Origin of the sequence: uncultured Caldilinea sp. (genome assembly GCF_937128415.1) — a bacterium.
Taxonomy (GTDB): Bacteria; Chloroflexota; Anaerolineae; order Caldilineales; family Caldilineaceae; genus Caldilinea.
This window is the reverse complement of sequence record NZ_CAKZMJ010000039.1, coordinates 1-40549: the sequence shown is the minus strand read 5'-3', so window position 1 is coordinate 40549 and position 40549 is coordinate 1. Positions and strand designations below refer to the sequence as shown.

Below are 40549 nucleotides of genomic sequence, written 5' to 3'. Positions count from 1 at the left end.
CGCCGGCTCCCTCCGGGAGAACGCTATCTCACCATCGGCTTCAAGCAGCTCCGCCAGACGCTGCGCGAGTTGCCCCGGTACCCGATGACCATGCTCTTTTTGCTTGCCTATCTTTTGTACAATGACGGCATCCAGACCGTGATCGCACTGAGCGCTCAGTTCGGCAGCGAAGAGCTGGGGATGACCGCCGACGAGCTGCCGCCGCTGTTCCTGATGGTGCAGTTTGTGGCGTTTTTTGGAGCGCTCTTTTTCGGCTATCTGGCGCAGTGGATCGGCGCCAAACGCGCCATTCTCATCAGCCTGGTGATCTGGACCAGCGTCACGATCTACGCCTATTCGCCCCTGCTGCAAACCGGACGCCAGTTTTTCATCCTGGGCGCCGTCATCGCCGTCGTGTTGGGCGGCAGTCAGGCGTTGAGCCGTTCGCTCTTCTCGCAGATGATCCCCAAAGGGCAGGAGACCGAGTATTTCAGCCTCTATGAAGTCAGCGAACGAGGTACAAGCTGGCTGGGCCCTCTGATTTTCGGGCTGGCGATTCAGTTCACCGACAGCTATCGGGTGGCGGTGCTGGCGGTCGGCCTCTTTTTCATCGCCGGCATGATTCTCTTGCCGCTGGTCGACGTGCGTCGCGCCATTGTAGAGGCGGGAAACGAGGTGCCGAAGCGGATATAGGGAGAGAGACAAGCGTCTTCTCACGCACTCTCTCCCTTTCCTCCCACTCTTTCCTTATTTTTTCCACTCGCTCAACTGGCCGGTGTTGGCGTCCAGGATGACGTGGATGCCGTCCTTTAACTCATCGAGGTTGCCCTGCGCACCGATGATCGCCGGCAGGCCCAGTTCCACGGCAGCTACGGCGGCGGGGCTGTCCATGCCGCCCTGGATAGTCACGAGGCCGCCGCTGCGTCGCAGCAGGCCGATCAGGGTACGGTCAACGCGCTCGGTGAAGATAATGTGTTGCGGACCCACCAGGATTTCTTCCGGGTTTTTGACGGGCGGATCGATCTTGATCAAAATGCCGGCCACTTCGCGCGCGCCGATGCCCACCCCGCGCACCAATATGCGGTCAATGCGCCGCACCATCATCAAGCTGGTGGCGCTGCGCACGTTGCCGACGACGCCCGCGGTCAGAACCACCGTGTCGCCTTCGCCTACGTAGCCTTTGGCCTGTGCGACGTTGATGGCGTCGGTGACCACCTCGTCGGTGTTGCTCAGCCGCTTGGTCAACAGAGGGTAGGTTCCCCAGTAGAGCGCAAGTTGCCTCTGCACCATCGGGCTGGGCGTCACAGCGATCAAGGGGACTTCGGGACGAAAGGCGGACATCAAGCGGGCTGTGGCGCCGCTGATGGTGGGTGCAATGATCGCCCGCGCTCTGGTTTCGTTGGCGGTGTAAACCGCCGCCCGACAGACTGCGCCCGCGGCCGAAAAGATGCGCGGCTCATTGTACTTGATCTTCTGATGTCCCAGCGTGGAACGCAGCCGCTCCGCCTCCTCGGCAATCTTCACCATGGTGGTGACGGCCTCCACCGGATACTGTCCGGAGGCCGTCTCGCCGGAGAGCATGATGGCGTCGCTGCCGTCGAGCACGGCATTGGCGACGTCGCTCGCTTCGGCGCGCGTCGGGCGCGGGTTGCGGATCATGGAATCGAGCATCTGGGTGGCGGTGATCACCGGTTTGGCGGCCACGATGCATTTGTTGATCAGAATTTTTTGCACGCTGGGCACAATTTCCGGGCTGGTCTCGATGCCGAGGTCGCCGCGCGCCACCATGATGCCGTCCGCCGCTTCGATGATCGAGTCGATGTTTTTCACCGCTTCGGGCTTTTCGATCTTGGCGATGACCGGCGTGACGCGGCCAAAAGCCGAATAATTTTGGATGATCGACTTGAGTTCGAGCACCTCATGCGCTTTGCGCACGAAGCTGAGCGCAACCCAGTCCACCTGATGGTCGATGGCGAATTTGACGTCCTCGATGTCCTTTTCCGTGAGGGCGGGAATGTCCAACGAGGCGTCGGGCAGATTCATCCCCTTGTTGCTGTGCAGGACGCCCGACAGGATCACCCGCGTGCGAATCTCCGTCTCGCCCGTTTCGATCACTTCCAGCTCCAGCATGCCGTCGTCGAGTAAGATGCGTTCACCCGGCTTGACGGCTTTGGGCAGGTCTTTGTATTGGACCGGGACACGCCCTGGCTCGCCGATGATGTCTTCTGTGGTCAGAATCAGCTCTTCCCCTTTGACGAGGGGCACCCCGCCTTCGCGCATCTTGCCTGTGCGCAGCTTGGGCCCCTGCAGGTCCGCCAGAATGGCGATCGGCTTTTGGAGTTGTTCTGCGACGACGCGCACGCGTTCGATCGTCTCAGCGTGATATTCATGCGAGCCATGGCTCATGTTGAGGCGAGCCACGTTCATGCCGGCTTCGGCGATGCGACGCAAAATGGGGAGCTCCCGACTGGCCGGGCCGATTGTGCAGACAATTTTGACGCGTAACATGAAAAATGATTCCTCGGTGTAACAAATTGGACGATTTTTTTGGGCGTAATCTTATCACACCATCCATGGATCAAGAAGAGCAGGCCAGGCGGTGGAGGAGCGAAGAAACCAGCGAGGTCATAGGCATGAAAGTTTGCGCCGCAGCGCTTCCTGGCGTTGGGGCCGCCCAGCGCATTAGACGGCGGTGTCCGTCCAGGAGCCCAAAAAGAAGCGCCTGGAAATCCAGCCAGGCGCTTCTTTGGAGTGTAAGAACAATAACGCCGACGGTGTTTTAATGAGAAGTTTTAACGAACTGGCTTTTTCACGACGTCAGGCTCGGGTGGGACGATGTTTTTCCCTGGCTTGACCGGCTTTTCGGGCGCATCGGTGAGCCCCGGTGCGATGGAAAGCCCCGGTGCAATCGACAATCCTGGCGCAGAGGGGCGCCCCGGCGCATCGGAAAGCCCAGGCGCCACCGGCGGCTCCGGCGCAACGACAGGAGGCTTAGACTCCTTGGGCGGCATGTCGACGATCACCGCCGGCGGATCGAGATTTACCGCAGGTGGATCGAGATTCACCGACGGCAACGTCGCAGACGATATTGTCTTATGGAGCACGGCGCCCGTCTGCGCCAACGAGGCGTCCACCGCTCCACCGACTGCGAGCAACCCGACGACGGCTGCAAGCGCCAACAGGCCCGCCAGCAAAGCATATTCAATCATGGACTGTCCGGCGTCCTGACGAAAGAGGTCAAAGCGCATTGTTCCCATCCCTTCTTTACATTCTTCTTTACGGATTCTTCTGTCTGTTTCCTTCGAGAATTTGCAATTCTCTCGATTTGAGTTCATCGTAGTCAGGGTAATTCAACCCTTGCTGCATTCAGAATAGCTCAATTTACGGACTTTTAAACTGTCAAGAAGCTAGCAAAGCGTCCGATAAAATATGCTCTGTTTGCGCAAGCGCCCGGCTATGCTATGATCTGAAAACAGAAGCTTGCTCTCTCAGTGCAATTCCGCTCCCAGGAAGGTTTCACATGCCGGGCATATCCGATCACGAGGCAAACCCTTTCACCTGGCTCCCTCCACCCGATCCTGCCTCGCTGGACGCCGAGGCGCTTGCGCTGCTCGAAAAAGCCCGCGCCAATGTCGGTTTTTTGCCGAACGTCTTTGCTGCATACGCAATTCGCCCCGAGCACATGTTGCGCTGGATCCGGCATTTCAACGCCGTTTTGCGCGGCCCGTCCGGCCTGAGCCCCGCCGAGCGCGAGATGATCGGGGTGGTCGTCTCCGCGGAGAATCGATGCCTGTACTGTTTGGTCAGCCACGGAGCCGAACTTCGCCAGCTGACAGGCGACCCCGTTTTTGCCGACCAACTCAGCTATGACTATCGTCGCGCCCCACTTGATGAGCGGACGCGAGCGATGCTCGATTATGCGGTGAAAATCACGCGCACACCCGTTGAATGCAATCAGGCGGACATCGAGCATTTGCGCAGCCTGGGATTCTCAGACCTCGACATCTTCGACATCATCGAGACGGCGGCGATGTTCAACTTCACCAATCGTCTCGCCTCCGCGACCGGCCTGTTGCCGAACCCAGAGTACTATAGCCAGGGGCGCGCCTCATGAACGACGGAAGTGAGGTCGGCGGCTGCGGTGAGTTTGAATGGAGACGGAATGCATGAGCGATATCGGCGTTTTTTTTCACCGCTTCGGATGGGCCTACACTGCGCCTGAGCCGAATCTGTGGCACAGCACTTTTTTCACCGAAAGCGAAGAGGAGTTCGATCTGTACGTGATGGTGGTGGAGGACTGGGCGCATTTCGCCGTAACGCCTTTTTTGCCGTCGGCGCCGGCGGCGCAGCAGGCGCGCATTCACAGTGCGCTGCTCAGGCTGAATCAGCAGATGCGCCTTGTGCGCTTTGCACTGGACGGCGACGGCGATGTTTCTTTAATCGCCGACGCCCCTCTCCACCGCTTGAATGACGCCTATTTCGCTCAAATTGTGGAGGCGTTCGTCTACTATGCCGACCGGCTGGCGGGCGAGCTGAGGCGCATGCTCTTCGACGCCCACTACGCATCGCCGTTGATTCGAGAACCGTAGCTTCCCTCGACGGCCTCGGAGATGGCGCCGCAATGACGAAAAATTCGTTGGAAGATGAGAAGGCTGTGACGATGGACAATCAACAGTTCACCGTGCGTGGGGCCGGAGGCGTCGAGCTGTTTGCACAGCGCTGGCGGCCAGACCGCGCGCCGCGCGGCGTTGTAGTGCTTGTGCACGGTTTTGGTGAGCATAGCGACCGCTATGGTTATCTGGTGACGGCTTTGACCGCGGCCGGCTACCTCGTCTATAGCTTCGACCATCGCGGCCATGGCCGTTCACCTGGCCAGCGCGGCCACGTGCACCGTTTCGACGACTTCCTGGAAGACGTGCGGCAGATGATCGCTCGTGCACGCGCCGACGAGCCGTCGCTGCCTCTCTTCCTGTTCGGCCATAGCGTCGGAGGGCTGGTCGCCCTGGATTATGCGATTCGTCATCCGGAGGAACTCCAGGGCGTCGTCGCCTCTGCGCCGCTGCTCTCCCAGCCGAACATCTCGCCGCTGGTGTTGACGATCGCCCGTCTGCTCTCTCGCCTCGCTCCGACCTTCCCGCTCGACACCGGACTCGATCCGACGACGATCGCTCGCGACCCGGCCGAGGTGCAGCGCTATACGACAGATCCGTTGGTGCACGCCAAGACCTCCGCCCGCGCCGCCGCAGAAGCCATGGATGCGGTGGCCTGGGTGCAGGCGCATGCCGGCGAGTTGCGCACGCCTTTGTTGCTCTATCACGGCGGCGCCGATCGGCTGGCGCCCATCGCAGGCAGCCGGACGTTTTTTGTCAACGCGGGCAGCGCCGATAAAACCTTTTGGGAACTCCCCGACGGTTTTCACGAGGCGCACAACGATCTGGATCGTGAGCAGCTTTTCGCCCGGCTCGTGGCCTGGTTGGATGCTCGCACGCAATAACGGGGGTGCAACTCATCGCCATATATTCTCGATGGGCGGATAGGAGCGTTGGGGGAAAGGATCGGCCGCGCATCAACGTCGTGCATGAACAAAGGCGGAGGGGAGATGAGCATCTCCCCTCCGCCCACGAAACGACGATTGTTTGGATTGATCAAGCGTTGTAGCCGAGCAAACGGCCGCTGCCTGGACAAGCTCGATCAGGCGTGAACGGCCTCTTTTTGGGCCAATTTTTCGTCGAGAATGGCGTTCAGCCTTTCGATCTCCTGGTTCAGTTTCGCCAATCGTTCGCGCGTCGGAATTCCCAGCCGGGTCAGCGCGCGCTCGACCTGACGTTCCAGCTGCGCCTCGAAGTCTTGCCCCGCCTCGTTCGCCAGCCGCGCCGAGCGTCGGAAATCCGCTTCAACCTGCTCGTGGAAAGGCGCCTGCTGTTTCGTGATGCAGCGACTCCATTCGGCCAGCGTTGCATAGAGCGCCTCTTCCATCCGTTCGCCGCGCTCAACTGCGTCGTTCAACAGTTTTTCACTGCTCTGGTACAACCCGCCGACCTGATCGCAGACAATTCCCCACAGCCCAAGATACGCCAGCGCCAGCTTGCGCCCTTGCGCACGAATGGGTTGAAACCGCACGGTTTGCAGTTGTTGAACCTTCCCTGAATTCGTTTTAGAGGAGGCGTTCACCCTCTGGATAGCTGCTTTCATTGCTCGACTCCTCTGCGCCGCCTTTCGGAGTGACTTGAAACGATGCCGTTGCGCCTTGACAGATCATGACGCAATGCGTTATAAAAATTATAACACGCTGCGTCATAAAAGTCAATGACTTTGGGCGCCTTCTTCTGCAGGGAAAAGAAGCGGCAACAGCTCAGGCGCATAACGAGCGACGAGCGAACGCGAGATGGCGTTCGAGCGAGCAATTTCACTGAACATGGCGGCGCTGGGGCGGAGGCGCCGCTCCTGCGTCTCCGGGTCAAGTTCGACCAGGCCAAAGCGCAATCCCCAGCCCTCCGACCACTCGAAATTGTCGGTGAACGTCCAGTGAAAATAGCCGCGCACGTCACAGCCATCTCGAATCGCTCGATAGAGCTTGTACAGGTGTCCCAATAACCAACGCGGACGCTGGTCGTCGTCTTGATCGGGGAGGCCGTTCTCGGTGATGTAGATCGGTTTGTGCAAGACGTTGACTTCCTGCACGATCTGGTTCAGCGCCTGCGGCGCGTATTCGCTGTATACGCCGCGCCAGCCCGAGTCGGAATATTCTCCCTCTGGATGGTAGTGCTCTTCGCCGAAAAGGAGGCGCGGGTCTGGGCGAAAACGGACGAGATCGCGCGTGTAGAAGTTGATGCCGATGAAGTCTGCGCTGTCCTCCAGCGTGCGATGGTATTCGTTCAGCCCCAGGGGAAAACGGATCTTGCCGTCGATGGAGCCCATGAGCCAGACATGTTCTGCGATGTAGCGTTTCAGCGCTGCGGCCTTGCGGTCGAGCCAACTTGCCGGGTTGGAAGGCGCAAAGACGCGCACCGGCATAGCGTAGCCGACTTGGGCGTTCGGCTGCACCGCATGGATGGTCTGATAGGCGGCCCCGTGCGCCTGCAGCATATGGCGAAAGACGCGCAGCGCCAGCAGCAGGTTCGTTTTTTCCGGCGGCCAGATCCCGCGCACCCACCCCTGCGCCACATAGACCAGGGGTTCATTGATCGTCACCCAGAGCTTGCACAGATCGCCTAACGCCTGCACCACATGCCGCACATAGCGCTGGAAGTAGGGAACCACCTCCCCTTTCTCCCAGCCGCCGATGCGCTCCAGCCAGAGCGGGTTGGTGAAATGATGCAGCGTGACCATCGGCTCCATGCCGCGACGACGCAGACCGTCCAACATTTCCCGGTAACGCTCGATGGCGGTGGAATCAAACCGGCCCGGCTCCGGCTCGATGCGGCTCCATTCCACGCTCATGCGATGGGCGTTGAGGCCAAGCCGCTGCATCAGGTCGAAATCCACCTCAGCGTTGCGCCACCAATCGCAGGCCAGGCCGCTGCGCTCTCCACGCCAGATTTTGCCGTGTTGTTGTTCAAAGGCCCACCATTGATTGTTGGTGTTCTCGCCCTCCACCTGGTGAGAGGAAGTCGCCGTTCCCCAGAGGAACCCGTCGGGGAATCGCAGTGCATCTTGCGTTTCGTTCATGCTTGTCGTCATTTCTCCGGATTCTTTTCAGGTTGATAGACGGTGTCCGCCTGGCGTTCCCAGGGCAAATGGGTTAATTCCACGCGGGCGGCGTCGAGAAAGCTGCGGCTGTATTCATCAGGATAGTTCCCTGCATAGACGACGCGGCGAACGCCGGCGTTGATCAACATTTTGGCGCAGGTCAAGCAGGGTTGGTGGGTGACGTAGGCGGTGGCGCCTTCCGTGCTGACGCCGTGCAGCGCCGCCTGAATCAACGCATTCTGCTCGGCGTGAAGCGTGCGCACGCAGTGGCCGTCCACCATGAGATGGCCGACGTCGTCGCAGTGGGGCAGCCCCGCCGGGGCGCCGTTGTAGCCGGTGGCGAGGATGCGACGATCGCGCACCAGCACACAGCCGACATGGGCGCGGTCGCACGTGCTGCGTTGCGCCACCGTGAACGCAATTTGCAGAAAGTACTCATCCCAGGAAGGGCGCTGACGGCGCACTGGAGATTCCGGCTGCAATGTGGACATCCTCTTCTTCGGATTATTTTTGTTCCTCGACCGCATCGACCGGGCGCCAGTCCACCAGGAGGTCCGCCAGCACGGCGTCCCGATCGCGTTCATCGACAAACGCCAGATACAGCGTAAGCGGCGACGCAGTCTTGCGTTGTGCGTCGTCGCCGTCCGGTCGATAGGTGATCGCAAGGCCGGGCAGCGCGCGACGGTCGACATGAGCGAGACCGGGTTGAATCGCTGTAATTTGTTCAGGCGTAAAAAAGGCGTACCAGAGGCCGACCTCCTCTTCCGGCCAGGCGGCGATCGCCCAAATGCGCCGCGGTCGCACCTGGCACAGCAGGGCATGTTCACGCGTGGCGAAGGTGCGATAGAAACCGGGCAGCGCTGTGAAGGCGCGCACCTTCCGTTCTACGCTCAGCACTCCGGTCACGTAGACGGGGCGTTTCTGCGCCGGCGCCAGAACCTGCGCCGGAGGCGTCGGGGAGGGCTGCGGGATGAACGTCGTATAGGCGCGACGGCGGGCATATCGCACGGTCAGGTGAAGCGCGACTGCGAGGGCCAGCAGCGCACTTCCCACCATCCAACTTCCCGGCAGAGGCAGAACGGTCCACGCCAGCGCCAAACCCGCCAATATCAAATAGAGCCAGCGAATCAGCGGTGCGCCGAGCAATTCAGCGCGTTCCAGCAAGTAAAGGCGCGTAAGCCAAAGCTCTGCAGGCGCATCGGGCAGAAACTCCGTTGGTTTTTGGTGAATGCGCGGCGGCGCCGGAGCGGGCGGCGACCCATTTTGTGAAATCATCGTTGCATCGCCAATAAGAAGCCAGGTTTCCGCGGAAACCTGGCGACGATTCTCGTTTCAGACTGCTTCCAGCCCTGTTCGGGCGCTAAACCGGCTGCGGCACGCGTCCGCCCAGGTCAAGGCCGCTGTCGGCGCGTTTGTCATCCCCGCGCACCTGGCCGGCGGTTTTCGATGCGCCGGCGGGGCTCTCCTGGCTGCGCGGGGCGACGGCGCTGTCCCCGACGGGGGTCTCGCCTCGCATCAGCGCCTGGAACTCGGCGGCGTTCAACGTCTCGACCTCGAGCAGGCGTTGCGCAACGCGTTCCAGCGCCTCCCAGTGTTCGAGCAGCAGCTGATGACACCGTTCATGCGCCTCGTCGACAAGCCGTTTCACCTCTTCATCGATCGCCTGGGCCACCTTGTCGCTGTAGTTGCGATGTTCGCTGAAAGCGCGGTTGAGAAACATCATCTCCTCGCGCTCGCCGTAGCGGATGGGGCCGAGGCGCTCGCTCATCCCCCACTGGGTGACCATGGCGCGCGCCATGGCGGTCACGCGTTCCAGGTCATTGGCGGCGCCGGTGGTGACGTCGCCGAAGCGAATCTTCTCTGCAACGCGGCCGCCGAGCAGCGCCACCAATTGGTCGCGGAACTTGGCGCGCGTCATGAGGTTGGATTCTTCATCGGGCAGGCTCATCGTATAGCCGCCCGCCATGCCGCGCGGCACGATGGTGACCTTGTGCACCGGGTCATGGTTAGGCAACACATGCATGGCCACGGCGTGGCCGGCCTCGTGGTAGGCGACAATTTCTTTTTCCTTGGGAGTGATCAGGCGACTGCGTCGTTCTGGGCCGGCGATCACGCGCTCGATCGCCTCTTGCAATTCTTCGTTGCCGATCGAGCGGCGATTGCGTCGCGCCGCCAGGATGGCGGCTTCGTTGACCAGATTTTCCAGGTCGGCGCCGGCGAAGCCGGGCGTCTGTTTGGCGATCACGTCGAGATCGACGTCTGCAGCCAGCGGTTTCCCGCGCACATGCACGTCTAGGATGGCGCGGCGGCCGCGCATGTCCGGCGCATCCATGGTCACGCGACGGTCGAAGCGGCCGGGGCGCAGCAACGCCGGGTCAAGAATGTCCGGGCGGTTCGTGGCGGCGATGATGATGATGTTGGTGTCGGTGTCGAAGCCATCCATCTCGACCAGAATCTGGTTGAGCGTCTGCTCGCGCTCGTCGTGCGAGCCGCCCAGCCCGGCCCCGCGGTGCCGACCGACGGCGTCGATTTCGTCGATGAAGATGATGCAGGGCGAATTTTTCTTGGCCTGTTCAAAGAGATCGCGCACGCGGCTGGCGCCGACGCCGACGAACATCTCTACGAATTCAGAGCCGGAAATGCTGAAGAAAGGCACGCCCGCTTCGCCGGAGATGGCCTTCGCCATCAGCGTCTTCCCTGTGCCCGGCGGACCGACGAGCAACACGCCCTTGGGGATGCGCGCGCCCAGCGCCGCAAACTTTTGCGGCTCTTTTAAGAATTCGACGACCTCCTGCAGCTCTTGCTTGGCCTCCTCATTGCCCGCCACATCTTTGAAGGTGACGGTGGGGCGGTCGCCGGTGAACATGCGCGCGCGGCTTTTACCGAAGCTGAACGCCTGATTGCCTGCACCCTGCGCCTGGCGCAAGATGAAGAAGAAAAAGGCGCCGAGCAACAACAACGGCAACACGGCGATCAAAACGCCGCTCCAGGTGTCCCAGAACTGCGGCGGGGCCACGCTGACATCCACGACCGCCATCTGCTCGGGCGTCACGCCAAGGTTGAGCAGCGTCTTGGTCAGTCCGACGCCCTGCTCGATGCGGGATTGCAGCGTTTCGCCGTTGCGGGTGATGACCAGAATGCGGTCGCCGTTGATTTCGATGGCGCGCACGTCGTTGTTACGGACGAGCGTCGCCACTTTGGCGATCGGTGCATCGCTGATCGGGGTGGAAGCGCGACGCGCCAGCGAGCTGTAGAGAAACGCGCCGAGGGCCAGAATCAGCAGCAGGTAAATGACGCCATTGCGCAGTTGTTTTGAATTCATTCGGTGTCCTGTCGAGTCATCTCAAGGTCTCGTCGAACGGTCTGCACACGATTTCGAGTGCATCCATCGAAAAGACGCTTCCTTATGCCAAGTGTATCACACGTCCAGGAGAGCGTCAAAGCCTTTGTACATTTCTCTTCACAAGCGTATTACCTTGTGCAAAGTATATGCAGATGATGGGTTTCCGGCAGTAGGGCTACTTCCAGGATGGCCGGCCGCTTCGCAGAGAAAGTTCACAGACACAGACGCAGTGAGACGACGTTGAGTTCCGTCCTCCATTCAACCGAAAAACGCCCAAAAAACGCCGTCAAGAAATATACGCCGGCTGGAGCAAACGCCAGCCGGCGCAATGCAGTGGCGCCCATGTTTTTAATTGATCGGGGAATCGTCGTAGGTGCGGCTCGCAGCCGCACGCTCTCGATGTCCCGCAGGGCCTTGGGGAAGGCCAGGAAGCGCTGCTCGCACAGCGCCTACGGGTTGCCAGACGATTTGTTGTTAAATTTCATCAAGCTTCCCAGAAAAAAAGGAGGCGTCAGGAAGCGCTTACGGCGGGCGCCAGGCCGAACTCCTCCAGCACCCAATGCACCCAGTTGACGACGCGTTGCGGGGTGAGCGCCGCCTGGTTGTCCTCATCGATCGGCAGGCCCATCAGCACGCCCTCGAACGAGGCGCGAGAGAACTCGAACTGATAGCTGGAGTCGGGCACGATCCAGCCGACCGTCTCGGCGCCGAGCTCGGTGATGCGGTCCCCGATGATGCCGATGGCGTCCACGAAACTGTTGGAGTAGCCGAACTGGTCGCCGCAGCCAAAGAGCGCCACCTTCTTCCCCTTCAGCCCCTCGCTCGTCAGGAGGGGAAGCGTCAGTCCCCAGTCGTCCTGCAGCTCACCGATGTTCCAGGTCGAAGCGCCGAACATCAGGAAATCATAATTGGGAAACAGCTTTGCGTTCGCTGCGGAGATCACCATCACGTCGCAGGTGGCCAGCCCGGTGGCCTCGATCTCGTTCTTGATCATATTGGCGACGCGCTCGGTGCAGCCGGTGCTGCTGCCAAAGAAAATGCCGATTTTCGCTGTCATAAACCATCGTCTCCTTGACCGTCGTCTCCTTGCCCCGATTGATGGACTCAAAACTCATCGATTATTGACAACTATACCGTCCGCCGCCACGATTGGCAAGTAAGCTGCGTTCCTGGTGAAAAATGGAGCAAGGCCCCATCAACGCGCTCAATCCGACTGTGTGTTTTTGCGATAAGGCAGGAGTTCAAGCAGTCGATCGAGCGCATCTGGCGCAGCGATGTCCAGCACGCGCCCTTCCGCAGCGCGGAAGAGGCGGTCGTGGATCGCCATTTCCAGGCCGGCGCGCGTCGATTTCCCCCACACCGTGCGCGCAAGGATGACGTCCACGCCCAGCCGGTCGAGCGCGCGCAGGCGTGCGAACAAATGACGCGCGACGGCGGCGGGATCGCGCTGCGGGCCGGGGCTTACAATTCTTGCCTGAAGATCGGCGAGGGAGTGCGCTTCCTCGTCGGTTGTGAACAGGCCGACGCGCAACCCTCGTTCATTCAGGGCGGCGACAGCGCTGCGCAGAAAGTGCAGCGCCGTTTCGGTCTCGCCCGCCAATAGCACCATCGGCGCACGCGGGGCGTAGTGCCTGAGGAGGGTTCCGGGCGAGGCCGCAGCTTCCGCCTCGGATGCGATGAGCGGCGCCTCAGGCGTCTTCAGCTCGGGCAGAAGCACTCGCAGCGCTTCGACGGTGGCGCCGCCTGGACGCAACAACAGCGGCGGGCTTTGCGTCAGGTCAACGACGGTGGATTCCACCCCGATCGAAGTAGGGCCGCCATCGAGCACAATATCGATGCGCCCGTTGAGATCGTCGAGCACGTGTTGCGCCGTCGTGGGGCTGGGGCGGCTGAACAGGTTGGCGCTCGGCGCTGCGACCGGCAGTGCGCACGCCTGCAGCAACGCCAGCGCCACCGGATGGGCCGGCATGCGCACCGCCACCGTGTCGCGGCCTGCAGAGACGTTGGGCGGCACGCGAGGGTGACGTCGCAGGACGAGCGTCAGCGGGCCGGGCCAGAAACGCTCCGCCAGCGCATAAGCGATGGCCGGAATGTCGACGGCCACGCGCTCGAGCTGGGCGATGCTCGCCAGATGCACGATCAACGGGTCGCTGAAAGGGCGTTGTTTGGCGATGAAGATGCGCTCCACCGCCTGTGCGTCCAGCGCATTGGCGCCCAGCCCATAGACCGTTTCCGTCGGGAACGCAACCAGGCGCCCTTCCGCCAGCGCCTGGGCGGCCGCTGCGATAGCAGCAGGGTCAGGATGAGCAGGATCCACGTGAAAAACTTGCGTCGCAATGGTCATCATGAGATAGCTTACCAGCCAGGGCCATAGACTGAAAAAGCGATGCGTTGAATTTGAGCAAACGTCGGCGACAACGAGCTTGAAGCACCGAACAGGCGATGCATCTTAGACCAAAAACACCCTAAAAAACAGATTGACGGCTCGACATCGCCTGTGCTATACTCGTCTTCGATTCCAGACAGTGAATAATATTCATATAGGCGAACAATATCTCGCAGCGCCTATGCGCGAGCACTCTCCTTACACATCGTTGAATTGAAAGCAGAGTCATGGCGGAGATCGTAAAAGAAGCGCACCTTTATCCTCGCGGTGTTCGCCCTCGGCTGTCGCGCTGGCGACGTCGAGAGATCCTCGACGCCTATCTGTTTATCTCGCCCACGGTGATCGGTCTGCTTGTTTTTTTGCTGGGGCCGATCATCGCCTCCGCCGTGCTCAGCTTCACCGACTATGACATTTTGACCGCTCCAGCGTGGGTTGGCTTAGACAATTACATCCAATTGTTTCAAGACGGTCTCTTTTGGCAGGCGCTGCGGGTGAGCGTCATCTACTCGGTCATCAGCGTGCCGTTGGGGCTGGCGCTCTCGCTTGGTGCGGCGCTTCTGCTCAACCAGAAGATCCGCGGGGTTGCGATTCTGCGCTCCATCTATTATATGCCCACCATCATTTCCGGCGTGGCCGTCGCTATGCTGTGGCGCTGGCTTTTCAACGCACAGTTCGGGATGGTGAACATCCTGCTGGGGAAGATCGGCATTCGGGGGCCCATGTGGCTGACCGATGAGCGTTGGGCGCTGACGGCCATCATCATCGCCAGCTTTTGGGGGTTGGGCGGCGCCATGTTGATTTACCTGGCCGGCCTGCAGGGCATCCCTTCGGAGTTGTATGAGGCTGCCGAGATCGACGGCGCCACCGAGCAGGCGAAGTTCCGCTACATTACTTTGCCCATGATCTCCCACGTCACCTTTTTCAATCTGGTGCTCGGCATCATCGGCGCGCTGCAGCTCTTTACAGACGCCTACGTAATGACCGGCGGCGGCCCGAACAACGCCACCCTATTTCTGTCGCTCTATCTCTATCGGCAGGCGTTTCTCTATTTGAAGATGGGGTATGCATCGGCCATGGCTTGGGTGCTCTTCGCCATTGTTCTGATTCTGACGTTGCTGGTCTTCAAATCCTCGCCGATGTGGGTGTACTACGAAAGCGAAAGAAGGAGGGCGGCATGAATGCAACGCAACGCCATCGGCCGCTGCCCTTCTGGCGCACAAAGCGCGGGCAGGAGCGCATTCGGTTGACGCTGAGCACCGTGATCGCTCTTCTCGGCGCCTCTCTGCTGATTCTACCCTTCTATTGGATGATTTCCACCGCGCTCAAGACGCCGGCCCAGGTCTTTGCGCTGCCGCCGGTCTGGTTTCCGATTCCGCCGCAGTTCGGCAACTTCGTCGAAGCCGTGACCCTGATCCCGATGCATCTGTATGCATTCAACACTTTTTTCATCGTCTTCATGGTCATGATCGGCACGCTCCTTTCCTGTTCGCTCAGCGCCTATGGCTTTGCGCGCTTTCGAGCGCCGGGGCTGGACTTTATCTTTTTGGTCTTGCTCGCCACCATGATGCTGCCCGGCGCCGTGACGTTGGTGCCGACCTACCTGTTGTTCAACGCTTTAGGGTGGGTGAACACCTTCCTGCCGTTGATTGTCCCCGCCTACTTTGGCAGCGCCTTCTTCATCTTCTTGATGCGCCAGTTCTATCTAACCATCCCCATCGATCTGGAGGATGCAGCCAAGATCGACGGCGCCAACTCCTTCCAGATTTACTGGCGCATCATGCTGCCGTTGAGCAAGCCGGTGCTGGCGACGGTGGCGGTCTTCACCTTTGTCTGGACGTACAACGATTTTTTCTCGCCTTTGATTTATCTGACCGATGAAGCGCACCGCACGATCGCTGTGGCGCTTTCCTATTTCCAGGGGTCGCCGCGCGTCGGCCCTCAGATGCACATTTTGATGGCGGCTGCGGCCATCTCGTTGGCGCCTCCTTTGGTTCTCTTTATCGCTGCGCAACGGTACTTTGTGCGCGGGATTGTAACGACCGGCATCCGCGGGTGACGGCGGTGGAGGCCCGACGTCGTTTGCGCCCTTCCAGGCAGGATTTCCAGGCTTTTGCGTCCATTTCCAAAATTGTGAGTTTGTTCCAACCGTTCATTGAGTCCAAGGAGGATGCTCAAGATGTTCACGCCGCTCAGCCGAAGAGAGTTTCTCAAATCAACCGCAGCCGGCGCAATGCTCCTGGCGACCGGCTCCCTGGCGTCCTGCGCTGCGCCGTTGGCGCCGACGGCGCAGGACGGCGCGCCGGGCGCCGCCGTGCAGGTCGTCCGCGCCCTGATGTGGAGCAACGGCCCGATCATCGACGATAATTTCAAAAAGCGCGCCGCCGACTTCAACGAGCTGCACAAAGGTGCCATTGAAATCAATCTGCAGCTGTTGCCTTGGGATCAATACTGGTCCAAGATTGACCTTTCGTACGCCGCCAGAGACCCATACGACATCTATTTTTGGGATATCCAGGCCTATGGACACTATAAGGCCGGGTTGTTGCGCAACCTTCAGCCCTTCGTCGACGCTGCGCCGGAATTGATGGACCCCGAACAGTATCCCGTCGCTTTGTACGATGTGTGGCGCTTCGACGGCGAAAATCTCTATGCGTTGCCCGAGAATTTCCAGATTCTGGCCTTCTACTACAACAAAGATTTGTTGGACCAGGCCGGCCTTCCCTATCCAGATGAAAACTACACCTGGGACGCCCTGATCGAAGCGTCAAAGCAGCTGAAGCAAGGCGAAGGCGACCAGGTCACGCAGTGGGGCTTCGATCTCGGCGATCTCCACGCCTGGTGGGGCGCGCAGACGCTGGCCTGGGCGATGGGCGGCGCCTTCTTCGACCGCATCGTCGAGCCGACGCGCATGCAGATGAGCGATCCACCCAATGTGCAGGCGCTGCAGTTCCTCCAGGACTTGCTCTGGAAAGACAACCTTGCGCCCACCTTCAGCCAGGCCGAATTTCTGGCGCCGGGAACCAGCCTCTTCCAGGCCGGGAAGGCGGCCATGTTGGTGGCGGGGAGCTGGTCGCTCTCCGGTTATAAAGACGTTGCCTTCAATTGGGGCATCGCCCCCCTGCCCAAATGGATCGACACGCGCGTGCCGGCCTTTTGGTTCGGCGGCTGGGTGATCACACGCGATAGCAAGGCCCCGGAGGGGGCGTTCGAGTTCGCGCGCTGGTCGGCCACCGATTATCAACAGACCATGGCCGTCAACCACGACTGGATTCCGCTGCGCAAAGAGGCGCGCGAGTCAGCGGCCATGTTTGAAGGGATGCCCGACGGCTTTGACATCACCCTGGCGTCCATCTTTGAGGCGCGCCTCGGCGACGTTTATCACAGCAGATCGCAGGAGCTGCTCAACGAGGCCATCTTCCCCAACCTTGAGCAGCTGTGGGCGAATAAAATCACGGCGGCGCAAGCCGCTGCGCAGATGGACGAAAAAGGCAATCAAATCCTACAGAAAGGCGCCTGATGAGCTTTGAGCATGGAGTTTGGGAGATCGAACAGGATGACCTGCGCTGCCGCGTCGAGTGGCGCGAGCGGCGACTGTTCTGGCAAATCATCCATCCGCTGGCCCCGGGTGGAAGGACGCATCCGACGCCGATCGGCGCCATTGCCGTGGAGGGACGGCCCGCGCAATGGACAAAGCTGGTCGGCGTCGAACAGGGCGGAGAGGCGGCTCCTTGCCTGAAGGTGACTCTGGAGGATGAAACGGGCCGCCTGCGCCTTGTACGTTCATTTGAGCTTTTTCCCGGTCATCCCTTCGTGCGCACATGGGGGGTGGTGGAGCGCGTGGACACAGCCGATCCTGCGCCGCTCATCGACGACGCCGAAATTTTGCGGCTGGAGCTGTCGGCGACGCAGCCCGTCACGCTTTTTCATGTGGAGCAGTTCAGTTGGGCCTACCCGAAAGATTTTTTCACTCCGCGCCAGGTCTCGCTGCGGCCTTACATCGTCCCGCACGAGCTGCGTATGGGGTCGTTTCCTTCTCACTACACGGCGCCTTCGAGCTGCGCCTGGGTCGCCCTGCGCCACGGCCCGCCCGATCCCTCCGAGGAAACGCCGGGCGGTGGGCCGGGGCTGGTGGTCGGCGTTGAATTCAACGGCAAGAGCCGGCTGCGCGCCTGGGCGACGCTGGAGAGCGTTGCGCTGGAAAGCCGCATCGACGAGCTGGCGCATCGGCTTCAGCCCGAGGAACCTTTTGAAATTCCCGCCTTTTTCGTCGGCTGTTACGACGGCGACTGGGACGAGGCGGGCTATGTCACGCAGCGCTTCGCCGAGGCGCACGTGCACCCGCCGATGCCGGATCACCGCTATCCGTGGGTTCAGTACAACTCCTGGAAGTACGGCCAGGAGATCAACGAGGCGCAGCAGCTGGCCGTGTTGGAGCGTTGCGCCGAGTTGGGGATCGAAGTGGTCGTGCTCGACCTCGGTTGGGCGCGCACGATCGGCGACTGGCGACCCAACCCGGTGAAATTCCCGCGCGGGCTGCGCCCCATCGCCGAACGCGCTCATGAATTGGGCATGAAGTTCGGCGTGCATGTGGCCATCGCCCAGATGGCGCCGGATGCGCCGGCGGCATTGGCGCATCCGGAGTGGCTGGCCTTTGGCGGCGACGACTACTACGGCGCCGGCGCCATTTGCCTGGGCCATCGGCCCTGCCAGGAGTGGCTGATCGAATCGCTGGCGCGGCTGGTGGCGGAGGAGCAGCTCGACTACATCATCCAGGACGGCGAGGATGTCGTCAAACGCTGCCTGCGCGCCGACCACACGCATGCGCCCGGCGACAGCAATTACGCCAATTCGACGATGGGGCTGGATCGGGTGATTCAGGCCGTCCGTCAGGCGCACCCGCACCTAGTGTGGGAAAACTGCGAGGACGGCGGCTGCATGATGACCTATCGTATGGCGCGACTCTGTCACACCTCTATCACGGTGGACAACATCGCCACATACGCCACGCGGCAAGGAATCTATGGCGCGTCCTATCCCTTCTCCCCCCGCTACAGCGTGCGTTACATGGAGGACGATCCGACGCCCTACACGCTGCGCAGCGCCATCTTCGGCGGGCCGCTGATCTTGATGCAGCGCATCGGCGAGTGGAACGAGCAGGAGATGGCCGACGCCAAACGGGCGATCGCAGAGTACAAACGTCTGCGCTCCGTCATTCGCGACGGCAAGGTCATCCACCTGCTGGCCCCGCGCCACAACGTCGAACGCCATGGCCGCGGCTGGGACGCCATCCAGGCTGTCAGTCCGGATCAGGCGCGCAGCGTGGTGATGGTCTATCGCGCGCTGGGCGGACCGGAGGAGCGGGTGATTCGACCGCGCGGCCTGCGCAGCGGCGCCTCCTATCGCGTGCATTGGGCAGACGCCGGCTGCACGGAGGTGCGCAGCGCCGAAAGCCTGCATGCAGATGGCCTGACCGTGAAACTCAGGGAGCTTGGCTCCGAAATCATTGAGCTTGCAATGGTGGAAATGTGAGGCGGACCCATGCAACAGGTCCTGGCGGCGTGCGGCGCAGCGTTCGTCAGCGTCGAAGCGGACGGCGCAACGTGGCGCATCGGCAACGAGAAGGTTCAGAAAACGGTGGCGTGGAGGGACGGCGAGGGGCTTCGCCTGAGCGCGTTGGAGCATCGGGTCACCGGCAGGAAGTGGCGCCCCCTCCCGTTCGACCACGAAGCGGCGGGCGATGAATTTCTGTTCCATTGGAATGAAAGCGCGCTCTCTGGACGCCGGGCTTCGGCGCTGATGTCGGCGCGCGCCGAAGCGGATGAGCGATCGGTCACGCTTGCACTTGCGTTGCAGGTCGGCGAGAGCCTGAACGTAACGCTCTATCAGCGCGTGCACGCCGGGCTTGCCGTGATCGAGCAGTGGCTGGAAGTCGCGCCGCGGCGCGCCGGGACGCTCAGCCGCGTGGCGCCGTTGACGCTCGCCGTCGCCGATCTCGATGCGCCAACGCTGCACTGGGTGCGCGGCCTGCAAAATCATGGCGCCGGCATGCCGGCGCGCGGACCGTATCCGGCCTATCGGCTGCGCAGCGAACCCCTCGGCGAACTCCATCTGCACTCAGGGTTGCGCTCCACCTGGCATGAAATTCCCTGGTTCGTTCTTCAAGGCGCAGCCGGCGGCGAGGGGCTTTTCGTCGGGCTGAGCTATTCTGGCCGTTGGTCCGCAACTGCGCGCAACCTGGGGCAAGGGGCGGCTCTGGAGCTTTTCAGCGACGGCTATGCAACGCCGCTGCATCCTGGCGAGCGCTGGACCAGCCCGGTCAGCTTTTTAGGCTTCTTTTGCGGCGACCTGGACGATGCGGCGCACGCGCAACACGCCTATGTGCGCCGCGCCGTCGTTCCGCCCACTCCGGAGGATTTCCCCTGGGTGCAATACAACACCTGGTTCGCCCATCTGGTCGACATCGACGAGACGATCTTGCGTCCAGAGGCCGAGCTGGCGGCCCGCCTCGGCGTCGAGGTGTTCGTGATCGACGCCGGCTGGTGGGAGCCAAGCCGGCGCACCAGCGACAACTTCACCACCGGCCTGGGCGTCTGGCGGCCAAGCGCCGAGAAATTCCCCAGCGGCCTTCCCGCCTTCGGCGATTTCGTGCGCTCCCTAGGCATGAAATTCGGCATCTGGGTCGAGCCGGAGCGCGTGGACCTGCGACAGGAAGGAACGTGGCGGCTCGACTGGCTGGCGCGCCATCACGACGCCATCATCTCGCCGCCCTGGCCGCCCGACACCGTGAGCGGCTGGCTTTGCTTCGGTCATCCCGAGGTGCAGGCGTGGGCGATCGACTGGATCAGCCGGCTGGTGAGCGATGTCGGAGCAGATTGGCTGAAGTGGGACTCCAACTGGTGGGGCGTCTGCACCTGCGCGCATCATGGGCACAGCGCAACCGACGGCGAATTCCATCAGGTGCAGGGGGTGCATCGGGTGATGAGCGAGCTGCGCAGGCGCTTTCCACACCTGATCATCGAGAACTGTGCGGGCGGCGGCGTGCGCAGCGACTTCGCCATGTTGGCGCACACGCACATCACCTGGCTGCACGATGCTTCGACGCCCAGCCGACGCGTGCGCTTCCACTTGGCCGGCGCCACGCATCCCTTCCCGCCCGAGCTGTGCAACACGTGGGTCGTCGACGCCGAGGACGAGCCGCTGACCGATTCGACGACGCCGCAACATCAAATCGACGCCATCCTCCGCAGCCGCATGTTCGGCGCATTTGGCCTCTCCGCCCGGTTGATGCACTGGACGGAGGACGCCTTCCAGGCGATGCAGAAAGCCATCGCCCAGTACAAGCGGCTGCGCCCCCTTCTCAAACATGGCGATTTCTATCATCTACTGCCGCAGGTCGATTTGCAATGCCCTGACCTCGACCTGCAAGGCCGATGGGAAGCCTACGCCGTGATCGCCGCAGACCGAAGCCAGGGCGCCGTCTGGGTCTTCCGCGATCCTAAGGGCGAACCCAGCCGGCGGTTGCATCTGCGCGGTCTGGATGCGACGCGCACCTATGCGGTGACGGACATCGACGCTGCACGCACGGTGGGACGCTCCGGTGCAGCGCTGATGGAGCAAGGCCTTGCAGTTGATCTGGGCGAACACACCTCGGCGCTGCTCCTGCTCGAGGCGGAGCCATAGGCGCAACGCTGCAAAAAAACGCTGCTTTATCGAGACAATCTCGAGACGAGAAGAGGTGTCGAGACGAGAGGAGGTCGAGCAGGACGTAGCCGGCCGCTTCAGACTTGGCGTCTTTGCGACTTTTTGCCGACGGCGTCGGCGTGGGGTACGATTATCCTGAAATTTGTCGGCGGCGTTGCTCCTGACGGGAACGACGCGCACAGTCTGCACTGAGGCAAATGCATTATGTTCAAACGGTTGGATCACGTGGGCCTTGTTGTCCACGACATCGACGCAACATTGCAGGTGTATTGCAACCAGCTTGGATTCAGGCTGTTGGAGCGGGTGGAGATCCCGGAGCAGAAGGTGATTGCGGCTTTTCTGGATGCAGGCAACAGCACGATCGAGCTGATTTCGCCGACCGACGGCGAGAGCGGCACGGCGCGTTTTCTTGCAAATCGAGGCGAAGGGACGCATCATGTCTGCTATGAGGTGGACGACATCGAAGCGACGCTGGCCGAGCTGCGCAGTGCGGGCGTGCGACTCATCGACGAAACCCCTCGCCAGGGAGTGCACGGCCTGATCGCGTTCATCCACCCTAAAGCCGCCCATGGCCTGATGATCGAGCTGTTGCAGAAAACGCATCGGTGAGGAGCACATGGAGACCACAACACCGTTGACCGTCGAGCAGTGTCGCGCTGCTCTGAAGAAAGTCATCGACCCTGAAATTTACCAAAACATCGTTGACCTGGGGCTGGTCTACGGCATCGACGTCGGAGATGACCGTTCGGTCATTGTCACAATGACGTTGACCACGCCGCACTGCCCCTTGGGGCCGCAGATCATCGAGAACGTCCAACGCGAGCTGAGCGCCATCGGCGCCTCTTCTGTGGATGTCAACATCGTCTGGACGCCGCCGTGGACGCCCGACGCCATGACGCCGGAGCTGAAAAAATTGCTGGGCATTGGGACTGAGGAAGAGGAAGAAGAGGAGCCGGCCCTGGTGGTCGAGCCGCCTCCGCCGCCTGCCAAGAAAAAGCGAGGGTTGTTCGGCTGGCTTTTCCGTTGAGCCAGGCCTCGGGCGCGCCGGATTTTCATCACGTCCACCGCCAACATCGAGCCATGTCCCAGCGCACCTTCTTTCTCAACCATTTCCCCTGGAGAGTTTCCACACCGCAGCGAGGAGAGTCGTCGCAGCGGAGAGGGTCGGTCGGCGCGTCGCTCTGGCTGGGCAGCGCTCTCTGGCTCATGGCCTACGGCGGGTTAGGGGTGCTGCTCTGGCGCGAGGGCGTTGCTCGGTGGGGGATGCTGCACACGTTCTTGCTCGTCAGCAGCATTATCTTGGGCGTTGCGGTGGGGCTCGGATGGTGGAAAGCGCTGGCGCAGAAGCCTCACTTCGGCGGCCGTTGGAAACCGTTGAATCAGGAGCAGTTGATGGCGCTGAGCCCCAGCGAGTTTGAGGCGTATGTGGCGGAGCGCCTCTTTGTGCGTCGCGGCTTTCAAGTGATCAACGTGCGCGACACCAAAGATGGCGGCGTCGATGTGCTTGTCACCGACCACCTCGGTCAGAAAGCGATCGTGCAATGCAAACGCTATCGGAATTCCACTGTCGGGGCCAGCGTCGTGCGCGATCTGTACGGCACCATGATGCATGAAGGCGCGGTGTACGGCTACCTGGTGACCAGCGGCCCGATCAGCGAGGAGGCGCGGCGCTGGGCTGCGGGCAAGCCGATGCAGCTCATCGACGGCAAGCAACTGGTTGAGCTGAGCAAGAAGTAAATGGGGCAATATGAGTGCAAAACCTGCTGTCTTCGCACACCGCGGCGCTCGTCGCGTGGCGCCGGAGAACACCTTGCCCGCCTTTGCGCGCGCATTGGAGATGGGGGTGGCCGGCATCGAGCTCGACGTTCACCGCAGCGCCGATGGGCGTCTCGTCGTCATTCATGATTTCACCGTCGATAAGACCACGAACGGCCGGGGCTGCGTCGAGCAGATGAGCGCGGCGGAGCTGCGGCGACTTGACGCCGGCGGTTATTTCGACTCGAAGTTCGCCGGCGTTCAGATTCCGTTTTTGGAGGAAGTGCTCGAGCTCGTCGGCGACCGTTGCCGATTGAATATTGAGATCAAGAGCACGCACCCCTACGCCGACGACGCCTCCGCAGGCGTGGCGGCGCTTATCCGCGAACGCAACCTGTACGACCAGGTGATCGTCTCCAGCTTCAACCCGATCACCCTGATCAAGATGCGCCATCTTGACCCCAGGATCGCGCTCGGGATGCTCTACGACGCCTCCATGCCGGCGTTCCTGCGTCGGGTGTGGGCCGGGCCGCCGATTCGACCGGAGGCGCAACATCCTCATCACGCCCTGATCGACGCCGAGTTCATGGCGTGGGCGCGCAGCCTGCCGGCAGCCGTCAACACGTGGACGGTCAACGAAGTCGAAGAGGCGCGACGCCTTGCCGCCTTAGGCGTCGATGTCATCATCACCGACGTCCCCGACCAGATTATGATGGGGCTGGCCTCGCCCGCCATTTCGCCAGCGTGATGGCTCCGGAGAAACAGATGACGACGGCGACGGCGCCTGGCAAGATCATCCTCGTCGGCGAACACGCCGTCGTGTATGGGCGACCGGCCATCGCAGCGCCGGTCTGGCAATGCGTGGCGACGGCGGCGATTGCGCCTGCACCGCCTGCAAGCGGCGTCACCATCTCCGCCGTGGACATTGATCGCCGCTTTGCGCTGGCGGAGGCGGGCGACGATGAGCCGCTGGCGGTCGTCGCCCGGTTGGCGATGAAGCATCTTGGCGTGCAGAATCTTCCCGATCTGCACATTGAACTGCACAGCGACATCCCCATCGCCGGCGGTTTGGGCAGCGGCGCTGCGCTGAGCACGGCGTTGGTGCGCGCACTCTTCGCCCATTTCGGCCAGGTCGTCGAACCGGAGGTCGTCAGCGCCATCGTCTATGAAAGCGAGCGCTTCTATCATGGCGCGCCCAGCGGCATCGACAACACCGTCGTCGCCTTTGGTCAACCGATCTGGTTCATCAAGGGCAAGGCAGCCGAACCCTTCTGGCCTGCGGCTCCGCTGACGTTGGTCATCGCCGACAGCGGCGTTCCCAGCCCAACGAAAGAGACGGTCGGCGCAGTGCGACGTCTTTGGGAGCGAGAAACGGCGCGTTGCGAGGCCATTTTTGACGAAATCGCCGGGCTGGCGCAGCGGGCGCGCCTGGCCATCGAGCAGGGCGATCAGAGAACGCTGGGACAGCTTTTCGACGCCAATCAAGCGTTGTTGGAGGCGCTCACGGTCAGTTCGGAGACGCTGGAGAGGCTGATCGACGCCGCCCGCCGGGCAGGGGCATTAGGCGCGAAACTGAGCGGCGGCGGTCGCGGAGGCAACATCATCGCCCTGGTGGAGCCGGCGCGCATCGATGCGGTGTCCGCTGCGCTGAGGACGTCAGGCGCCCGGCGCGTCATCGTCACCCGGATAGAGCCTCGCTCTTTTGGGGCTCATTCTCACCGACCGGCAACCAGAGGGTCAGGGTGAGCGTTTTCTCCGCTCCGTATTCGACGGTCAAGTGTCCACCGTGCAAGCGGGCGACGCTGCGCGCAATGGTCAGGCCGAGGTCAGCGTCAATTTCGTTCATCCACGCCTGTTTGATCGTTTCTACGTCTTCGTGCAGCGGCGGTGTCAGCGTTTCAGCGCGATCGCAGCGAAAATAAAAACCGATGTAGGGTGCATTGTACATGACGCCGCTTTCCACGGCGCCAGAACCGGATTTGCAGACGCGTTGCGCATATTCATGCAGCCGGCGCAACGCTTCGGAGAGGAGACGGACATCCCCGTGTATAATGGCATCCCTTTCTTGAGCAGTCGACTTCGCCTCCGGCAGCTTAGATTGGGGGCAATCGGCGCATTCGCCGAGAATATCTTTCCAGAGCGTATATGCGTTGATCGGTTCAATATGATGCAGCGCGCCTGACAGACTCTGGAGCTCCGCCATCAGCAAAAAGTTTTCGATCAGATGCTGCAGGCGCCGACCGCCCTCCAGAATGGCTTGCGCCACCATGCGCAGCTCTTCAGCCTCGATGGAATTGTCGCTGGCGGCCAACAGTTCTGCATAGCCCAGGATAAAGGTCAACGGGTTGCGAAATTCGTGTTGCAACAGGCCGACGATCTGACTGCGCAGCTGCTCCATGTTGCGCTCAATTTCCGCCTCGATCAACTGACGTCGCTTGAGTGCATTTTCGACGGACGCAACCAGATCTTTGGGATCGACCGGTTTGGTCAGATAGTCTTCGACGCCGATTTCTTTGGCGCGGCGTTGATTTTCCGCCGCACTATAGGCCGTGAGAAAAATGACGGGCAAGAGTCGGAAGTCCGGATCGCTGCGCAGGCGCTGCAGGAACGCGTACCCATCCATCACAGGCATGGCGATGTCACAGATGATCACGTCCGGTGTAAAGCGACGAAGCGCTTCCAGCGCCTCGCGGCCATTGTAGACGCCTGTGACGCGGTAGCCGTAGAATTGCAGCATCTCGGTGAGCGCCAGATTGAGATTTGCATCGTCCTCCACCAATAGGACCGACGCCTTATTCTCTTGTTGGCTTTTATCTGAAAAGGTGCTCATCAGGTTCGTTTTTCATTGCGGGCTCCGGAGAAGCCTGACCACAGTGGACAACTGTCGCTAAAGATTTTGTCGGCCTTCTCCATCTTTCCCGCCTTTTCTCCGGTTAAACGCGCCCTTGTTAAAGAGCTTAAGCGTTAGAAAGTTGCAAATCTGTAAACTAAAGTCCTGATACGGGTGAACCCTTGCGCTACGGTGCAACAAATCCCTACCGGACAGGATGCATCCGGATGGGTGAGTGCAGCGTGTTTTCTGTTTCACGCAAACGGATGTCGTTATGGCGTCGGTTCCACCGGCTTGAGCACAAAGACGCCCAGTGGAGGCAGACGAAGGGGGGCCGAGAACTTACAATTTTGCCATGGCAAGTCCTGAGCCGCGATCAATCCTGTGTTTGTCACCCCGCTGCCGCCGTAGATCGTCCAGTCGCTGTTGAGCACCTCGCGGTAAAAGCCGCGGATCGGCAGCCCAACGCGGTAGGACTCGCGCACGACGGGGGTGAAGTTGCAGACGAAAATGAGCATCTCCGAAGGCTCCTTGGCGCGGCGCTGGAAGCTGATGATCGACTGTTCGGCGTCGGTGAAGTCGATCCACTGAAAGCCTTCCCAACTGTAATCCACCTCAAAGAGCGCCGGCTCATGGCGATAGAAATGGTTCAGATCGCGCACGAAGCGCTGCAGCTTCCGGTGGTCTTCAAATTGCAGCAGGTGCCAATCCAGGCTGCGCGCCTCGCTCCATTCCGACCACTGCCCGAATTCGCCGCCCATAAACAGCAGCTTCTTGCCGGGATGTCCATACATGTAGGCGTAGAGGGCGCGCAGGTTGGCGAACTTCTGCCAGACGTCGCCGGGCATCTTGTCGAGCATCGACTTTTTGAGATGCACCACCTCGTCGTGGCTGAAGGGCAAGATGAAGTTCTCGTGGAAGGCGTAGATCAGGCTGAAGGTGATCTCGTTCTGATGGTAGCGTCGATAGATGGGGTCTTTTTGCATGTAGCTGAGCGTGTCGTGCATCCACCCCATGTTCCACTTGTAATCGAAGCCGAGGCCGCCCATGTAGGTGGGGCGGGTCACCATCGGCCAGGAGGTGCTCTCTTCGGCGCAGGTGATGGCGCCGGGCGCGTGCTCATGCACAAGCTCGTTGAAGCGCCGCAGAAAGTCGATCGCCTCCAGGTTTTCGCGACCGCCGTACTTGTTGGGAATCCACTCTCCGGGGCTGCGACTGTAGTCTAGATAGAGCATGGAGGCGACGGCGTCGACGCGCAGGCCGTCGATGTGATATTTTTTGAGCCAAAAGAGGGCGTTGCTGAGCAGGAAGTTGCGCACTTCGTTACGACCGTAGTTGAAGATCTTGGTGCCCCAGTCGCGATGTTCGCCCTGGCGAGGATCGGCGTGTTCATAGAGATGGGTGCCGTCAAAGAAGGCCAAACCATGTGCATCGCGCGGGAAGTGCGCGGGCACCCAGTCCAATATCACGCCGACGCCGTGCTGATGGCAGTAGTCGACGAAGTACATGAAGTCGTCCGGCGTGCCAAAGCGGCTGGTCGGCGCATAGTAGCCGGTGACCTGATAGCCCCAGGAGCCATCGAAGGGATGCTCGGCGATCGGCATCAGCTCGATGTGGGTGTAGCCCATTTCTTTCACATAGTCAACCAGTTGGTGCGCCAGCTCGCGATAGTTGAGAAATGAATTTCCTTCTCCTCTCCGCCAGCTTCCCAGATGCACTTCGTAGATGCTCATGGGCCGATCGAGCGCCTGCGTCTGTGCGCGCCGCTCCATCCACTCCTGGTCGTTCCATTGATAGGAATCGATGTCCCATACGCGCGTGTCGGTGCTGGGGCGCACTTCAAAGTAGAAGCCGTAGGGGTCGGATTTGTCGATTTCATAGCCCAGGAACTGGGATTTGATCGAGTATTTGTAGTGCATTCCCTTGGGCAGGTTGGGAATGAACGTCTCCCAGACGCCGCCGTCCCCACGACGCTGCATCGGGTTGACGCGATTGTCCCACGCGTTGAACGGCCCGATCACGCTGACGCGCAGGGCATTCGGCGCCCACACCGCAAAGTGCACGCCCTGGACGCCCTCCACCGTGCGGATGTGTGCGCCCAAGCGTTCGTAGCTTTCTAGAAAATTGCCTTCGCCGTGCAGATAAAGCTCAAAATCGGTCAGGAGCAAGGGGAAGCGATAGGGGTCCTCCAGCTCGTGCTCTGCATCATCTCCGCCTAGCGCGACGATGCGATAGGGGAAGATTTCCTTGCGCTCCGGAAAAGTGGCCTCGAAAAAGCCGGCGGGATGGACGCGCTGCATCGGCGTGCGCGCGCCGCTGGCGAGCTCCAGCACATCGACCGCCTTGTCCAGCGGGCGAAAGACGCGGATCGCCACCATTTCCTGCCCATCGACGCGCACCACATGAGGGCCCAAAATCTGGTAGGGCGCGCCGTGGTAGCCGCCGACGATCGCCTCGATTTCGGCGCGATCCGCCGTGGTCTCGGGTTCAGCCGGCGCAGCCGTCGGAGCAGGCTCCGGCGACGCCGATTCGGCGGGTGCGGCGTCGTCCAGGCTCGGCGTCGCCGTTGGCTGAACGTCCTCGAGAGTTTTCGCCTGTGAAGTTTCGCTGCGCAGGGCTTCGTCCGGTTTCTTGGCTTGCATCTGCTGCGCACTTTCCTGCAGCGTGCTCTGTTTGGTTTCTGCGCCGGTCTGTGGAGTCGTCTTCTTGCGGTTCATTGTGTGATCTCCGCTCTTGCGTTTGGATGGCGGCTGGATGGCTGAGGAGCGAGGCGTTGCGTCTCGCTCAAGGGACGTTCTCCCCGGTTGCGTCTGAATTCGTCGCTACGCGAGATGAAGGTGCGCTTCAACAGTGTACCATGAAAACGCAAAGAGACCGAAGCGAGCCTCAGATTTTCTGGACGTCGTGTGAACGGCTCTCGCGCACGCCGGCCGCCGAGATTTCGATGAATTCGGCCGTTCGTTGCAGCTCTTCGATGCAATGCGCGCCGCCGTAGCTGAGACCGGAGCGCAGGCCGCCCACCAGCTGGTGGAGAATCTCCGCCACCTGCCCTCGGTAGGGCACGACGGCCTCGACCCCTTCCGGCACCACTTTGTCCCAGTCTTGCTGCTCTTCGGCGCTTTCGTCGCCGTTCTGCTCTGCGCTGCGCCTTCCGATCACTGCGCCCAGGGAAGCCATGCCGCGCACCACCTTGACCTTTTGCCCGTCGCGGATGACCGGCGCGCCCGGCGCTTCCTCGCAACCGGCGAAAAGGCTGCCGATCATCACCGTGCTGGCGCCGGCGGCGAGCGCCTTCACCAGGTCGCCCGAGGAGCGGATGCCGCCGTCGGCGATCACGGGCGTGTCAAGCCCCGCCTCGCGCAACCCGCGCACGGCGTCCATGATGGCGGTCAGCTGCGGGACGCCAAAGCCGGTCACGACGCGGGTCGTGCAGATCGAGCCGGGGCCAATGCCCACTTTGACCGCATCGGCGCCCGCCTCGGCCAGGTCGCGCGCGCCCTCCGCCGTCGCCACATTGCCGGCGACGATTTGGGCGTCGGGGAAGTTGCGGCGCAAGGTCTGCAACATCTCGATGCAGTGATCGGCGTGACCGTGCGCAATGTCGAGCACCAGCACATCGACGCCGGCCTTCACCAACGCCTCCGCGCGCTGCAACTCTCCCGGCTTGACTCCGATCGCTGCGCCGACGAGCAGACGCCCCTGCGCATCCATGCTCGCCTGCGCCCGATGTTCGATGCGCTCCACATCCCGCGAGGTGATCAGCCCGACGACCGCCCCCTCGCGATCGACCACCGGCAGCTTTTCGAGCCGATGCTCGTAGAGGATGGCGCGCGCCTCCGCCGAGGTGACCGAAGGCCCCACGGAAACGATGTGATCGGCGGGCGTCATCGCCTGCGCCACCGTCTGCACGCTTTCGGGAGCGAGCAGCAGATCGCGCCGCGTGATGATGCCCACCAGCCGGCCATTCGGGTCGACGACGAGCAGCCCGCCGACCTCGTGCTTGTCCATCAACTTTTTCGCTTCTGCGATAGAGGCGTCGGCGAAAACCGTGTACGGATTCTCCACGATCAACCCTTGGGCGCGTTTGACCTTTTCCACTTGCCGCGCCTGCTGCTCGATGCTCATGAAGCGGTGAATGATCCCGATGCCGCCTGCACGCGCCATGGCAATGGCCATTCTCCATTCGGTGACGGTGTCCATGTTGGCGCTCAGAATCGGGATCGACAGACGGATTTTGCGCGTCAGATGCGACGAAACGTCCACGTCCATGCGCGAGCGCACGGGAGAACGCCGCGGCACGAGCAACACATCATCGAAAGTCAATCCTTTGGTCGGTCGAATTCTCATGGCGTCACTCCTTTGTGAGCACAGAATATCGGACAAATCCTCCGACGGCCCCGCCGATCCAGACTGCATTGTCCACACCGACGATCGCCGTGACATGGTTCGACGGCAGCGCGCCTTCCGTCGTTTCCTGGCGCCAGCCGTCGCCTGCATCGTAGAAGAGGCCGGCGTCCTGCGTGCCGACCCAAAGCGAGGCGCCCTGCGCAAGAATCTGCGTGACGGCGCGCTCGCCGACCGCCGGAACCGGCGCGACGGCGCCGTTGCGCAGTTCAACCAGGCCGGCGTCGGTGCCGATGTAGAGCAGATCGCCGTCCTTCGCCAGCGCCGTGATCGCGTTGCTGGGCAGGCCGATATTTTCGCCGGTGAAGACTTCGAGCTGATTGCGTGCAAAGCGATAGAGGCCGCCGCCGGCGCTGCCGATCCACATCGCCTCGCCATCCGGCAGCAGCGCCTGAATATTCCCGGAGGGCAGACCGGCTTCCTCCGTCAGATTGACGAAAACGGCGCCGTTCCAGATGCTGACGCCGACGCTGGTTCCCAGCCAGATGCGCCCGCGACTGTCTTCGGCGATGGCCTGCACCACGCCGTCGAGCAGGCCATCTTCCGCCGTCAGCGGCGTCCAGCTTTCGCCGTCCCAGACGCTTGCGCCCTCGCCGGCGACCCAGAGTTCGCCGTTGCGCGCCGCGTACAGCGCACGAATCGAGGCGACGCCGGCGTCCGGGAGCACTTGCGGCGGCCGGTTGGGAGCGATGATGCGCTGCACCCCGCCGTCGGTGACCGCCCACAGCGCGCCCTCCGGTCCGACGACGGCGCCGCGCACGGCGTTGCCTTTGATCCCCTCGTTGGCTTTGACGAATTTTCTCCAACCGGCGCCATCGTAGACGCTGTAGCCGTCGCCGGCCGTCGTGAAATAGAGACGGCCTTCGGCGTCAAGCGTCAGCTGCGTGAGGGGAGCGCCGGCCATGCCCTCCTCGCCCCGGAAAGCCTCCACGCACGCGGTCGTGACCGGATCGAAGCGGCAGATGGCGCCGTCGACGTCGCCGATCCACACATGGCCGTCAGGGGTGGGGGCGACGCCGACGATCAGGCGCAGCGGAAAGCCCTCGTTTGCCGCCTCTTCGGCGCTGAACACCGTCCATGCATCGCCCTCGATGCGATACAAGACGCCTTCTCCCCCTAGCCAGACGACGCCGTCTTCGGCCACGGCAACGGCGCCAATGCGGTTATTTTCCAGTGGACTGTTGGCGGCGCTGTAGAACGTGGAGTCGGGGCCGGCGGCGACGGTCACGCCGTCGTCTGCTATAACCCAGATTTGCTCCAGCGCGCCAACGACGGCGACTTTGCGCACGTTGTTGGAGGCAAGGCCGCTGTTGCGGTCGAGGTGTCGCCACTGCCCGGTGCGTGCATCGAAGACATCGATGCCGTGACGGGTGTATCCGACCACTAGATAGCCGTCCTCTGCATCGCACGCCAGTGCCGAGACGTCGTCGTAACGCAGCTCGCTGTTGCGGCTGTTCCATGAGCGCCAACCCCCGGCGCGCGGGTCGATGACCTGCAGGCCATCGTCGCTGCCGAAGAGCACGCCTAGCTCGGGCAAGGGGCAGTGGACCACCGCCGTCAGGCGATTGGCCGTCAGCCCGTTGAGGGTGGTGAATTTCACAGGCGTTGCGCTGCCGCGCGTCCACGCCAGCGCGCCGCCGTCGCTGGCGATCCAGATCGTGTTGCCGACGACGGCGAGATCGTTCATCCAGTTGCCGTCCGAGACCACAGTCCAGGCCTGACTGCTGCGGACAGGAGCGGGCGTCGGCGTAGGCGTCACCAGGCTGGCGATGGCGATCGCCGTCAATTGCGCGACGGTGGGAGTGGGCGAGGGAGGTGCAATCACTTCCCCTCGCAACGCCGAAGTCGGCGCAGGGGGCGGCGTCGTTTGAGGCGTCGCCCCGGCTGCGACTGCTTCCGGCTCGAAGAACGAAACGCTTTGCAGAAGGCGGGTGAACGCTTGTTCCGTTTCCGCCGCCCAAATTACAGAAGGCGCCGTAGCGGCTGCGACAAAAACCTGTCCTGAACCGTGGGGCGCAACCACGATGCGCGCCTCAACGGGCTCGCCGTCCACCGTTCCCTGGATGGAGAGCGCCACGCCGCTGCGGCCACCCACCGAAATCGACTCCTGTGCGTTCATCTCGCCTGCGGTGCGTTCCAGCAATGGCCGGGCAATGCGCAGGGCCGTTTCTTCCAAAGAGCTATTTGTGGGCAGCCCAAAGGTGGTCAACGGGAGCACGTCCAGGCCAATGGTGGAGACGTTGTCGGCCTGGTGTTCGTCGGTCGCCGAGACGATGCGCGTCAGCGTGATCGCCGCTCCCTGCATGGCGACCTCATAACCGGGCGGCGGCTGCACTCGATACCCGCCCGTCGACGCAACGAGGCGGACGTCTGCAACCGGCATGGGAGTGGGCGTGAGGGTGGGCGTCGCCGTGCGCGTGGGCGTAGGCGCCGGTCGAATGGTGACCGCGGGCTGGCTGCGCAGGGTCAACCCGATCAACCCGATCAGCGCCACAAGCAACAGCAAAGTAATTCCTGCTGAGACCGCTCGAAAGCTTGACGAACGCACCGAATTCTCCTCACTTCGTCCGTTGCCGCACGCTCTGGGGCGCGCGTACGCCGGACGTAGAACGCCAGATTTTCGCCGCAACGCCGACTCGGCGTAAAAATTTTACCATCGGAATGTGGTCGGACAAAGGTTTGGGCGAGAAGCGGTGAAGCTCTCAGGAGGAGGAAAGTTGAGCGAAGCTTCTTTTTGCGTTAATTGATCGCCTGGCTGGAATCGGGTACAATGAAACAAATCCGTGCACCAGGAGCTTTGCCATGAACCTCGACGGATTGCTCAGCGAGCTTGAGCGCCGCGTGCCCGCCGATCGTCTGTTGCGAAAATCCGCCCAACTGGCGCCCTATGAATCCGATGCGCTGACGGCATTTCGTTCTCGGCCGGCGGCCGTGTTGTTGGCCGCGACGCAGGAGGAGGTCATCCAGGCCGTGCGTCTGTGCCATCGCTACGGCGTCCCCTTCGTGGCGCGTGGCAGCGGCACCAGCCTCTCCGGCGGCTCGTTGCCGGTGGAGAACGGTCTCGTCATTGCGCTCAATCGCCTCAATCGCATCCTGCGCCTGGACCCTGCGCAGCGCATCGCCGTCGTCGAGCCAGGCGTGATCAACCTGGACGTCTCCCGCGCGGCCGCTCCGCACGGCCTCTACTACGCGCCTGACCCCTCCAGCCAGCTCATCTGCACGATCGGCGGCAATGTTGCATTCAACTCCGGCGGCGCGCATTGCCTGAAATATGGCATGACCGTCAACCACGTGCTCGGTCTTAAAGCCGTGCTGCCTGACGGAGAAGTGGTGCAATTGGGCGGCGAGAGCCTGGAACAGGTCGGCCCCGACCTGACGGGCTTTTTTGTCGGCTCCGAAGGGCTGTTCGGCGTCGCGTTGGAGATCGCGCTGCGGCTCCTACCGAAGCCGGAATGCTATCGCACCGTGCTGGCTGCGTATGACTCGCTGCAGGCGGCGGGCGACGCCGTGGCGAGCGTGGTGGCTTCGGGGTTGTTGCCCGGCGCCATGGAGATCATGGATGCGCTCGCCATCGAAGCCGCGGAGGCGGCGGTGCAGGCCGGCTACCCGCGCGATGCAGCTGCGCTCCTGATCGTGGAGTTGGAAGGCGAACGCATCCAGGTCGAAGCGGAGTTCGCCCATCTGATGCAGGTCATCGAAGGCTCGAATCCCAAGACGGTCGCCGTCGCCAAAGATGACGCCGACCGCGCCCGCATCTGGAAAGGCCGCAAGAGCGCGTTTTCGGCGGTCGGTCGGCTCAGCCCGGATTATCTGGTGCAAGACGGCGTGGTTCCCCGCAGTCGGCTCGGCGAGGCATTGGCGACCATCGAACGACTGAGCCAAGACTATGGGCTGCGCGTCGCCAACGTCTTCCACGCCGGCGACGGCAACCTGCATCCGCTCATCCTCTTCAACGGGCGCATTCCGGGCGAGCTGGAGCGCGCCGAGGCGCTGGCGGGCGAAATCATCCAGATGTGCATTGCGTTGGGCGGCTCCATCACCGGCGAGCATGGCGTCGGCATGGAAAAGCGCCAGCATATGTCCTCGATGTTCACCGAGACCAACCTCCAGGTCATGGCCGAGCTGCGTCGCGCGCTCGACCCGGGCGAGCTGGCCAATCGCGGCAAGATGTTCCCGCAAGGCGAAGCGCCTGCGCTGCACGCCCACGGCCCGCATCCGCTTGAAGCGCAGGGCTTGATTTCACGAATGTAGACAGAGAGCAATCATGACCACGTTGACGACCCTCGCCCCGCAAAGCTACGAAGATGTGCAGGCGGCGATCTGCCAACATGGGCGCATCTTCGTCCGCGGCGCCGGCTCCAAGCCGGCGCTTGCCCCACCTTTCGTCGACGGCGACGATGCGGCGCTCCTGGACATGCGAGGGCTGCGCGGCGTCGTCGAGTATGAGCCTGGCGAGTTTGTCTTCACGGCGCGGGCCGGCTCTTCGTTGCGCGAGATCGCCGCCCTGCTCGCCGAACATGGCCAGTATCTTCCCTTTGACCCGCCGTTGGTCGACCAGGGCGCCACGCTCGGCGGAACCATCGCTGCAGGGCTGAGCGGGTCGGGGCGTCATCGCTACGGCGGGCTGCGCGACTTTCTCATCGGCGTGCGCTTCGTCGATGGACAGGGCCGGTTGGTGCGCGGCGGGGGCAAAGTCGTCAAGAACGCCGCCGGCTTCGACCTGCCCAAGCTGATGATCGGCAGCCTGGGGCGGCTAGGCGTCATCGTCGAGGCTAGCTTCAAAGTCTTCCCGCAGCCGCCCGCCTACGCGACGCTGCGCGTGACGCAGCCTTCGCTTGATGCGGCGCTGACCACCATCGCCCGCCTCAACGGCTCCAGCTTCGACCTCGAGGCGTTCGATCTCGTCTTTGAAGAGGAGCGGCCGACGCTCTACATCCGCCAGGGCGGGTTCGCCGCAGCGCTGGCGGAGCGGCAGGAGCGTCTGCGCGCCTGGCTGGGGGGCGGCGAGCCGCTCCCAGAGCCGGAGGAGGCGGCTTTCTGGTCGGCGGGTCGAGAGTTCGCCTGGGCGCCGGCGACATGGGCGCTGGTCAAGACGCCGGTCACGCTCAACGTCATTCCTGCGCTCGATCAGGCGCTGCAGGCCGCCGGCGCGCAACGGCGCTACGTCGCAGGCGCTGCGCTGGCGTGGATCGCCTGGCCGGGCGACCTGGGTCAACTCGACGCCTATCTCACCCAGCTCCAACTGGGAGGGCTTGCGCTGCGCGGAGAGGCGGAGTGGCCCTTCGTCGGCGTGCGCAACGGCGCGTCGCTCATTGCGCGCGTCAAGCGCGTGCTCGACCCGTTCCATCGTTTCCCAATTCTGTGAGTCGCTGCGTATGCTGCACACCATTCCCGTCGATGCACTGGGGCCACAGGGCGAGGCGATGGCGAAAGCCGTCGAAACCTGCGTGCATTGCGGCTTCTGTCTCGCCTCCTGCCCCACCTATCGCGTCCTGGGCGAAGAGATGGACTCGCCGCGCGGGCGCATCTTTCTTATGAAAGAGGCCCTGGAAGGTCGGATTGAAACTTCCGAGGCGCTCCCGTTCATCGACCGCTGTCTGGGCTGCATGGCCTGCGTCACGGCCTGTCCCTCCGGCGTCGAGTACGGCCATCTGCTGACGCCCTTCCGCGCCCGCGCCGAAGAGGCGCGCCGCCGGCCGCCGCTCAACCAGGCGGTGCGCACGCTGATTCAGGAGACGCTGCCCTATCCTCAGCGCTTCCGTCTGGCCGTGCAGAGCGGTCGCCTGGGGCGGTGGATGCGCCCCTTGCTCCCTGCGCCGATCGGCGCCATGCTCGACCTCCTGCCTGAACGCCTGCCGGAGGCGCCGCCGTTGCCGGAAGTCTATCCGGCGCAGGGCAAACGCCGCGCACGCGTGGCGCTGCTGGCGGGCTGCGTGCAACGGGTGCTGGCGCCGCAGATCAACTGGGCGACGCTGCGCGTGCTCGCCCGCAACGGCGTCGAAACCATCGTCCCGCGCGGCCAGGGATGCTGCGGTTCGCTCTCTTTGCACATCGGCGAGGCTGCGCATGCGCGTGCGCTGGCGCGACGCAATTTCCAGGCGTTTCCTGCCGACGTCGACGCCATCATCACCAACGCGGCGGGCTGCGGCTCCGGCATGCAGGAGTATGGGCTGCTCTTCGCCGGCGAGCCGGACGCCGACCTGGCGGAAACGTTTGGGAACCGTGTGCGCGACGTCAGCGTTTTTTTGGATGAACTGGGCGTCGAAACGCCCCCGCCTCTGCCGCAGCCGCTGACGGCGGCCTACCACGACGCCTGTCATCTGGCGCACGCTCAACGGGTGACGGCGCCGCCGCGACGACTGCTCAGCCAGATTGCCAATCTGCGCCTCGTCGAGATCCCTGAAGGAGAGCTTTGCTGCGGCTCGGCGGGGACGTATAATCTAGAACAGCCGGAGCTGGCGCGCGCCATCGGCGAACGTAAGGCGCGCAATATTCTGAGCACCGCAGCCGAAGCAGTCATTACAGGCAACATCGGCTGCATCGCTCAAATCAAGACGCATTTGGAACTGCTGGGCAAGCCGCTTCCCCTCTGGCATACAGTGCAGGCGTTGGATTGGGCGTATCGGGGACAGCCGTTGGGAAGCGATGGCTCCGTTTGAAAGGGAATTCGTCATGTCAAAGTTTGTGCGCATCAAAACTGAACTGCGCGAGCTCAGACTGCTCAAACAGGCGCTGGACGACCTCAAGCTGGACTATCAGGAGAATCAACGCTACACGCATCGATGGAGCGGCTTTTCCGGCGAGGTGGCGCTGCTTGTGCAGGCGCGAGGCGCAACCTTTGCCTTTCGCCCGACGACGGAAGGCGCATACGAGGCGATCGGCGACGACATGCAGTTGAAGGCGGTTCAGACGCATCTCAACGCCATTCAGCAGCGCTACGCCTATCACAAAGTCCTGGAAGAGACGCAGGCCGCCGGCTTTGCGCTGATGGAAGAGCGCACGGGCCGCGACGGCGTGATTCGTCTGACGGTGCGCCGTTGGGCGTAGGAGAAACCTCATGCAAAGCCAGGAGATCGAAATCACCATTCTGCCTGATGGACGAGTGGAATACACCATCAAAGGCGTGAAAGGTGCAGGGTGCGAAACGATCAGCGCCCTGCTGGAGCAGCTCGGCAAAGTGGAGCAGGTGGAGCGCACGGGCGAGTATTACGAGGATGAGGCGCATGTCGACGTCACCGTCTCCGGCTCCTGAGGGGTTCATTCCTGCCCCAGACCATCCGCCGACGCCTCAAAGAGAGCGAGGCGATAGGCCGCCGGAAGGGTGGACGCTGCCGGTTGAGACGGACATTTACATCCTCCCAGATGGGCGTGTTGTCATCGCTGACTTGCCTGCTGAGCTGGTCGAGGCGACGATTCGCATCGGTTACACTGAACCTTGTGAGATAGGCGACCATGAGCCCATTGATTCCGCTGCTTGATCCATCCAGTCGGAGCCGACCTCAAATCCTTCAACTCTATCAGAACCTTGAACTTTTCAGCGAAGGCATTCCTCCTCACAACGCGCTGTTTGTGTTGGATCGCCGCGTGGACGCCGGCGGACGGATTCGCAGCCAGCTTCTGATCGTCGATCCGCCCGCCGACGCACTGGAACGTTTCCGCCTGGAGGACGAGGTGGCGGCACTCTACACCGGCGAGCGTCCGCGGGCGCCGCTGCCCCTGGTGGAGCTGGTTCCCGGCGGTGTGGCGCACGTGCGCGTGGGCGATCATTTTCTGGACGTCTACGTGCAAAAATCGGGCACTGTGGTCTATTTGCCTGCCGTCGGCGTGCTCATGAGCGGCGACTACGCCAGCGACGCCTTGCCTCCGCGCATCGTCCCGGGCTCCGACGGAAGCGACGAGTTGGAGACGCTGCGGCTGTTGGCCCGGCTGATCAAACAGGAGAATTTTCAGCTCTGCGTGCCATACGTCGGTTCAACCGTCAGAGAGAAGCCCAAGGTGATGGAGCGGCTGGCCGCCGACGTCGCCTATCTGCATGGTCTGCGTCGCGTGGTGCCCGGCCTGCTCCAGCGCGGAGAGCCGCTGGAGACCATCGAGCGCATCGCCGATTCGCTGCTGCCCGAAGATCGCAGGTCGAGGGAGGCGCAGGCTGTGCACGTCGCCAACTTAAGCGCGTTGACCGGCATCGCCATCGAAGTGTGGGGAGAGACGCAGGAGATCGAGGAATAGAATCGTCGATTATCCGAACAAGCCGGCTTGCTCCGGCCGTTCTGGGTAGTCGATGTTCAGGTGTGCATATGCGGCGCGCGTGGCGACGCGGCCGCGCGGGGTGCGATCTAGGAACCCGAGCTGCAGCAGATAGGGCTCGACCACGTCCATGATCGTATCCGGCTCCTCGCTGATGCTGGCCGCCAGCGTGTCTAGCCCCACCGGACCGCCGCCGAACTTCACAATGATCGCCTGCAGCACGCGGCGATCAAGGTCATCCAATCCCAGCTCGTCGATTTCCAGGAGGCTGAGCGCCTCCTCCGCCACCGCGGCGGTGATGACGCCTTGGGCGCGCACCTGGGCGTAGTCGCGCAGGCGACGCAAGAGCCGCAGGGCCACGCGCGGGGTGCCGCGCGCGCGGCGGGCAATCGCCCAGGAGCCTTCCGGCTCGATCGGCGTCTCGAGCAAACGCGCCGCGCGCACCACAATCTCCTGCAACGCCTCCGGCTCGTAAAAATCAAAGCGCTCCACCACGCCGAAGCGCGCGCGCAGCGGAGAGGTCATCAGCGCCAGTCGCGTCGTCGCCCCCACCACGGTGAATTTGGGCAGGGTGATCTGGATATTGCGCGCGCCTGGCCCGCTGCCGACCACGATGTTGAGCGAGAAATCTTCCATCGCCGGGTAAAGAATCTCTTCGACGGCGCGCCCCAGGCGGTGAATCTCGTCGATAAAGAGGATGTCGCCTTTGCGCAAATTGGTGAGGATGGCGGCCAGATCGCCGGCCTTCTCGATGGCGGGGCCGGCGGTCACCTTGAGGTTGGCGCCCATCTCGTAGGCGAGAATGTGCGAGAGCGTGGTTTTGCCCAGGCCGGGCGGCCCGTAGAGCAACACATGGTCGAGGGCGTCCCCGCGGCGTCGCGCCGCTTCGACCAGAATCTGCATCTTGTCGCGCAGACGCTCCTGGCCGATCATCTCGCGTAAGGAGCGCGGGCGCAGCGCATGGTCGATCTGTTGATCGCCGGGCTGCGCTGCGCCGCTGAGCGCGCGGCGAGCGACCTCTGTTTGTGAAGACAATGCGCGACCGGTCGCGCTCCGTTCATCCGCCATGGGTGCACTCGTCCATTTGTTCTATAGATTGCATGCTATTATACCAGACAAACCCTCATGCGTCATTCTTGTTGCTGCACATTTGCCGGATTTATTTTGTGAAAAGCCATCAAACTTCCTGTCAGGCGGGCAAGCCGTACACCGTCCATTTTGTTTGAGACAACTGATTCAACGCAATGCTGACAAATTCTGCAAGGAGAATCGAATGCACGTGGTTCTGGAACTGATCGCCACATCCGCAGAGGATTGTGCAATCATCGAGCGCATGGGCGGCGACCGCATCGAGCTGTGCTCGGCGTTGGCCCTGGGCGGGTTGACGCCTTCCGCCGCCTTGGTGCAGCGCGCGCGGGCGGCGACGCACTTGCCGATCATGATGATGTTGCGCCCACGCGAAGGGGGATTCTGCTACAGCGCCGATGAGTTCGCCCAAATGGCGCTCGACTTGAAATTTGGACTGGCGGCGGGCGTCGATGGCTTCGTCTTTGGCTGCCTGAACCCGGATGGCTCTATCGACGCACGGCGCACCGCCCATCTCGTCGAGCTGGCGAAGGGAGCGCAGACCGTCTTCCATCGCGCCTTCGACGTCACGCCTGATCCGGCGGCGGCATTGGAAACACTCATCTCGCTCGGCGTCACCCGCGTGCTGACCTCCGGTGGACGCCCATCCGCGCTGCTCGGTGCGGAGCGCATTCGCCAACTGACGGCGCAGGCGAACGGACGCATCGAGATCATAGCCGGCGCCGGCGTGCGCAGCGAGCACGTCGCCGAGCTGGTGCGTCTCACCGGCGTGCGGCAGGTGCACGCTTCCGCAAGCCGGGTGCAGGTGGATTCCTCCACCCGCGCCAATCCAGAGCTAAATTTCGGAGGGGCGACGACGACGCAAGGCGAAGGCCATCGCAGCGTAGATCCGGAGCAGATTCGCGCGCTGCGCCGCGCGCTTTCCGAGAACAACTGAAAAAATTATCAAAATTTCTGATTGACAGCCTTTTTGTCATCGTGCTATACTCCAACTGCAAATTCCCAACGGTGAATAAAATTTACATATGTGAACAATCTGGCGTCGTCATTCCTTCGTTTAGTGGATTTCAGAGAAGGACCCCGGGAGTTTCACATCTGCGTTCTAAGGAGACAATCAAGATGAAACCACATG

The 40549-nt window shown here is 62.3% G+C and carries 35 protein-coding genes; 21 read left to right on the top strand and 14 right to left on the bottom strand.

Going from position 1 to position 40549, the window contains the following annotated elements; translation table 11 throughout:
* Positions 1-672: MFS transporter (locus tag Q0367_RS06765; RefSeq protein WP_298981298.1), on the top strand; the 672-nt coding region annotated here is incomplete at its 5' end.
* A gap of 54 nt (positions 673-726) precedes the next feature.
* Here the strand turns inward: Q0367_RS06765 and pyk are convergent.
* Complete coding sequence (pyk, locus tag Q0367_RS06760; RefSeq protein WP_298981296.1) at positions 727-2487, bottom strand: pyruvate kinase; 1761 nt, start codon at positions 2485-2487, stop codon at positions 727-729.
* A gap of 284 nt (positions 2488-2771) precedes the next feature.
* Positions 2772-3236, bottom strand: coding sequence for a hypothetical protein (locus Q0367_RS06755; RefSeq protein WP_298981294.1), 465 nt, complete (start codon positions 3234-3236; stop codon positions 2772-2774).
* Positions 3237-3499: 263 nt separating this feature from the next.
* Here Q0367_RS06755 and Q0367_RS06750 point away from each other — a divergent pair, with 263 nt between their 5' ends.
* Genes Q0367_RS06750 through Q0367_RS06740 form a run of 3 tightly spaced genes read left to right on the top strand, consistent with a single transcriptional unit; the run spans position 3500 to position 5473 of the window.
* Positions 3500-4093: a peroxidase-related enzyme gene (locus Q0367_RS06750; protein ID WP_297640322.1), complete on the top strand. Its 594-nt coding sequence runs from the start codon at positions 3500-3502 to the stop codon at positions 4091-4093.
* Between the two features lie 52 nt (positions 4094-4145).
* A complete protein-coding gene (locus Q0367_RS06745) occupies positions 4146-4568 on the top strand; it encodes a YbjN domain-containing protein (protein ID WP_297640321.1) in 423 nt (140 codons plus the stop codon).
* Between the two features lie 32 nt (positions 4569-4600).
* The gene (locus Q0367_RS06740) at positions 4601-5473 is read left to right on the top strand and encodes an alpha/beta hydrolase (RefSeq protein ID WP_298981293.1); all 873 of its coding nucleotides are present in this window, start codon (positions 4601-4603) and stop codon (positions 5471-5473) included.
* A 197-nt stretch (positions 5474-5670) separates the two neighbouring features.
* Here the strand turns inward: Q0367_RS06740 and Q0367_RS06735 are convergent, their stop codons facing one another.
* From Q0367_RS06735 to Q0367_RS06705, 7 genes are all read right to left on the bottom strand, one after another.
* Positions 5671-6171 carry a phasin family protein gene (locus Q0367_RS06735; protein WP_298981292.1) on the bottom strand — a complete coding sequence of 167 codons (501 nt, stop codon included), beginning with the start codon at positions 6169-6171 and terminating at the stop codon, positions 5671-5673.
* A 111-nt stretch (positions 6172-6282) separates the two neighbouring features.
* Entirely contained in the window at positions 6283-7647 is a 1365-nt protein-coding gene (locus Q0367_RS06730; protein WP_298981291.1) for a glycoside hydrolase family 1 protein, read from the bottom strand.
* Positions 7648-7655: 8 nt separating this feature from the next.
* Positions 7656-8159: a cytidine/deoxycytidylate deaminase family protein gene (locus Q0367_RS06725; protein ID WP_297640314.1), complete on the bottom strand. Its 504-nt coding sequence runs from the start codon at positions 8157-8159 to the stop codon at positions 7656-7658.
* A 13-nt stretch (positions 8160-8172) separates the two neighbouring features.
* On the bottom strand, positions 8173-8943 hold the full coding sequence (locus tag Q0367_RS06720) for a hypothetical protein (protein ID WP_297640312.1): 771 nt from the start codon (positions 8941-8943) through the stop codon (positions 8173-8175).
* An 85-nt stretch (positions 8944-9028) separates the two neighbouring features.
* A complete protein-coding gene (gene ftsH, locus Q0367_RS06715; RefSeq protein ID WP_297640310.1) occupies positions 9029-10990 on the bottom strand; it encodes an ATP-dependent zinc metalloprotease FtsH in 1962 nt (653 codons plus the stop codon).
* 532 nt (positions 10991-11522) lie between these two features.
* Positions 11523-12068 (bottom strand): flavodoxin, encoded by a 546-nt coding sequence (locus Q0367_RS06710; protein ID WP_297640308.1) that lies wholly within the window; start codon positions 12066-12068, stop codon positions 11523-11525.
* 147 nt (positions 12069-12215) lie between these two features.
* Entirely contained in the window at positions 12216-13358 is a 1143-nt protein-coding gene (locus Q0367_RS06705; protein WP_297640307.1) for an L-threonylcarbamoyladenylate synthase, read from the bottom strand.
* Between the two features lie 266 nt (positions 13359-13624).
* On the opposite strand from Q0367_RS06705, the gene Q0367_RS06700 reads away from it, so the two are divergent.
* The 10 genes from Q0367_RS06700 (at position 13625) to mvk (ending at position 24599) form a co-directional block, all read left to right on the top strand.
* On the top strand, positions 13625-14575 hold the full coding sequence (locus Q0367_RS06700) for a carbohydrate ABC transporter permease (protein WP_297640306.1): 951 nt from the start codon (positions 13625-13627) through the stop codon (positions 14573-14575).
* Positions 14572-15453 carry a carbohydrate ABC transporter permease gene (locus Q0367_RS06695; protein WP_297640305.1) on the top strand — a complete coding sequence of 294 codons (882 nt, stop codon included), beginning with the start codon at positions 14572-14574 and terminating at the stop codon, positions 15451-15453. The genes Q0367_RS06700 and Q0367_RS06695 overlap by 4 nt, the downstream gene beginning before the upstream one ends.
* Before the next feature lie 120 nt (positions 15454-15573).
* Entirely contained in the window at positions 15574-16914 is a 1341-nt protein-coding gene (locus tag Q0367_RS06690) for an extracellular solute-binding protein (protein WP_297640304.1), read from the top strand.
* Positions 16914-18926, top strand: a complete 2013-nt coding sequence (locus tag Q0367_RS06685) for an alpha-galactosidase (RefSeq protein WP_297640303.1) — start codon at positions 16914-16916, stop codon at positions 18924-18926. The genes Q0367_RS06690 and Q0367_RS06685 overlap by 1 nt, the downstream gene beginning before the upstream one ends.
* 9 nt (positions 18927-18935) lie before the next feature.
* A complete protein-coding gene (locus Q0367_RS06680; protein WP_297640302.1) occupies positions 18936-21077 on the top strand; it encodes an alpha-galactosidase in 2142 nt (713 codons plus the stop codon).
* 225 nt (positions 21078-21302) lie between these two features.
* Positions 21303-21707 carry a methylmalonyl-CoA epimerase gene (gene mce, locus Q0367_RS06675; RefSeq protein WP_297640301.1) on the top strand — a complete coding sequence of 135 codons (405 nt, stop codon included), beginning with the start codon at positions 21303-21305 and terminating at the stop codon, positions 21705-21707.
* A 7-nt stretch (positions 21708-21714) separates the two neighbouring features.
* A complete protein-coding gene (locus Q0367_RS06670; RefSeq protein WP_297640300.1) occupies positions 21715-22125 on the top strand; it encodes a metal-sulfur cluster assembly factor in 411 nt (136 codons plus the stop codon).
* 53 nt (positions 22126-22178) lie between these two features.
* Positions 22179-22835 (top strand): restriction endonuclease, encoded by a 657-nt coding sequence (locus Q0367_RS06665; protein ID WP_297640299.1) that lies wholly within the window; start codon positions 22179-22181, stop codon positions 22833-22835.
* Positions 22836-22845: 10 nt separating this feature from the next.
* On the top strand, positions 22846-23601 hold the full coding sequence (locus Q0367_RS06660) for a glycerophosphodiester phosphodiesterase family protein (RefSeq protein ID WP_297640298.1): 756 nt from the start codon (positions 22846-22848) through the stop codon (positions 23599-23601).
* A gap of 17 nt (positions 23602-23618) precedes the next feature.
* Positions 23619-24599 carry a mevalonate kinase gene (gene mvk / locus Q0367_RS06655; protein WP_297640297.1) on the top strand — a complete coding sequence of 327 codons (981 nt, stop codon included), beginning with the start codon at positions 23619-23621 and terminating at the stop codon, positions 24597-24599.
* Here mvk and Q0367_RS06650 read toward each other — a convergent pair.
* From Q0367_RS06650 to Q0367_RS06635, 4 genes are all read right to left on the bottom strand, one after another.
* On the bottom strand, positions 24532-25683 hold the full coding sequence (locus Q0367_RS06650; RefSeq protein WP_297640296.1) for a hybrid sensor histidine kinase/response regulator: 1152 nt from the start codon (positions 25681-25683) through the stop codon (positions 24532-24534). The genes mvk and Q0367_RS06650 overlap by 68 nt on opposite strands.
* Positions 25684-25955: 272 nt before the next feature.
* Positions 25956-28400, bottom strand: coding sequence for a 1,4-alpha-glucan branching protein GlgB (gene glgB, locus Q0367_RS06645; RefSeq protein ID WP_298981289.1), 2445 nt, complete (start codon positions 28398-28400; stop codon positions 25956-25958).
* A 169-nt stretch (positions 28401-28569) separates the two neighbouring features.
* A complete protein-coding gene (gene guaB / locus Q0367_RS06640; protein ID WP_297640294.1) occupies positions 28570-30030 on the bottom strand; it encodes an IMP dehydrogenase in 1461 nt (486 codons plus the stop codon).
* A gap of 4 nt (positions 30031-30034) precedes the next feature.
* Positions 30035-32635, bottom strand: a complete 2601-nt coding sequence (locus tag Q0367_RS06635) for a two-component regulator propeller domain-containing protein (RefSeq protein WP_298981288.1) — start codon at positions 32633-32635, stop codon at positions 30035-30037.
* Between the two features lie 254 nt (positions 32636-32889).
* Here Q0367_RS06635 and Q0367_RS06630 point away from each other — a divergent pair, with 254 nt between their 5' ends.
* From Q0367_RS06630 to Q0367_RS06605, 6 genes are all read left to right on the top strand, one after another.
* Positions 32890-34338, top strand: coding sequence for an FAD-linked oxidase C-terminal domain-containing protein (locus tag Q0367_RS06630; protein WP_298981287.1), 1449 nt, complete (start codon positions 32890-32892; stop codon positions 34336-34338).
* 13 nt (positions 34339-34351) lie between these two features.
* On the top strand, positions 34352-35452 hold the full coding sequence (locus Q0367_RS06625) for an FAD-binding protein (protein ID WP_298981286.1): 1101 nt from the start codon (positions 34352-34354) through the stop codon (positions 35450-35452).
* Between the two features lie 10 nt (positions 35453-35462).
* A complete protein-coding gene (gene glcF / locus Q0367_RS06620) occupies positions 35463-36746 on the top strand; it encodes a glycolate oxidase subunit GlcF (protein WP_298981285.1) in 1284 nt (427 codons plus the stop codon).
* Between the two features lie 13 nt (positions 36747-36759).
* The gene (locus Q0367_RS06615) at positions 36760-37134 is read left to right on the top strand and encodes a DUF1257 domain-containing protein (RefSeq protein WP_298981284.1); all 375 of its coding nucleotides are present in this window, start codon (positions 36760-36762) and stop codon (positions 37132-37134) included.
* 10 nt (positions 37135-37144) lie between these two features.
* Positions 37145-37339, top strand: coding sequence for a DUF2997 domain-containing protein (locus Q0367_RS06610; RefSeq protein ID WP_298981283.1), 195 nt, complete (start codon positions 37145-37147; stop codon positions 37337-37339).
* A gap of 200 nt (positions 37340-37539) precedes the next feature.
* Positions 37540-38313: a hypothetical protein gene (locus tag Q0367_RS06605; RefSeq protein ID WP_297640285.1), complete on the top strand. Its 774-nt coding sequence runs from the start codon at positions 37540-37542 to the stop codon at positions 38311-38313.
* Between the two features lie 9 nt (positions 38314-38322).
* Here the strand turns inward: Q0367_RS06605 and ruvB are convergent, their stop codons facing one another.
* Positions 38323-39399, bottom strand: coding sequence for a Holliday junction branch migration DNA helicase RuvB (gene ruvB, locus Q0367_RS06600; RefSeq protein ID WP_298981282.1), 1077 nt, complete (start codon positions 39397-39399; stop codon positions 38323-38325).
* Between the two features lie 205 nt (positions 39400-39604).
* Here ruvB and Q0367_RS06595 point away from each other — a divergent pair, with 205 nt between their 5' ends.
* Positions 39605-40354: a copper homeostasis protein CutC gene (locus Q0367_RS06595; RefSeq protein WP_298981281.1), complete on the top strand. Its 750-nt coding sequence runs from the start codon at positions 39605-39607 to the stop codon at positions 40352-40354.
* The last annotated feature ends 195 nt before the right edge of the window (positions 40355-40549 follow it).

Excerpts from the sequence above, each read along its gene's own strand:
- Q0367_RS06670 (WP_297640300.1), top strand. The coding sequence starts at position 21,715 with ATGGAGACCACAACACCGTTGACCGTCGAGCAGTGTCGCGCTGCTCTG.
- ftsH (WP_297640310.1), bottom strand. The coding sequence starts at position 10,990 with ATGAATTCAAAACAACTGCGCAATGGCGTCATTTACCTGCTGCTGATT.
- Q0367_RS06650 (WP_297640296.1), bottom strand. The coding sequence starts at position 25,683 with ATGAGCACCTTTTCAGATAAAAGCCAACAAGAGAATAAGGCGTCGGTC.
- Q0367_RS06630 (WP_298981287.1), top strand. The coding sequence starts at position 32,890 with ATGAACCTCGACGGATTGCTCAGCGAGCTTGAGCGCCGCGTGCCCGCC.
- Q0367_RS06685 (WP_297640303.1), top strand. The coding sequence starts at position 16,914 with ATGAGCTTTGAGCATGGAGTTTGGGAGATCGAACAGGATGACCTGCGC.
- Q0367_RS06755 (WP_298981294.1), bottom strand. The coding sequence starts at position 3,236 with ATGGGAACAATGCGCTTTGACCTCTTTCGTCAGGACGCCGGACAGTCC.
- Q0367_RS06750 (WP_297640322.1), top strand. The coding sequence starts at position 3,500 with ATGCCGGGCATATCCGATCACGAGGCAAACCCTTTCACCTGGCTCCCT.
- glgB (WP_298981289.1), bottom strand. The coding sequence starts at position 28,400 with ATGAACCGCAAGAAGACGACTCCACAGACCGGCGCAGAAACCAAACAG.
- Q0367_RS06610 (WP_298981283.1), top strand. The coding sequence starts at position 37,145 with ATGCAAAGCCAGGAGATCGAAATCACCATTCTGCCTGATGGACGAGTG.
- mvk (WP_297640297.1), top strand. The coding sequence starts at position 23,619 with ATGACGACGGCGACGGCGCCTGGCAAGATCATCCTCGTCGGCGAACAC.
- Q0367_RS06705 (WP_297640307.1), bottom strand. The coding sequence starts at position 13,358 with ATGATGACCATTGCGACGCAAGTTTTTCACGTGGATCCTGCTCATCCT.
- Q0367_RS06665 (WP_297640299.1), top strand. The coding sequence starts at position 22,179 with ATGTCCCAGCGCACCTTCTTTCTCAACCATTTCCCCTGGAGAGTTTCC.
- Q0367_RS06660 (WP_297640298.1), top strand. The coding sequence starts at position 22,846 with ATGAGTGCAAAACCTGCTGTCTTCGCACACCGCGGCGCTCGTCGCGTG.
- Q0367_RS06735 (WP_298981292.1), bottom strand. The coding sequence starts at position 6,171 with ATGAAAGCAGCTATCCAGAGGGTGAACGCCTCCTCTAAAACGAATTCA.
- Q0367_RS06680 (WP_297640302.1), top strand. The coding sequence starts at position 18,936 with ATGCAACAGGTCCTGGCGGCGTGCGGCGCAGCGTTCGTCAGCGTCGAA.
- glcF (WP_298981285.1), top strand. The coding sequence starts at position 35,463 with ATGCTGCACACCATTCCCGTCGATGCACTGGGGCCACAGGGCGAGGCG.
- Q0367_RS06730 (WP_298981291.1), bottom strand. The coding sequence starts at position 7,647 with ATGAACGAAACGCAAGATGCACTGCGATTCCCCGACGGGTTCCTCTGG.
- Q0367_RS06625 (WP_298981286.1), top strand. The coding sequence starts at position 34,352 with ATGACCACGTTGACGACCCTCGCCCCGCAAAGCTACGAAGATGTGCAG.
- Q0367_RS06695 (WP_297640305.1), top strand. The coding sequence starts at position 14,572 with ATGAATGCAACGCAACGCCATCGGCCGCTGCCCTTCTGGCGCACAAAG.
- Q0367_RS06615 (WP_298981284.1), top strand. The coding sequence starts at position 36,760 with ATGTCAAAGTTTGTGCGCATCAAAACTGAACTGCGCGAGCTCAGACTG.
- Q0367_RS06690 (WP_297640304.1), top strand. The coding sequence starts at position 15,574 with ATGTTCACGCCGCTCAGCCGAAGAGAGTTTCTCAAATCAACCGCAGCC.
- Q0367_RS06700 (WP_297640306.1), top strand. The coding sequence starts at position 13,625 with ATGGCGGAGATCGTAAAAGAAGCGCACCTTTATCCTCGCGGTGTTCGC.
- Q0367_RS06725 (WP_297640314.1), bottom strand. The coding sequence starts at position 8,159 with ATGTCCACATTGCAGCCGGAATCTCCAGTGCGCCGTCAGCGCCCTTCC.
- ruvB (WP_298981282.1), bottom strand. The coding sequence starts at position 39,399 with ATGGCGGATGAACGGAGCGCGACCGGTCGCGCATTGTCTTCACAAACA.
- pyk (WP_298981296.1), bottom strand. The coding sequence starts at position 2,487 with ATGTTACGCGTCAAAATTGTCTGCACAATCGGCCCGGCCAGTCGGGAG.
- Q0367_RS06595 (WP_298981281.1), top strand. The coding sequence starts at position 39,605 with ATGCACGTGGTTCTGGAACTGATCGCCACATCCGCAGAGGATTGTGCA.
- Q0367_RS06720 (WP_297640312.1), bottom strand. The coding sequence starts at position 8,943 with ATGATTTCACAAAATGGGTCGCCGCCCGCTCCGGCGCCGCCGCGCATT.
- Q0367_RS06740 (WP_298981293.1), top strand. The coding sequence starts at position 4,601 with ATGACGAAAAATTCGTTGGAAGATGAGAAGGCTGTGACGATGGACAAT.
- Q0367_RS06745 (WP_297640321.1), top strand. The coding sequence starts at position 4,146 with ATGAGCGATATCGGCGTTTTTTTTCACCGCTTCGGATGGGCCTACACT.
- Q0367_RS06710 (WP_297640308.1), bottom strand. The coding sequence starts at position 12,068 with ATGACAGCGAAAATCGGCATTTTCTTTGGCAGCAGCACCGGCTGCACC.
- guaB (WP_297640294.1), bottom strand. The coding sequence starts at position 30,030 with ATGAGAATTCGACCGACCAAAGGATTGACTTTCGATGATGTGTTGCTC.
- Q0367_RS06605 (WP_297640285.1), top strand. The coding sequence starts at position 37,540 with ATGAGCCCATTGATTCCGCTGCTTGATCCATCCAGTCGGAGCCGACCT.
- mce (WP_297640301.1), top strand. The coding sequence starts at position 21,303 with ATGTTCAAACGGTTGGATCACGTGGGCCTTGTTGTCCACGACATCGAC.